Below are 55,278 nucleotides of genomic sequence, written 5' to 3'. Positions count from 1 at the left end.
TCTGGCTGCTGACGGGTCTTGTGACTGCACTTTTTGGACTCTTCGTCCTGATCAACCCCGGTCTCGGCTTCCTGGGCGTGGTGGGTTTGCTGGCAGCATTCTCCGCTGTTGCGGGGCTGTTGTTGATCGTTTGCGGCATCAAGATGCGCAGGGGCGCCTCGTCTGCCTTCATGTACGCCCACTAATAGCCCCCCGCAGCGAACTTGTCACGGCGGGCAATCCTTCATGAGGGGATGCGCTCGGCGCTAAGTTCGGTAAGTTAGTGGCTGTGAAGATAGCTACCTGGAATGTGAACTCCCTCCGTGCCCGTGCCGACCGCGTGGAAGCGTGGCTTGAGCGCAGTGACTGTGATGTCCTGGCCATCCAGGAGACCAAGTGCAAGGACGATAACTTCCCGTGGGAGCTATTTGAGCGCATGGGCTACGAGGTTGCGCACTTCGGCGTGAACCAGTGGAACGGCGTCGCCATTGCGTCCCGCGTTGGGCTGGAGGAAGTAGAACGCACTTTCCTGGACCAGCCGATGTTCGGCAAGGCCGGCAAGGATCCCGCGCAGGAAGCCCGCGCTATTGCCGCCACCTGCGGCGGAATCCGCATTTGGAGCCTGTATGTTCCCAATGGCCGCTCTCTGGACGACGAACACATGCCGTATAAACTCAAGTGGCTTGACGTCCTTCAAGGCAACGCCGCGGAGTGGCTCAAGACCGAGCCCACCGCCCAGGTGGCGCTCATGGGCGACTGGAACATTGCACCGTTCGATGACGACGTCTGGGACATCGAACTGTTCCGCAACAACAGCTTCACGCACGTCAGCGAGCCGGAGCGCGCCGCTTTCCACGCCTTCGAAGCTGCCGGTTACACCGACGTCGTTCGCCCCTACACACCCGGCCCTGGCGTCTACACGTACTGGGACTACACGCAGCTGCGCTTCCCCAAGAAGGAAGGCATGCGCATCGACTTCTGCCTGGCTTCCCCGGCGCTTGCTGCCCGGGTCACCGGTGCCTCCATCGACCGCGAGGAACGTAAGGGCAAGGGCGCTTCCGACCATGCTCCCGTGATCGTGGAGCTTGCAGACTAATCACCGCTAATGGACGAAAGGGGCCGGCTGGAGATGACTGGAAACCTGTATAGGGGCCAGGCAGGACTGCCGTTCTCTTCGTCCCTGCGCATCTACGAGCCCCTTGAGGCGTTCCCGCCGGAGCAGCAGCGCCAGCTCGTGGCGGACAGCAGCAAGATCCGGTCCCGGGCCGCCGTCGAAAACGCTGAGCTCCAAGCCTCGCTGGGGCGCATCACCCGGACGGGCGGGGACCCCTTCCCCACCGGCCGGACTGATCTGGTGCGAATGACGCGCGTCCCTGGCGGGCGGCACACTGCGGCGGACAGTTCCACAGATGCCGCCACCGGCGCGTGGGCCCAGGATAAGGACGCCCACGACGCCGGACGGCTGCTTTACTGCCCCAGCCAACTGGTGATTCGCGCCGGGTTGGCAGCGAATGCCCTCATGGATGGTGTGCACAGCCCGCTGGCCGATCTGCTGATTCCGGTTTCGCAGCGGGACAAGCACCAAGCGCGGATCGATCGCATCAACGCCGGGGAGGAAGCCAAGCGGGTCCACACCCGGGCCTCCACCTGGGGTATCCCTTTTAGTTGGTTCTCGCTTTTCGCTGAGTCTGACCGCAAGGATGTGGTGGAGTCGGACGGGCACATCCTCACTGTCCGGGTGTGGACGCCGTTGACGGAGGCCCTGGACAGGGCACGCTTCGCCGTAGCCCATCTGGCTCTGGCAGCCCCGGACCTGGACATGCTGGACGATCTCACGCAGCTCACCGAGTGGCTGGAGTTGTTCCATGTCCAGTCCATGGTGGAGTTGGATTACGGAGCTGTGGCGGACAAGGTGTACCCGGACGAATCCCCCATGGATGTTCGCCTCGGGATCGAGTGCCTTGCTGAGGGAGATATGACGGGCGCAGCGGCAGCTTATCGCCGGCTAGCCTCGCGCTGGATCCCCATCCGGCAGTTGGCGCGGGCCTCGTAGGCTGTCATCACCGGCACGGCGGTGCTGTTGTCTCCCGCACAATCAATTGGTGCGGCGCTACCTCTGAATGAACGGCACCGGCGATGCCATCGAGTTCGTCCAAAAGCATCTTGGTGCCCAGTTCGGCTTGGTCGTCCGGCCGTTGACCCACCGTTGTCAGGCCCAGGGCTTCGGAGAAGTCGTGGTCGTCGATTCCGATGACTGAGAGGTCCGCGGGCACTCGAACGCCGTGTCGCGTGGCTTCGAAGATGACCCCCATGGCCATTTCATCGGAGGAACAGAAAATGGCCGTAGGCTTGCGTCCGGGCTGGCTCCAGAGGCGGTTGAATGCCTGCTGCCCGCTGGCAACCGTGAAGTCACCCCATTCGTCCCACTCGGGACGGACTTCCAAGCCGGCGTCGGTCATGACGTCCTGGAAGGCGCGGATCCGGACGCGGGGAACGTCGAAGTTCAGGTCTGTCTCGTCATCGCCATGGAGCAGGGCAATGTCCTTGTGTCCGAGGTCCAGCAGGTGCCGCACGGCGGTGGTTGCGGCGTCGTAATCGTTGATACCGATGTAGGCACAATCCTCAACGTGTCCGCCAACAACCACCAACGGGATGTCGATCTTGTGGAGGTGTTCCAGTTCGTCCTCGCTGAGCGCCATACACAGCACCAGCAGGGCGTCGATCTGTTTGTAAACCATGGTGGAGCTGAAGAGCCGCTCGCGATTGCTGCCATGGCCGCCAAGGTTGAACAGGGAGAGGTTGTACTTGCGTGAGTGCAGTTCCTTGTCCGCGCCTTCGATTGCCTTGGAGAAGAACCAACGGCTGACGAAGGGCGCCAGGACTCCGATGGTGCGCGTACGCCCAGTGGCCAGACCCGACGCCGACGACGACGCCACATAACCCAGCGACGCCGCCACTTCCAGGATCTTTTCACGGGTTGCCGGCGAAACCCGTGGCAGTCCCCTGACGGCCCTGGAAACGGTAGCCGTGGACACTCCCGCTGCTGCTGCGACGTCCTCGATGCTGACGCCTGTATGACCACCGCGCTGGGACCTACCCGTTGTTCGTGTCACAGGCCCCCCTCTCCGGCTGCCTTCACTTCGCCGTTCTCTGTCTCATGGCGAAGAATCAGTCTATTTTGTGCAGGCCTTGGTTACGCAGCGGAGTCGTTCCGCTGCGTAACCAACGCTGCAATTGTCTAGCCCTTGAGACCGCCGGACAGCAGGCCCCGGACGAAGTACCGCTGCAGGCCGAAGAACACCAGAAGCGGGATGATGATCGACACGAAGGCCGCGGCCGGGTTCAAGTAGTCCCTGGCACCGCGCGTGCCGGAAATCTCTGCCAGGCGCTGGGTGATAGGTGCTACGTCGGCCGTTCCGCCGGAGAACACCAGCGCAACCAGGAGGTCGTTCCAGACCCACAGGAACTGGAAGATCGCCAGCGAAGCCAGTGCCGGAACGGAAAGCGGCAGGATGATCCGCCAGAAAATGGTGCTGTGTCCCGCACCGTCCACCCTTGCTGCCTCGATAACTTCACCCGGGATCTCGGAGATGAAGTTGTGGAGGAGGAAAATACCCAGGGGAAGGCCGAACATGGTGTGGGCGATCCACAGCTGCGCATACGAACCCGCAGGCAAATGCAGGGTTTGCGTGAAGAGTTGCAGGAGCGGAATCAGTGCCATCTGGAGCGGGATGATCTGCAGGGCAAAAACGAAAATGAAGAGTGCGTCGCGGCCCTTGAACTTCCCCCATGCGAAAACATAGGCGGCCATGGACGCCAGTACCAGCACAAAGATGGTGACTGGAATGACGATCGCCACGGAGTTGATGAAGTACTGGGAAAGGTTGGCAGACTGCGAGCCCGCCGGGGTAAGGACATCCACATAGTTCTTGAAGGTGAAGTCCCAGTCAAGGAAGGCGTTCCACCAGCCGTTTGAGCGGGGGCCTACTTGCTTGGCTGCAGGCCTGAATGAGGTAACAAAGAGGCCAAAAGTCGGGACAGACCATACGACGGCGATGATGATCGCTGCCGCTGTGGCCCACTTGGAAGTGAGCTTGGTCTTGACCCTGCGCATCATCGGCTGGGCGTCCTCCGTGGGGTCCGATCCAGGACGCTGCCGGGTGGCGGCCTTGGACGCCTCTTTCGGGGCTGGCGTGGCTGTCAATGGATCTCCCTTTGCTTGCGAAGGACTCGAGCGTTGTACACGACGATGGGCAGCACCATGAGGAACAGGATCAGGGCCAATGCGGCACCTCGTCCCGGCTCACCGGCACGAAAGGCCTGCGTGTACATTTCGTTGGCCACAACCGACGTGTCGTAGTTACCGGCCGTCATGGTTCGAACAATGTCGAATACCTTCAACGTGGCGATCGTAATAGTAGTCAGGACCACCACCAGCGCCCCACGGATACCCGGGACCGTCACGTTGCGGAACTGCTGCCAGGCGTTGGCCCCATCCAAACGGGCCGCCTCGATGAGTTCCACGGGGACACCCTTGATGGCCGCGGAGAGAATCACCATGGCGAAGCCGGTTTGGATCCAGACCATCACGATGATCAGGAACACTGTGTTTTCCGGGGCGTCCAGAAGGAACTGCTTGGGGTTCATTCCCAACGCGTCACGGATGAAGTTGATCACACCAGTCTGTTCGATGCCGGGGCCGCGGTAGTCATACACGAGCTTCCAGATGATACCGGCGCCTACAAAGGAGATGGCCATCGGCATGAATACCAGGGACTTCAGAACCCGCTCTCCGCGGGCCTTATCGATAAAGACGGCGTAGGCCAAGCCGAAAGAGGTTGACAACAGGGGGACCAGGACGGTCCAGATAATGGTGTTACGCAGCGTGGTCAAAGCCTCAGGCTGGGTAAACATCCAAACAAAGTTGTCGAATCCGTTGCCTTGGCCACTGGCGTCCGTGAAGGCCAACATTGACGTGCGCACCGCTGGGTACACGAGGCCCACCAGCATCAGGATTCCGGCGGGAGCCAGGAATCCTGCCACCGTAACTTTGTCCTTGACTGATTTCGGTGCTCTGTCCACCACCAGCATGAGGATGCCGATAATAGCGGCAAAGATCGCCAGGGCGATCACTACTTGAAGGAGTTTTCCTCCGATAAATTCCATACCCAACCTCCGGGGCGTGAGTGAATCACTAGGTTCCGGGAAAAACGCTGCCTCCCCGACTGGGCAAACCAGGCAGGGGAGGCAGCGCTTTCGGAGTTAGCCCTTCGGCCAGCTGGACTCGATGCTGTCAGTTACCTGCTGGGCGGAGCTGCCATTGATCCAGGCAACGATGCCCTTCCAGAACGAGTTGGAACCCACGGCGCTCGGCATCAGGTCCGAACCGTCAAAACGGAAGACGGTCTTGGGATCCTGAAGGAGCTTGATGGACTGCTTGTCCAGGGCCGACTGTGCGTTGTTCGGGTCAAGGCCCTTGTTTGCACTGATGGCGCCGCCGAGCTTCACGCGGTTGTTGGCGAAGTCCGCACTAGCCATGAATGCCAGGTATGCCTGGACCTCAGGGGTGTCCTTGTAAGCGGCGACCGACTCGCCACCACCGGTGATGGCAGTGCCCTTGGATTCATCCACCGGAGGCGTCATGAATGCCCAGACGTCGCCGTCTTCGGCCACGTTAGTACCGGCAGGCCAGTTGGCTGCCTGGAACGATGCCTGGTGGTGCATGGCGCACTGTCCGTCCAGAACCGGCTGGCCAGCCTGGGCAAACGCGGTGCTCAAGATCGAGCGTGGGTCACCGAAGCCGCCGTTGACGTAATCCGGGTTGAGGAGGATGTCGCCAACCTTGTTGAAGGAGTTGACGATCTTGGGGTCATTGAACGGAATCTGGTGCGTGATCCACTTGTCATAGACTTCCGGGCCTTCGGCACGCAGGACAACGTCCTCGATCCAGTCGGTACCCGGCCAACCCGTGGCTTCGCCCGATTCAAATCCGGCACACCATGGCTTCATGGTCTTGTCGTCTGCGATCTTCTTGGTCAGGTCCATCATTTCGTCCCACGTCTTGGGGACCTGCCAACCCTTGTCCTTGAAGGTCTTGGGCGAGTACCAGACGTATCCCTTGACGTTCGCAAGCATCGGGGCGGCGTAGAACGTGCCGTCCACCGTGCCGTACTTCTTCCAGTCTGCGGACCAATTCTTGTCCACAAGATCGGACACAGTCTTGGGAGCGGGCTTCAGGTAACCGGCCTTGGCCTGCGTGGCCAGAAGACCGGGCTGGGGGAAGATCGCTACGTCAGGGGCCGTACCGGACTGGGCCCGGACACCGATCTGGGTCTCGAACTCCTTGCTGCCCTCGTACTTGACCGTAATGCCCGTGCACTTTTCGAACTGTGCCCAGGATTCCTCGAGGTTTGTCGCTTCGACGTCGACGATCGTGGAGTAGACGGAGACTGTCTTGCCGTCGTGCTTGCCGTAGCTTTCGTATGCGGAACAGTCGTCCGACGCGGTGCTTCCGCCGCCGCCGCCGCTGTTTCCGCTACATGCGGACATGGTAAGTGCCAGAACGCCGGCCGCTGCGACCGGGAGCAGGTACTTGGTTTTTTTCATGCTGAAGACTCCTCGCTGAGTACAAGAAAATCGTGGCGCGATTGATGTGGTGGCCCTCACACTAGCGAGGTTGTCCATAGAAATGCAAGCGCTTACACCGACCGTAACCACAACGATACAAAGTAACCTTTGCATCGCGCCGGAACTGCACCGCAGCGATCGCCGGGCGCCGTCGTCGACGTCTTGAATCCGCCGCCTGCAGCGGCCGCCACCGCACGGGCACGAGGAAGTCGCGGGTCCAACACGCACGTCATGAGATTTGTTTGCCCAGTATTGCCTATGCAACAGTGGGAAGTGTGGATGAACTTGAAGCACTCCAGACTATCGGCCGCCTGATCAAAGAAGAACGGCTGGCCCAGGGGCTGAGCCAGGTGCAGTTGGCCAAGCAGGCTGGAACGGCAATCAAGACTGTACGGACGCTGGAATCCGGTACGCGCCGCACCCAGGAAATCAATCAGCGCAAGCTCGAGCACGCCCTGGGGTGGCGCGCTGGATCCATGTCTGAAGTCCTCAAGGGAAAATCCAGCTTCGCTCCGGACCAAATCACTCCGGACGACATGCGCAGCAGCGACGAGCCACGGCAGTCCCCGGGGCCTCGCGTCATGGTACCGGCAGCGCCTATAGCCCGGGCCTCGCATCTTTCAGACGAGGAACTCCTCGCAGAACTGACGTACCGGATGATGCACCGCAACAGGGGCTAGCTGGTTGCTGACAGTTGCTGCCGGCGCACCATCTCGTTGATCCAGGCAGGCGCGAACGGAGAGGTGCAGTTGGGCGGAGTTGGGTAATCCTTCAGCACCTCCAGTCGCTCACCAATACTCAAGGCGCGGGCGCGATACTCCGGGTGTTCGATGCCGATCTGGGCCAGACAGGTGTTCATCGCCCACTGCAGGCGGTCCGGGGCGTCCTTCATCCCCTCCTCGATGGCATCCAGCAGCCCGGTAAGGTCCAGGCCGGCCGGATCCTTGACGACGCGCTCCGAGGTCAGCGCCCAACCGGCACTCGCCACCAAGGGATCCTTGTCCGCAAACCAGGCCACCCGCAGCTCTTCGGCGTGCGGATTCTTCTTGACCACGTAATTCACGAGCCAGTCATGGACTTTGGGGGTTCGGGCCTCGCGCAGCATGGTGTCCAGATCATCGGATCCGTACGACTTAGGCCGGCAGATCAGCAGTGCCAGCAGCTTCGCCGCGGTGTCATCGGTCTCCCAAAGCTCGCGGGAAAGTTCCGGCTGTATCTTCAACCGCTTCGCAATCGCGCGCAACTTAGTGAGGTTCACACCGTGATCGTCACCGTGTTTTTCGTTCACCTCGCGCGACCTCGGGTCTTCCAGCGCGGCCAGCTCGGCCATGACGCCAGCCAGCGTCGTCCCAGTTGCAGCCGTACCAGTCGCAGTTTTCCCGACCACTGGAGCCTCCCGTCCATCGCGTGTGAAACTCAGCCTACTAGGCGTGGATGCGAGGGTTCGCCGATTGCCCGCAGGCGGGATGACAGCTCATAGGGTGCGGTCCAGCACGTTCCTGAACTGCCATCCCCGCACCATGCGGTTAGGGCTACTTCCCGCCCTTGAACAGGCCTGCGATCTTGGAGCCGAGACCCTTCACGTTTTCGGTAACATCTCCGGCGATTTCCCTGGATTTCCCGGCAACGTCACCAGCAAGTTCCTTAGCATTCTCACTCACGTCACCGGCGAAAAATTCCTTGACGTTTTCTGCTGCATCGCCTGCGAATTCCTTGACGTTTTCTGCAGCCGCTCCAGCAAACTCCTTGACATTTTCAGCGGCCTCGCCGGCAAATTCCTTCGCATTTTCAAGTGCCTCGCCAGCTACATCCTTGGCCTTGCCCGCAGCGCCTTCCACTGCTTCCGATCCCGTGGTTTCTTCACTCATGGTGCTCTCCTTCGTGACGGTTGAACGCTGATCACTCCCGGTATTTACCCTGCAAAGCAATCAATCGCATCAGGGAGTTTTCCCCCTCTACTTTCAAACTATTGGCATTCACGCGGGTTACGCAACGCAAAACACCCCGAGTGAAATATTCGGCAAAATTAGCCAGGACAGTCAGCGAACCCGTTCAGCTTTTGTAAATTTCGCACGGGCCCCTGATGCCATATGGACCAATACGGGCGTCTTCTTGCCGATCACCAGGTCCAGGGCTTCGACCAGCCGTGAAATTTCGGCAGCAAGGAGGTGCGGTGCCACGCCCTGCCGAGGCTGGATGCGCACCCTTAATCCGGGCTGGCCTTTGACCTCATACGTGGCCACAGACGCGCCGGCGAGGTCCGGCCGATCTGCCAAAGCTGCCCGGAGCGCCTGTTCCGCGACGCCGCCACCGATCTGGACCTCACCGTCCACATGGCTCTCGTCGTCGCTGGCCACCAGAAGGTTGGCCCGGCCTTTACCCTGTTGCGACACCCAGGCGACCATCGCAATAATGATGGCCACCAAAACCACACCGGCCACAATCCACAGCCAACTTTCCTCACGGCCGGGGAACCGGGTTCGCTGGAATGCATCCTCGGCACGGGCCCACATGTCCGCGGCCCAGCCGTGCCACCACGTTGCTACGGCCGGAACAGTCGCCAGCAGGAGAAGAAGCAGCCCAACGGCCAGGAGTTTCACGCCAATGATGAAGAGAAGCACCCGGTTGAGGGCACGCGGTGTTTCGTTCATGCGCCGACCACCCCCGACGTAGAGAGGTTCACCCGAACAGTGGGCATGGGAAAGGGGGACATTTCATCGAGTTCGGACTGCACTGCTTGTAGGACGGCTTCCTCGCTGACCCTGCTGCCGGAGGTGGGCCGGACGTTGACCACCACTGACTGCCTGGACACAATCACCATGACCTGTTCCGGTGTCACGTTGGCGGCAGTCCGCGCACGACGAGCAAGTGCCGAGGCCAGCACTTCGTCATCAACGACGACGGCGGTGCGTGGGTCCCGCAGCAAATGCCGGGCCCGTCTGCCTGGTAAAACAGCGTGAAGGAGGAAAAAGAGTCCGACCATGGCAATGACAGCACCGCTGGCGCCAAGCAGAAGAGGCGGCATGCCCGCCGGAAGTGCGATGATTCGCTCCGCTGCCGTGCTTGGGTCAATAAGCCATGGCGGTTGGCCGATGGCGCGGAGCGCAGATTCCAGAAGCGCGAGGACGCAGAGAATGATCACCAGCACGGCGGCGATGGTGGCTGCTCCAGCCCGGGACGAGTGCGTTTCCCTGCGCAGGACACGGCTCATTGCCGGGTCCTCGCCGGCGATGGGGCTGGCTCCGGAGCCAGCGTCAGAAGGTTCAATGATTGTTTGCTGGTCCTGTGTCACCGGACGCGGCCTCCCTCTGAAACGTGGGCTCCACTAATCCTGATATCCACTCTGCTTATGCGGAAACCACTGAGCCGGGTCACACGCTCCAACACCGTTGCCTTTGCGGCCACAGCACGGTCCCAGATGGAGCCGCCGAAGCCCTGGACACGCTCCGGATTGCGCAGTACTTCACTCAACGCGGGGATGCTGATAGGTGCCACGATAGACAAAGCCAGCAGGCCGTCGTCGTCCGACCAATCTGCGCGGATGTCGCTGGGTTCCACGCCGAGAGCCTCGGCGGCCGCGGCTTGTGCCAGCGATGTCAAAGCCTGGGTACTGATCCGGTTATGTCCGGCCAGGCTGGTGGTAGGTTCCACAGCCCCAGCCACGCTCATGACGAAGAGCGCCGGCCCGTAATGGCGTCCAGGACGCTGCGAAGATCAAGCTTGCCTTCGGCTGCACGGCCCAGGAGGGCGCCTATGCCCATGAAGAGCAGTGAGATAAGGAAGCCCCACAGCCCGAATTGGAAGGACATGAACGCCACGAAGGCGCCAATCGCGATTCCCACAACGGTCATGCTCATTGCAGTGCCTCCCTTTCGACCACGACGGTTTTGGGCTTGGGTGGCGGGGCCACATAGACATCGTTGATCTCGATGTTGACCTCGATGACCTGCAGCCCGACGAGTTCCTCAACTGCCCGGTAAACAGCAGCGCGGACCTGGTTGGCGACGCTGTGCAAGGGATGCCCGTAGACAGCGACAAGGTTGATGTCCACCGCCACCTGGGTCTCGCCCACTTCGGCGCGAACACCCGCGGCATGGTCCGAACTGCCAACAGCGTCACGGATTGCGCCAAGCGCGCGGGATGGACCTGAGCCCAGGGAGTAGACACCTGGAACCGCGCGTGCAGCGATGCCGGCTACTTTTGCCACTGCCGCCTCGGAGATAATGGTGCGTCCGGTACCGAGGACCTCGCCCTCAGGCGCAGGGTCGATCTGCAAGTTCTGATCTGACATCGAAGCACTCCCCTTCTCTTGAGTACCACCCTAGCGTCTAGCTCCGACGCTTTGTGAGAGAAGCGAGTGTGCGCGGCGGCTACTTGCAGTTCTTATCCATCCAGTCCTGGATCGGCTTCATAAGTTCCTCGAATTCAGGCTCCCCGTACTTGCGGAAATCCGTTCCGGCGGACTCCGTATACGCCCTCAGCTTCTCAAAGCTCGGCTTCAGTTCGTCAGGCACCTTGCCCTGCATTTGCGACAGTTCTTCCTTGGCCTTCTTGATATCTTCCGGGTCGCCGCCCACCAAGGCCGCCAACGGAAGGATGGTCACGCTCAGCATGGCCGCACTGACGGAGATGCACGCTTCAGACAAGGAAGCGAACTCGCCATAGACGCCGCCTGTGCCTGTGGTCGCGTCCGGGCTTGCACTGATCTCCGCGGACGGCTCGGCACTGGATTGTGGGGCGCTGGCTGCTGGGGCGTTCGACGACGCAATGGGCGTGGGCTGTGCAACCGGCAGCGGGAAAGAGCAGGCACTAAGCGCCAGCGTTCCGATCAGAAGACACCCGATCAGCAGCGGGCTTGTACCTCGCCGGCCGGCACCTTTCCTGCGATTCCTTCCAGGAAGCCTGGACGTGCTCGAGCCTGTGGTTTCGATCATGGTGTCCCCCATTGGATTGCGTGCGATGACGAACCGGCGAGGGCAAGAATACGCCCGGCGGGAGGCAGTGAACAGAGGTTGAGTTATCCACAGGAGGTTCTCTTCGAGGGGGTCCTTGAAGCCCGCGCCACCTAGACTGGCCGACACATCACCAAACAGCCGCTGGGGAGCCTGTCATGCGACGCCTTTCGTTTGCCTCTTTTACTGTTCTCATCGTCCGCGTGGCAGCTGCTGCGCTCGGGATTTCGCTGGTGCTCACCGGTTGCCAGGGCGGCAGCCCACCGGGCAAACCACCCACAGAAACAGGCCCGACGACGGCGTCCCCCACCTCTGGCGCAAGCGGATCAGGTGCTCCCGTGGCTCCTTCCGGGAGCGCCACTCCTTCCGGTGTGTATAAGCCTGCGGATGCGAAGGGCAAAGCGCAGAACGTGCCGGTGCCCGTTATGCCTGAGCTGGCTAAGGAGAACACGAAGGAGGGGCTGGAGGCGTTTATCCGGTATTGGTACGCGCAACAGAATTACGCGATAGAGACGGGCGACCAATCGATCTGGTCAATTCTCAGTACAGAGGAATGCCTTACGTGCAAACGGATCGAGAAAGGCCTCCACGACAGCTACACCAATGGTCGCTGGACGTCTGGAGGGAAAATTTCCGTCCCAGTCATCGAACCACTTTGGACGGCGGGAGCGAAGGTACAGCAGGCCAAAGTGCAGGTCATCCAAGATCAAGCAAACTACTTCAACGCTGATGGAAGTACTGGCCGGCCCGCCGAAGCTGGAACGAATTCTGCCTTCGGGATGTTCGCGGTTTTCCGTTCGTCAGGGTGGATGGTGTCCAGTCTTGGCGTCATTAAGTAGGCGCTTTTTCTTCTCCGTGACCGTAGCCACTGCGTTCGTGATCATGCTGGCTGGACTATGGCCACATGCATTCGCCTGGGCGGACGATGATGTTTGGGCGGGCTACAACAATCAGATCGGCGCCGTGGACATGTCCGACAACTTTCGTCTTGATCCTGTGAGCGGAAGATTGAGTCCCATCTTGGATGGTGGATCTTTATCCCCCACACCTGACGACCCGAACCAGTACATGGCAGATACCCACTGCCGGGCAGACGGCCCCGACACCGTCGATCCCGGTTGCCTGGCCTTAAGCTGCCCTGCCACAACACCGGGCGGTGATGAAGGAACACCGGTGATCTGGAAACAAGCCCCCAAGTCCATCACCAACCCCGGCTGGACAAACTGGATCCCCGTCAGCGGACCCACCTGCCTGTACGACGCCCAACCCGAAAACGTTCTCGCGAACATCGCAGCCCGGATCCTGAACGACTTCCGCCAGCTCCCCGTCAACCCGGGAACCCTTGAGGCCCAACCCTTCCCCCACACCCTCAAAGGCGGGCCCACAAACTTCTACACCACCGCCGCCGAACAAGCCTTCAACATCACCATCCTCGGCCAAACCGTCCACCTGAGAGCAACCCCGGCCAGCTTCACCTACACCTTCGGCGACGGCACCAGCCTGGGCCCCACCCCGGCAGCCGGCTATTCGATCCCCGAAGCCGACTGGCTCCTCAACGACACCCGCACCAGCCACAGCTACACGGCAACAGGGAACTACCCCGCCACCATCACCACCAGCTTCACCGGCACCTACTCCGTAAACAACGGCCCAGCACTGCCCATCAACGGAACCCTGGACCTGACCACCCCACCAAAAACCATCCAGGTCTGGAAAACAGAAAAAGCACTCGTCGCCGACACCTGCCAGGAAAACCCCACATCCTGGGGCTGCCCCAACGCCGAAAAATGAAGGAGCCTGCGGCTTCCCGAACCTCATTGAGAGAAAAAGGGACCCAAATCGCCCGAAAACAGCAGCCTTGGCCCGCAAAGAAGGTCAGGAAACCACAGCACCCAAAAGGAACACACCCAAGGGGATCAGGAGAACCACGTGTCCGGCGGAGAAGCCGTGTGCAGCAATGGCAACGCGATGGCGCGGGACGGGGCAAGAGGTTGGCCCATTTCGCCCAGGACTTGCCGGGCCAGGGCCACATCGTTGACGCAGATCCCATCGACTCCGAGTTGGACGGCTGCGCTGATTTCATCACTTGTCGCCAGAGTCCAAGGGAACACCTTGAGGCCGACGCCATGAGCCTCGGCGACCAATCCGGCGTCGAGAATTTCAAAGGCGGGCGCAATGGCGGAAGCGCCGGTTGCCAAAGCAGCCATCACAAATTCTTTAACGGCAGAAGGATAGAGGCCTACCGACCGGACGGGGCTCTCCCTGCTCAGCGCCACCAGCGGAACTCCAGGCAACATTCCTGACAGTGCCCGAATGATTTGAGGATCGAAGCTGCGGACGCGCAAGGCCTGTTCACCCTGGTGAGCCTTGAGCAGCCTGGACAATTCAGTCACTATTCCGTGGCCATACTGGTCCCAGGCCGCACCGTCAGTTTTGACCTCAATGTCCAGAACGACGTCGGCGGCATTGGCGAATCGCAACAACGCAAGGGTCTCGGACAGCGACGGCGCACGCGTTTCAGGATCGACGTCGGTAATCGTCGCCGGGTGCTTCTCAACTACAGCCTGAAGCATGCTTTCCAACCTGATGTCGGCGGTTCCGATGACGGCGTCGTGCCTCAATACCAGTTGCATGTCAGACGTGAGCCAGACATCGACTTCTATGGCATCAACGCCAAGGCGAAGTGCCTCGACGAAGCTCGCCAACGTATTCCCGTGCCGTGTGGCAAGAACGCCCCGGTGGCCCTGAATTTCGATCATTGATCTTCCTATTCCGATTCGTCCACGACGGAAACTTCAATAACAGTGGTGAGCTGGGACAGTTGGGCCACGATGTCCGACGCTGCCATGGTGCCTTCAATCTCCAGCTCTATCTCAATGAGGTCAGCTGTGGCGGCGGTTTCGGTAGCAGTCATCAACCGGTCCATCACGCCCTTGGACTCGGCCGAACCCCGCGTCGTAGCGAAACCTTGAACACGGAAACCTTGCTCGGTGCACGTTCGAAGCACGTCCCTCAGGGCTCCGACACCGTCCATATAGGTAACTTTCAACATCCACTGGCTTGGCAAACCAAAGCGGAGCTTCGCAGTCACCACGGGATAGACATAGACGATGACGAAGTGGGCTGCGGTGACGAATACCGCGGGAAGCAGGAGGCCTGCCCCGGCGGACGTTCCGACTGCTGCTGTAACCCAGATGGAGGCTGCTGTCGTCAATCCGCGGACTTGGTTCCGCCGCACGAACACCAGCCCCGCCCCTATGAAGCCAATGCCGGAAACCACTTGAGCCGCCAGGCGGGAGGGATCCAGCCTCACCAGGTCCACTGTCAGGACGTCGCTAAAGCCATATTTGCTCACCACCATGAACAGTGCGGCTCCAAGTCCTACCATGGCATGAGTTCTCATGCCCGCCGACTTGTTCTTGCTCTGGCGTTCAAAACCTATGGCTGTGGATAGGACGAGTGCTGCGGCCAAGGCCAGACACATCTGCCACCACTGTGTATCCGCGCTGAAGATCACTTACTGCTCCGATTCGGTTATCAACCCCCTTCTTCTGTCCTCTTTGTGGAAGATCCAGTCCGATACGGATGTTCCATGCAAAAGCAGCCCAAGGTAGGCACGACGCGAGCCGGTCCTCCCGCTAATTCTTCAAGCCATGGAACGTACCAGTCAACGCTTCTGCACATTCGTGCAAGTTGGTCGAGGAACTTTGTAAGGACGTATTAGCATGGTATTTTCAGCCAGTATTTGTGGCTGAAAATACCCAGTAACACGCCAGGGAAGCCTATTTCCACCGTCGCAGAATCGGGTCTTGTGATCAGCCATCTTTGTGTGTAGGTTGACCATGACCTGAAGTTAGGTTGTCAGGTCAAATATGAACAAATGCTTTTTTGCAAGTGCTAAGTCGCCCGGACAGCGATGACGAGGGGGTCAACGTGAGGGTTTTCCATGGGCAGATTAGGTACAAGTGATGCGCAAACCAGCAGGGCACCGGTCCACAGACCGCCAATAAGCACCCCGAAGAACCGACGGTGGAACCGGAGAACACGCAGGGACGCATGGGTTTTTGCCGCTTTTGCGGCACCCAATGTCCTGCTCATCCTCCTCTTTACATACCGTCCGCTGGTCACCAACTTCTACTATTCCACCCTCGACTGGACGCTCGGGGCGGCCACAGCAACGAGTGTGGGACTGGGTAACTATGTGGAGTTCTTTACCTCCCCCGACGCTTCAAGCGTGCTGGGCGTAACAGCCATATTTACGATCACCACCGTTGGCGGTGCGATGATGCTGGGCCTGCTGGTGGCGTTGGCTCTTAACCAGAGGCTGAAGGGCACAACATTCGCCCGGGCAGTGGTTTTCGCGCCCTATGTCCTTTCCGGAGTCGGCGTCGGCTTGGTGTGGTTGTTCATTTTCGATCCGACGTACGGCGTCCTTTCATGGATGCTCCGCACAGTTGGCCAGGCGAGCCCCCAGTGGGTCAACGATCCTAAGCTCGCGCTGCTCATGGTCATCATCGTGTACGTGTGGAAGAACCTCGGCTATTGCGCAGTGGTGTATCTGGCAGGTCTGCAATCCATTCCCACCCAGCTCCTGGAGGCTGCCGCGTTGGATGGTGCCAGTAGCCTGAGGCGCTTCACGTCGGTGGTGCTTCCCCTTCTTTCCCCCACCACCTTCTTCCTCCTGATCACCTCACTGCTGAGCTCCCTGCAGGCGTTCGACATCATCCGCATCATGACTCCATCCGGCAACGGAACCAGCACGCTGATCTTTGACTCCTACCTTCAGGCATTCGGCTCCTACAACCGGGCCGGATACTCCGCGGCCATCTCGGTTGTGCTGTTCGCCGGCTTGCTCGTCATGACGGCCGTGCAGTTGCGCTTCGTGGAGCGAAAGGTTCACTACTCATGAGCACCAACACCGTTAAAGCCACACCACGTCGTGACCGCCCGTTCTCCTGGCAAAACCTTGGCAAGACGATTGCCGGGGGTTACGTCCCCCTTCTGCTGGCAACCATGGTTGTCTTCGTGCCCCTCCTATGGATGATGTTGTCTTCCCTCAAAGCGCCCGGCGAGATCGTGACAACAAACCTGACCTGGCTGCCGAAGAGCCCCAGCTTTCAGAACTACGCAGACGCAGCATCCACCGTGCCCTTCGCGCGATTCTTCCTCAACAGCGTGATCGTCACGGTCATCGGATCCACCATTAAGTGCGTACTTGCAGTCTTCACGGCCTACGCACTCGTGTTTGTCCGTTTCCCCTTCAAGAGGGTGATCTTCCTCCTGATTCTGGTTGCGCTGATGGTCCCGCCGCAGGTTTCCGTGCTTCCCAACTACGTTTTGATCGCAGGCATGGGAGGGCTCAACACGTATTGGGGAATTATCCTTCCAGGCCTGGGGACGGCGTTTGGCACTTTCCTCCTCCGGCAGCATTTCCTCACACTGCCGCCGGCAATCCTGGAATCGGCGGAAATCGACGGAGCGGGCCACTGGCGCAAGCTCTGGAAGATCGTTGTCCCGGTGTCCGTGCCGAGCATCGCGACCGTGGCTTTGGTGACAATCGTTTCTGAATGGAACGAGTACATCTGGCCACTGATCGTCACCGACCATCCAGACATGATGACCCTTCCTGTGGGTCTAACGCAGCTGGTTAACAGCGATGGCAGCACCCAGAACTGGGGCATGCTCATGGCCGGCGCGGTCATCGTCCTTCTACCGATCTTGCTCATCTTTGCCGCACTGCAGCGATACATCGTCTCCGGGCTCACTCAGGGCTCGGTTACAGGCTAAAACTCCACCCTTCGAGGTTGCTTGGGCACCTCGATCACTAGAAAGGCACTTCCCCTATGTCAAAAACACTTTCCCGGAAGCATTTCCTCGGCTTGGCTGGTGCTTCAGTCACCGCCGTCGCGCTTGCAGCCTGTGGCGGTCCCTCGACTGATGCCGGAAGCACATCCGCAAAGGCGCTCTCCCCGGAGGATTGGTCCAAGATCAAACCTGCCCCAAGCATCAGTTTCATGTCCAGCCATCCCGGTAAGTCCCGGGATACGGAGCAGAAGCTGATAGAGGCCTTCCAAGCGGCCAATCCGGATATCAAAGTCAACCTCATCACCGGAGGCTCAAACTACGAGGAAGTGGCGCAAAAGTTCCAAACCTCCCAGGCCGGGAGCGAAGTACCGGACGTGGTCGTGGCGTCGGACGTGTGGTGGTTCCGCTACGCGGTTTCAGGTGCCATCCTTCCGATTAATGCGCTTCTCAAAGCCGTCAATGTCAGCTCCTCCGACTACAAGTCCGGTTTGATCGCCGATTACGAATATTCTGATCAGCTGTGGGCAGTCCCCTACGCCCGTTCAACCCCGTTGTTCTACTTCAATAAGGACCACTTCAAGGCGGCCGGAGTTCCCGAGCGGGCGCCAAAAACCTGGGAAGAGTTCGCCGAGTGGGCACCCAGGATCAAGTCGGCGAATGCTTCAGCTTCCGGATACCAAAACGCCTACCAGTACCCGGCGATCGCAGGTTATGCCGGCTGGACCCTGCAAAACGTCCTGTGGGGCCAAGGCGGCGGCTGGTCCAAGGAGTGGGAGATTACGGCAAATTCAAGCCAATCTGTTGCCGCGATGCAGTGGGTGCAGGACTCCATTGTGAAGAATGGCTGGGCCGGGGTCTCCTCCAAGAACGCCATTACCGACCTTCAAGCCGGTGCAATCAGCGCCACGATCAGCTCGTCCGCCGACCTCGCCGCCACCCTAAAGGCTGCGAAAGAAGCAAACATGAGGATCGACGTCGGATTCTTGCCGGGCGGTTCGGCCGCGGCGTCGCAGGTTTGTCCCACGGGCGGTTCCGGCTTGGTGATCGCCAGCAAAACGTCGCCCGAACAGCAGCTTGCAGCAGCCAAGTTCGTCACGTTCATGACGAACGCGCAGAGCACGTCCACTCTGTCTGCCGCAACCGGCTACCTACCTGTGGCCGAGGCGGCAGATATCTCGGCGATTGTTGCCCAGACACCGGAATTCCAAACTGTCGTAGACCAGCTCAAAGAGACCCGCACCCAGGACTTTGCCCGAACGTTCCTTCCCGGCGGAGACCAGGAGCTGGCCAAGGCAGCCACCAGGATCATGAATGAAAAGGCCGATGTGCAAGCAACGCTGACCGAGCTGAAGGGAACGTTGGAAGGCATTTACAACAAGGATGTGAAACCGAAGCTGAAGTCGTAAGCCCCGGCGGCGTAAGCGTAGGCATCGTTGGGGGTGCCTACGCTTACGCACCCGACCTGGCTGCGGACACCCAAATTCCTTGGATCAATTTGGGTGTCGTGAAGATCACAAAGCAACAACCCCCGGAAGCGGCGATGCGTTAAAGAAGAAAAGCACCAGTTCCGAAGAACTGATGCTTCCCAGTGGTGGCTCCGACCGGCGTCGATCCGGTGACCTTTCGATTTTCAGTCGAACGCTCTACCAACTGAGCTACAGAGCCTAGGTGACAAGTCACCTTGAGAACCGAAATTACTTCCGGCGCTCAGAGCGACCCTGACGGGACTTGAACCCGCGACCTCCGCCGTGACAGGGCGGCGCGCTAACCAACTGCGCTACAGGGCCTTGCGTTTGCAGTATCTCTACCGCGTTTTTTTCAAGGCTTCTAGCTTACCAGACTTTTTTCATCCGATTTACCACTTGCCTTGCGTACCCCCAACGGGATTCGAACCCGTGCCGCCGCCGTGAAAGGGCGGTGTCCTAGGCCGCTAGACGATGGGGGCCTGAACTCAATTCGGATTATGCGAGGAAAAACAACACTTTATGCGTTCTTTTCGGTTCTCACCCGTCCGAACTGGACTCTAAAACTTTAGAGCATAGATGGCGATATTCCCAAATCGAGGTCTGCACGACTATGCAATAGCGACTACGGGACATGCTCAAGGAGGTCACCGACCTGGCAATCAAGCGCCTCGCAGATGGCTGTCAGCGTGGAGAATCGGATGGCCTTCGCCCGGTCATTTTTGAGGACGGACAGGTTGACGAGGCTCACCCCAACTCGACGGCTGAGCTCCGTCAGCGTCATGCCGCGGAGCTCCAGCAACTCATCCAGCCTGCAGTGGATGGCGATCGTCTCTTCGGCTGGCATCAGACAAGGCCTTCGGTGTCGCTCTGTAGGCGTCGCCCGAATTGGAACACGCCCCCCAGCAACACGAGCACCCCGCCAGCCACCAAAGGTGCCGGGTCGAACCCGGAAATGTAGACCAACGTTTCCCCGACCCTCGCCGGCATGGCTCCAAGCTGTTCGGCCAGCCGGCTCTTAGCGGTGGAATCCAGAATCTGGGCGGCACTTCCCGAGATTGCCAGGAGCATGCCGACGGACCCAACGATTACGGCAGTGCGCGGGCCGAACAGCACCCTGCTCGTAAGCCGATAGGCCAGCAGGACCAGGAGCGAAACGACGCAGAGGACGGCCACCAGATTCATGGCTGCCGACCAGCCCAGGAGTGAAGCCTCATATTCAGGAAGGACGGGGACGGTTGCCTGCACTTCCGAGACGCGGGCTACGGCGCCGAGATCCAGCGCTTCCGACTCCCGGGTGGAAGGGTCAAGGGGCAGCCGCAGGACCACCTCTCCGTCGCCATTATTGATGATCGTCGAGACTGTTGAAAGCGAAGCGGCAATGGCCACCGCCACCGAGACGACAATGAGTACGGCCGAATCCACTCTTGACAGCACACTCACGCCCGCCAGCGAATCCACGATCCTTCTTTTTGAACCCACAGTTTCCCCCCAAGGGTTATCGAAGTTCGTTAATATCGAACATCGATAAACTAACCCCGCAACCCACGCGGCGTCAAACATTGGCAGTTTCTTGCCGTGACGCGTCCGAAAACCGCCAGCCCGGCCGACCTCCCCGGCACTAGATTGGCTCTATGACAACCACCACCCCGGCCGAACCCGGCCAGCCGTCCCCGGGCATGCAACCGCGCAACACCCCCGCGCCTGCAGCTCCCATCAGCAAACTTGGCATCGCCGCCGTCGTCGTCACCGTAGTCCTTTGGGCTTCAGCGTTCGTCGGCATCCGCGCTGTGGGCCCAAGCTTCTCCCCCGGTTCCTTGACGCTCGGACGGTTGGCGGTTGCCGCCGTCGTTCTTGGAATCGTGGTGCTGCCCACCCTGAAAATCTGGCCACGGGGCAAGGAATGGTTGCCCATCATGGCGTACGGGGTGATGTGGTTCGGCGGTTACAACGTGGCGCTGAACGCTGCGGAGCACATGCTCGACGCCGGTACCAGCGCAATGCTGATCAACGTCTCGCCGATCCTCATTGCAGTCCTCGCCGGAGTAGTCCTCAAGGAAGGCTTCCCACGGTGGCTTCTGATCGGGAGCGCCGTTGCGTTCGGTGGCGTGGCGATGATCGCCCTCGGTTCGGGACAGCGTTCGACGGCGGATGTCGCCGGGGTGTTGTTGTGCTTGCTTGCCGCCGTACTCGCCTCCGTCAGCGCGATCCTGCAGAAGCCGGTGCTCCGGAAATTCACAGCCGGCCAGGCGACCTGGTTCGGCATCATGGTTGGCACCGTGTGCTGCCTGCCGTGGACGGGCCAACTGATCAGCGAGGTCCAGTCGGCGCCGCTGCCGGCCACACTCGGCTTGGTCTACCTGGGCATCTTCCCGACGGCCATCGCCTTCACCACATGGGCGTACGCGCTGTCCTTGATCTCGGCCGGAAAACTCGCCGCCACGACGTACCTGGTCCCCGGCACCACCATCCTCATCTCTTGGGCTGTGCTTCAGGAAGTCCCAACCATCTGGGGACTGATCGGTGGCGTGGTGTGCTTGATCGGCGTGGGCCTGACCCGACGAACGGCAATGGCTGCCCGGCGAACGGCAAAGTGACTAGCGGGCCATACCCGCAAGGAGCTCCCGGTGCGTGGGCGGATTGGCGCCCGGACGGCCAACGGTAATGGATGCTGCCATGGATGCCGTGGTTCCGATCCGCTCCAGGACCGTAGGCGCCAGACCGTCGCTGCCACGCAGGAGCAGGCCCATAATGAGCGCCGACATATATGAATCCCCGGCGCCGATGGTGTCGGCCACGTTCGATGGAATGGCGGGAACTGTGAGTTGCATGTGCCGGGTGGCCATGAGCGAACCGCTGGAGCCCCGGGTCACTACCGCAAGTACAGTGCCAAGGTCCAGGAGGTGACTCGCGGTGTCCTCCAAATCCTTGCCCGGGTACAGCCAGCGGGCGTCGTGCGCGCTCATTTTCACGACGTCCGTCAATGGCACCAACTCTTCGAACAAGGAAAGTGCCTCGTGGTGGCTGCCAAGGAGGTCAGCACGGATGTTGGGATCGTAGGTAATCATGCAGCCGCCCTGCGCCTGCTCCAGCAGGCTCCTGACAACGCTGGCCCCAGGTTCAAGGAACGTGGCGATCGAACCCGTGTGCAGGATTCTTGGTGCATACGGCAGCGCGAGCGGAGCAAGTGCCGAATCGATCTCGAACGTGTACTCAGCCGAACCGTCGGCATCGATCCGGGCGGTCGCCGTCGCCGTCTTGCCCAAGGACTTTGATCCGGGCAGCAGTACCACGCCCGCGCCCTGAAGGTGCGAGGCAATGGCGTCGCCCCGCTGGTCCCGTCCGATGGCGGTCAGCAGGCCGGCCTTTACATCCAGGCGGCCGAGCCCATAAGCAACGTTGGCCGGCGAGCCTCCGGGATATTCGATCTGCCCATCGGGCGACTCCACGATGTCGATGAGCGCCTCACCTACCACGACGACGTCGAGGGGCTCAGGTGCGGAGGTAGGCGTGGCGGTCATGCGGTTCCTGTTCGTTCGTTGGTGAGATGCGGGGCTGGCCTACGGATTGCCGTTCGACGAGCTCGCATTCGAACAGTTCAGCATGACCTGGGGACGGTGCACCAGCGCGTACCAGCTCCAGGGCGTCAATGTTCCTTGTTGGGACTAGAGTCGGATCATGTCCGCGAATCTCCCTCCCGGCCTGCCCATCGTTCCCGACGGCGATCTCCCCTCCTCGCCGCTTCCGGAGCGGAAAGCAGTGCATAGCCCGATCGAGCATGCCCCCACCGAGGGCGCTGGATTAGCCGGAGTTGACGCGGATTTCCCTGCCGGGCCGTTCGAAATGTCGCCGGAGGAGTTCGAAGAAGCTGTGAGCGACGCCTTGCAGCTGATCCCACCCAAAGCTGCAAGCGCCATGGACAACGTGGCAATCTTCATCGAGGACGACTACACACCACGCCCGGATGAAGATCCGGACACCGTACTACTTGGTTTGTACGAGGGCGTGCCGTTGACCGAACGCGACTCCTGGTGGGAAGCGGGCTCCCTGCCGGATCGGATCACTATTTTTCGCCAGCCCATCCTGGACATCTGCTCCACCCGCGAGGAAGTCATCGACGAAGTGGCCGTGACGGTGATCCACGAGATCGCCCACCACTTCGGAATTGACGACGACCGCCTGCATGAGCTCGGCTGGGGCTAGCCTTGTAAGCATGGGGCACGATCACAACCACTCCCACGGAGTAACCGCAACCGGCAAGCATCGCAAACGGCTTATTGCAGTCCTGGCCATCACCTTGGGTGTGGTGGGCATCCAGGTGGTTGGCGCGCTCATCTCTGGCTCGCTTGCGCTGCTGGCCGATGCAGGCCACATGCTGTCCGACGCCGCAGGCGTGTTCATCGCATTGATGGCGGCGTGGATCGCTACCCGCCCGGCGAGCGATCAACGGACTTACGGATATCAACGGGCCGAGGTGCTGGCGGCCTTGGCCAACGCCCTTGTACTCATCGTCATCGCAGTCGTCATCATGATCGAGGCCATCCGCCGCTTTGGGGAGTCGCCGGAAATCCACACGGACGTCATGCTGTGGGCGGCGATCCTGGGCGCCCTGGCCAACCTCATTTCCCTGATGATCCTGCAGGGGGCCCAAAAGGAAAGCCTCAACGTCCGGGGGGCCTATCTTGAGGTCCTTGGCGATCTTCTCGGCTCGATTGCCGTTATTGCGGCTGCCATCGTCATCATGACCACGGGCTTCACTGCCGCTGACCCCATTGCTTCTGTCCTGATCGCCCTCATGATCATCCCCCGCGCCTGGCACCTGCTCCGCGATGTTGTTGACGTACTTCTGGAAGCTACCCCCAAGGGCGTGGACGTGAATATGATCCGCGAGCACATCCTTGCCGTGGACGGGGTAGTGGAGGCCCACGACATCCACATCTGGACCATCACATCCGGGGTGCCCGTGTTCTCCGCCCATGTTGTTGTGGAAGACGAGGTCCTTAACGCCAGCGGGGCAGACAGCATCCTGGACCAGCTTGGATCCTGCTTGGGGCGCCATTTCGACACCGAGCACTGTACCTTCCAGCTGGAACCTGTCAGCCACTCCGAGCACGAGTCACACCAGCACGCCTAGCCGGGCGCGTCACTTGGCGTCGCAGTTACCGTTCCTGCTGCTCCATCCACCGTGATGATCTGGCCTGAGCTGATCCGCAGGGTCGCGTCGGGCACGCCCACCACCGCAGGTATGCCGTACTCGCGGGCCACCACGGCGCCGTGGGAGTTGGGACCGCCCATTTCCATAACTAGGCCGCCGGCGGTGAGGAACAAGGGTGTCCAGCCGGGGTCGGTGGAGGGCGCCACGAGGATTTCCCCAGGTTCCAGATGAGCGCCAACGGGGTCCAGGATGACCCGCGCCGGGGCTGTGATGACGCCCGCCGACGCCGGACTGCCGGAGAGCGCTCCGGGAGAAGCCGGGGTTCTGCCAGCTGCGGCAGTGGCTTCAGGTTCTGTCCCGTCTGAGAGCAGTACCCGTGGAATATGCCGACGCCTCAGTTCCTGTGCGTATTCTGCGCGGCGATCTGCCACGAGTTGATGGAGCTTGTTGCCAGCCAGGGCAGTCTCTACTTCGTTGAGGTCCAGGAAGAAGATATCCTCCGCGCTTTCAATCCGCCCTGCCTCCGCCAGTTCTGCTCCGACCAGCGAGAGTTGTTCCCTTGCCGAAGCCAAGCCGAGGACGAGGTTGTATTTGGGCAGCTCCCTCATCCCGGCAAACCTGCGCGTACGGTCCAACGCCGCACGGACCAGCTTGGCATGGAGCGGACTCTTGGCCCTTGCCCGCGCAACCAATCTGGCAACCTGTTCATCTGCCTCCCGGGCAGCTTTCCCGAACTGCTGGTCGGGTGCGTCCGCCGTGTGCTCGAGCCGCAGATAGTTGACCACGACGCCGAGTATGTGGGTTGGGTCGTCCGACCATCGGGGCATGCCGAGGTCGATCTCAGCCACAGCCCTGTGCCCGTAGGTGCGGAGGAAAGCTTCAAGCCCGGATTGCGCAACTGCTGGTAGTGCTCTGTCCTTGTACTGCTGAACGAGTTCGTCGAGTGTGGGGTAACTCAGGAAGGCCAAGGCCTCCGGATCTTCCCTGATCTCCTTGGCAAGCTGCCACAGCGCAAGGTCCATCTCGGTGGTGACATTGTTGGGTAGCCCGCGGATGACTGTTTGGAGCTGGTCCCAGGAGGCTTGCCCGCCCAACACCTTCCGGACGAGTCCAAGCATCGCAAAGCCCAGAACGGGAAGGGGCAGCACTTGGGGAACCGTTGCGAATACTTCCTCCCCCAGGATTCGCTGCACGTGGGCAATTCGCTGGTGGGCGGTGACGCCCTCCGGCACCCGGAGGGCCTGATGGAGCTCTGCCTCAAGCTGCTCTTGGCGCTTCATTGCGGCGTCGGGACGGAAAAGAGCCCGGACTACCGACTCAGGGACACGGTATTTAGCAGCAACAGGCGCAACGTGCCTGATGAGTCTTATCGGAGTTTTGATGGTGACGGCGAACCGCGGGTCATCGAAGAGGCCGCGAATCACCGCCGCGGAACGGGCCTCCATGATGTCAAAGATGCGCGGCACAATGGCCCGGCCCACCTTGCTGCGCAGCACGGATGTGAAGTCGAAGAAGATCCTCTGCCCGGCCTCATAGTAGGGCGATGGTCCCGAGCGTGGATCGGGGACATCGAAAGCCGCCCTGCGGGCAACGCTGGAAGCTATCAGGCGGATACCCGCCAGGCCCATGGGCGTCAGAGGCCTGGTGAGTCCTTGGGCGAGGCTGAAGTTCAGGAACGCGTGCTCACCGGGAGTCGCCGGCACCCGCGAGGTCAGCGGATAGAGGGTAGTAATGGGCCTTGCCTGCGTGAGCCAGAGTTTCCCGGACGAATCGATCGCCCATTCTGTATCCTGCGGGGCTCCATAGTGGGCCTCGACGCGCCTTCCCAACTCGGCCAGCGCGTGGATCTGGTCATCGCTGAGGCACGGCTGCACGGCGTGATTCTTGGTTGCCGCGGCCTGACCGGCCCGCTCAATTCGTTCGGTGCCACCGCCGGCAAGCGATCTGATCTCTACCTGCCGGTCACCCAGCGACCGCTTCAGGATGGAGTTGGTCTGCATATCAACTACGTACTGATCGGGATTAACGGCGCCTGACACTACGGCTTCTCCCAGACCAGGGCTGGCATCGATCACAGCTTCACGGCGCCGACCCGTCACCGGGTTGGCCGTGAACATCACACCGGCCGTCGCGGAATCCACCATCTCCTGGACAACGACGGCCAGCGTCACCGTGGCATGGTCAATACCGTTGGTTGTCCGGTAGCTCACTGCCCGGTCCGTCCAGAGCGATGCCCAACAGCGGCTTACGGCGTCCAGAACTGCGTCTGCTCCCACTACGTTCAGGAAAGTGTCCTGCTGCCCGGCGAAACTCGCGAAGGGCAAGTCCTCGGCCGTGGCTGAGGACCTCACTGCGACGGGGGCTGCGTCTCCCAACCTCCGATACGCCGTCCGTACCGACTCAGCGACGTCGGTGGGAACTCCGGCGTCGAGCACCAAGGATCTTGCCCGGGCGGCTAGCCTATTCAGTTCGTCAAGGTCAGAAGCTCCGGCGTCCTGTAGAAGTGCAAAGATCTCCTCCATTCCAATCGCTGAAAGGGCGTACCGGTAGGCGGACGTTGTAAGGCAAAAGCCCGGCGGCACTGGAAGGCGGGCGGCATTCAGCTCGCCGAGATTGGCGGCCTTGCCGCCTACCTCGGGGAGCATGTCCGCCCGGATGTCCGCAATATCCCGAATGAAGACTTGCCCGTTTACATCCGGGCCCGCGCTGTCTTCCTGCCTATGCTTCCCGGGCTGCTGGTTATCCATGGACGGTTCGCGCCATGGCCCTAAGCCGCGCCGAGCATGGGTCCGAATTTGGGCCGGTCTGCCAGCCGCGGATCCTCGCGGTCCGGAACAACGAGGACCGGCCCCTTGGCGTGATGAAGCACGCCATCAGATGTGGAACCAAGGAGCATGCCCGCGAAACCACCCCGGCCCCGCGTACCCAGGACAACCAGCTCCACGCCCCGGCTAGCCTCGACCAACACGTCCACTGGTGAGCCGTCCCTAAGGTCCGTTTCCACGGGCAGCTGCGGGAAGTGGCTGCGGAGCCAGGCGACGCCTGCATCCAATTGGACCTTAATATCCGCGAACAGGGCATCGCGATCCAACGGTGCCGGCACCCAGGCCAAGGAGCCGCTGTACTGCGGGACTGCGCAGATGACGCGGAGTTTGGCCCCCATCCGCTGGGCTTGTTCGGCTGCCTCGAGAACGGCGACGCGGGCCTGCTCCGAACCGTCCACACCCACGGCGACGACGTTTTCCACCGTTCGCGGCCCGGCCTTGGCGTGCTCAGCCTTGATGTGCTTGTCCTCGGTGTTCTCGCCCAAACGATCGGCGCAATACAGCGGGACCGTTACGGTGGGGCATTTTGCGTGGGCCGGCAAGGCGCTGCTGACCGAGCCCAGGAGACGCCCGACAAAGCCACCACGGCCACGGCTGCCGAACACCAGGAGTGCAGCGTTCGCAGAGAGGTCAAGGAGGACTCCCGCGGCATCCCCATTCTCCACTGACGCATCGACGTCAATGTTGTAGCTTGAGACCTTATCCATGGCTTGCTTGACGATTGCTTCCGCGCCCTCGCGGATCACGGAATCGTCCACGGTGGCGTATCCGCCGTCGAGGCCGGACGCTGCGAAGATGGGCACCGAATAAGCCGTGACTATATGCAGGGGAAGTTGGCGCCGTTCCGCCTCACGCGCAGCCCATACAAGGGCGCATTGACCATGCTCGGAACCGTCCACTCCGACGACGATTCCACCAGGCGCCACAGCCTGGTCCCCGCCGTCCCGTGGTTCTTCAATGTGTCTGCCGTGCTGGTCCATGGGGCCCGCCTCTCCACCTACTGCTTGATGTTCCGGCCATTCTGCCAGAGGTTCTCCCTACCGGTGATCCCTTGCTGGCGCGCAACCAATAGCCGGGGCCGAAGAAACCCTCGGGGTTCTCCTTCCAATGCCCACTATTCTCGGTTGGCAATGCCGAATCAAGGCGACTTTGGGCTATGTGGATAACGGTCCGGGCTCGGTTTCCGGCACGCTCACCACGCGCCGGGTTGCGCTGCGGATGAACATCCAAAACACGCTGTCGCCGAGGCTATCCATGGCAGAAAAAGTTCGGTAGTGTTCGAGTCACCGAATGGCCGGCAAAGGTGTCCCAGGACACAACCCGGCCATTTATTTGCGGCCGCTTGGGGAACTCGGACGCGATCCAGCGCGCTGCCGAAGGCACACACGTCAAGGAGGAACCCAAGCAGTGTCACTCACTCCTGATTCCGTCACGGAACGGACTACCACCGTGGTGATCGGCACCGGCCTCTCCGGCCTGGCTGTTGCCAGCGAGCTCAGCCGCTACGGCGTCGGTTCCATCGTGCTGGATGGCTTTGGTTCTTTATCGACCACCGGACCAGCGGTCCACACGGGAATGCTCCAGCGCTGCGACGCAGCAGACCCCGCGGCAATGCAGGAGCGCAACGAGATCCTGCGCCATTTGCGCAACTACGCCGCCAGCCATCACTTGGATGTCCGCACCACCACACGCGCTGTCCGGCTGGACTTCCTGGGTGGCGACTCGTCGTTGCAGCTTGGATACGGACCCGTCGCAAGCCTGACCACGGGCAGCCTGAGGGCTGGGATGAGCGTCTATGGCCCCCTCGAATCCACCCCACGTCAATGGGCCGTGCATACAGCCAGCGGGGTTCTCCTGGCAGACCACATCGTGGTGACGCGCTGCGCCCAGAGCCAGCTGCGCCGAATGCTTGCCGATCTGGGAATCGCCATAGGCCAGAACTTCGTGGCAGCCATGCGTGCAGTCGGGATGCACTTGGTGGGCGTTGGGGAACTTATTACACCCACGCCCAAGGAAGTACTACGGCAAGCCAAGGCAGTGGGGCAAGCGATCTCATCCAAGGTGGCCCTCCCCGCCGGGCCGGGCATCGCCCTCGCCTAGAACCTGGCCTGGAGCCTTTACCTGGAACCCTGCGCGTAGAAACCTGGCGGAGAACCCTGGCCTTGAAACGATCGAGCCAACCAAAGCATGTTCCTAAAAAGAACAAAAATTAACCCAAAAGGCCGGCGCCTCCGAAGACATTTGTCCTCGAAAGCACCGGCCTTTGAGTTGGAGCGTGAAGCTTAGGCGCCAGCGCGTACGTACGTGATGGGGCCGGTTGCGGTGAGCCAGCTGATCGGGTGGATGCCCGTCTGGTTGCCGTTGATGCCACCGCTGATGGCCTGGCCGTTGCCGATGTAGATGGCTACGTGGCCGGACTGGACGATCATGTCACCGGGCTGGGGGTCGCTGACAACCTTGCCGTAGTTCAGGAACTGCATGGGTGCGAGGTCGCCAACCGGGATGCCGGCAGAGCCGAGGGCCCGTTCCACCATCGCGGTGCAATCCTGCATGATGCCGATCTGGGCGTAAGCCGAGGCGACCATGGCAGCGTTGATGCCACCAACAGCCGGAGCTGCAGCAGGCGCGGATGCCACTGGGGCGGTAGCCGTAGTAGTTGCAGCGGCCTGGACGGTAGCCGCTGCGGGCGCCTTCTTGGCCGCCGGAGCCGGAGCAACAGGAGCCGGCTTTTCAATGACGGGAGCCGCTACGGAAGCAACCGCGGGGCGCTCGAAGTTGATGGTGGCCGTCGATGCGGCCGTAACAACCTTGGTGGGACCCTCGGTAACGGTCTCGGCGACAGTAGCGGGGCTGGAGTCGCGCTGAACAGGGGTCTCTGCTGCGTGGGCAGCGATGGAGCCCGTGAGGACCAGGCCTGAAGCTGCTGCGATGACAGCGGCTTGGCGACCTGCGCCGGATGCGTTGCTGGCAACAGCCTTGGAGATGGAGATGAACGGATTAGGACGTACGCTGTCCGCCTTACGACGGCCGCGAAGAATGCGTGAAGACATGAAAGAGCCTCTCCCGATGCCTGCGAGGTTAGCTGTCGGATTCGGATGGGAGTCACCCGGCCACTATCCCCCGCTGTGCAGCGGAAGCTTCGTGACTTCACCCCAAGGCGCGCTCTGAAAGCGGGCCAAAATGGGTTCCCCGTCTCTGCCGTAGGTTTGTCTGCGAACGGATTCCGGACTGCGGCAGAGCTAGGCAATCAGACCGGAATGCCTGTTACGTGGAACAGGCACAGGTACAACCGTACGGGAAGATCACCCCAAAGTCACATTTACGTAACGAGCAGTTCGTTTTTGGCGTGTCGCAGTAACCGTTTCGAGATCTTCGCAAGTATGTAGAAAACCCCGCTATTCCGGGGAATTTTCGCCATCCGGGTCGTTGGGGGCCGCTAGCTTCTTCCGGGCTGTAACAGCGAGGAAGATCACCAGACCGATCGCCACCACAGCGAGGCCAACGATGCTCCAGGGGAAGGGCTGGGAAGCTGCCGGAGCCGGCTCAGTATTTTCCGTACCGGGGGCCGCTGTGCCCGCCGTCGGAACAGCCGCCGGAGCCGGGGAGGAGGCACCTGCCGAGCCGCTCGCCGTCGTCGTGCTTGTCCCGGAAACTGTGAACTTGAAGGTTCCCTCGATCGGGTGGGAGTCTGAACTGACCACACGCCACACCACGGTGTATTCGCCGGCTGGAGCGCCCTGACGCAGCTTCTGGACAGCCCTGTTGTCGATGATTTCCACTGCGCCATCTGCCCAGTTTTCGCCCCCGGCGGTGACGGTCACGCCGGAACCGATGGCCAGTGGCTGGTTGTTGAACGTGATGGATACCGACGCCGGCACTTCAGCCACCCTGGCACCGTTGGCCGGGGTTGTTGATTCGGCGACGTCGTGCGCGGAGGCCGGAGCAGCTCCAAGCAGCAACGCGGAAGCGAAAGCAAGAGCGGCTACGACGGCGGCCAGAAGCGGGCGGATGGTACGCATGGGGCGGTTTCTCCTAGTGTTGGCTTCCTTACAGACTAGGCGAATCGTTCCAGCACCCCACATTGGCGGGCATAGGATTTGAGAGCAAACTCCCCCGATCACCGGAGACCTTCATGCTTAAACAAGGTTCTGCAATCGACCGCTACTTCAAGATCTCCGAGCGCGGGTCCACATACTCGCGCGAAATCCGCGGCGGCTTCGCGACCTTCTTCGCCATGAGCTACATCGTGGTGCTGAACCCGCTGATCCTCTCCGGGGCAGACTCGAGCGGAGCATCGCTCGGCTTCACGGCCGTAGCGGCAACCACTGCTTTCGTTGCGGGCATCCTCACGATCCTCATGGGCGCTTGGGCCAAGCACCCCTTCGCCGTGGCAACGGGCCTGGGAGTGAACGCATTCGTCGCCGTAACGGTTGCCTCCCACCCTGAACTGACCTGGCCGGACATGATGGGGCTGGTGGTGCTTTCGGGTGTCACCATGCTCATCCTGGTACTCACCGGATTCCGCACGGCCGTTTTCAGGGCCGTCCCGGAAGCGCTCAAGACGGCAATCGTGGTGGGCATTGGCCTGTTCATCGCCTTGATCGGGCTGGTCAACGCTGGTTTTGTCCGACGCATTCCGGATGCCGCCGGCACCACGGTCCCGCTGGGCCTTGGCGTGGATGGCAAGCTGATGGGCTGGCCGACGTTGGTGTTCGCTGTCGGCCTGGTCCTGACCATTGCGTTGGTGGTGCGAAAGGTCCGCGGGGCAATCCTGATCGGCATCGTGGTGTCCACCGCCCTGGCCGCCATACTCGAATTCACGCTTCACATTGGTCCCAGCTTCGACGGTAAGAACGTCAATCCCCGCGGCTGGTCACTGGTGGCGCCGACGCTTTCCGAATGGGGCGCCCCTGACCTCTCCCTGATCGGCAAAGCCAACCCCTTCGGAGCTTTTGAACACCTCGGTTTCGTGGCTGCTGCGCTGTTGGCGTTCGTGATCCTCCTCAGCATCTTCTTCGACGCCATGGGCACTATGGTGGGCCTGGCCAACGAGGCAGGGACCGTGGACGAACACGGAAACATTCCCAATGTGGACCGCGTCCTGCAGGTCGATGCCCTGGGCGCAATCGTCGGTGGCGGTGCCTCCGTTTCGTCCAACCAGATCTTCGTTGAATCGGGCGCGGGCATTGGCGAGGGCGCCCGGACCGGTCTCGCCTCCATTGTCACGGGCCTGCTCTTCCTGGTGGCAATGTTCTTCACGCCGCTCATCAACCTGGTCCCGTTCGAAGCCGTGGCTCCTGCGCTTGTGGTGGTGGGCTTCATGATGGTGTCCCAGGTTGGCAAGATCGACTGGCAGGACTGGGGCGTTGGCATTCCCGCCTTCCTGACTATCGCCCTGATGCCATTCACGTACTCCATTGCCAACGGCCTGGGCGCAGGCTTCATCTCCTACGTCCTGATCCGCACTTTCCAGGGCCGTGCCCGTGAAGTCCACCCCCTGATGTGGGCAGTGGCGGCTGCGTTCCTGCTGTTCTTTGGCATCGGAACTGTGGAGGAGTTGTTGGGCGTCAAGTAGCGATGTCCGGCATCCCGGACACTGCAGCGCGCTGCAGCTGTTTTTTGGCCCGCTGGTGGGGTGTGCTTAAAGCATGGCTCCAAACACCAGCACCAACCCTTCCGTAGACGTCCTTCCCACACCATGGACCGGCCGCTTTGACGGCGACGGCGACGAACATCGCCGCTGGTGGCAGGCCATCCAACCCCTTACTTCCCCGGCCATTCCCGGCGCCTCGCGTCCCGCCGTCGTGCTGGGTTTCTGCAGCGACGCCGGAGTGCGGCGCAACAAGGGCCGTGCGGGTGCCTCCGCGGCTCCGGCCGCCATCCGCTCGGCGCTGGCTCCCCTGGCTTTCCACCTGGACCGTGACGTGTTCGACGCCGGCGACGTAGTTGTGGAGGACGACTCACTGGAAGAAGGCCAGCAGCGCGCCGGACGCGCCGTCTCGGAACTGCTCGACGCCGGAAACCTCACCGTGATGCTGGGCGGCGGCCACGAGACGGCATTTGCCAGCTACCTGGGCGTTGCCGGATCCAATGCCGTGCGCAGTGGAAAGCGCTTGGGTGTCTTGAACCTGGATGCCCACTTTGACCTGCGCGACGAGCCGACCCCGAGCTCCGGGACTCCATTCCTGCAGATGGCGCAGGAAGAAACCGCCGCTGGACGCGAACTGAGGTACGCCGTCGTCGGAATCTCGGAGCCCAACAACACGCGCACGCTCTTTGACACCGCTGACCGCCTGGGCGTGAAGTACTTGCTGGACGAGGACTGTTCCGCGGAGCGCGTCGAGACGTTCGTAGCCGATTTCGTGGCTGGAATCGATGTGCTGTACTTGACGATCGACCTGGACGTCCTGCCTGCTTCGGTGGCGCCCGGCGTCAGTGCCCCCGCCGCGTTTGGGGTGCCGCTGTCCGTGATCAGTGCCGTTTGCCGTCAGGTAGCGGCAAGCGGGACGCTGTTGCACCTGGACGTTGCCGAATTGAACCCGGAGTTCGATATTGATGGACGAACCGCGAAAGTGGCAGCAAGGCTGGTAAACACGCTGTTGGCATAGAGGCCTGTTCCCGGTCCCTGTCCTGCGTTTAGCCTGAGGGGAAGGGAAGGACGGCGATGGGCGCAACTCCTGTGCAGGACAAGTGGGCCTGGGTGGCAGGACCCGTTGCGGTCGCTTTGGGCCTTGCCGCACACGTCGTTTCCGGTGGGGGCGCCCCGGCGATGCCCGTTCTTCTGGGCTTCGTTGCCCTCTCTGCCTTGGCCGCGCAGCTGGTTGCCCGATGGATCCATGGGCCCGTCCTGTTGCTGCTGCTGTCCGGAGTGGCACAGCAATTGCTGTTCTTCGGTTTCGAAGCTTTGGGGGGTTCATTTTCCGGGGTCGGGTTCCTTGACCATCTGCACGGGCAGCCCCAGCAACCCGTGGCGGTTCCTGTGGACGGTCAGCCGGCTTCAGGGGAACTGCATGCTGCTGACCTGATGCTCTACACCCACGCAGCTGCCGCCATTCTCACCCTCGTGGTGGCCGCGGGCGTTTCGTGGCTGGCGAGGCGAGGGCGTCACCAAGGGCAACGTTCCGCAGCTTTTCGGTAGCCGGGCCTCCGCGAGATGGCAGTTAATGCCAATGTCTTGCCCAAACACTGTCATCAACTGTCATCTCGCGGGATTTAAGCGATCATGAAATGAGGCGCATGGACTTTGCCGACCGCAGCAGCACGGCCGCTCCTTTGCGCAGCGGAGGCGCAGCGACATGGCACCAATTACGGAGCCGGCGGACGGATTCCTGACCGACTACTACGAGCACGTCACGGACGACGACGTCCGCAGCTACACACCTGAAACTTTGTTGGAACGGGCCCGCTATCACCGCTCGTTGGCAGAACGCCGTGAGACTGGACAAGCAGTCATCGGGGTCCTGAACGAAACAGATACCAGCCTGGTGGCAATCGTCACGGACGACATGCCCTATCTCCTTCCCTCCGTCACGGCCGAGATCTCTCGTGACACCGCTTCCATCCGGCTTCTGGTCCACCCGACTTTCAGCGTCACGCGGGACCCCGCCACCCACCGCCTGATCGATATCGGCAGGGGGCCCCACCGCGCGGGGCTGCCCACCGGCGTCGAACGTTCCGAAGATCATGCGCGGGCGACGCCGGCACCTTCGACGGACGGGAACGACGGCGGACGGCTCACGGAGGCGTGGATAGCGATCGAGATCCCGCGGATTCCGGACAACGCGAGCGCGGAGCTGCTGGTGGGCAGGTTGAACAAGGTCCTGGGTGATGTCCGGGCAGCGGCCGAGGACGCCGATGCCATCCACGAGGAACTGCTGCACGAAATCGGTGCACTGGAGGGGTCTGCGGCAAAAGACCGGACGGCGGGTGAAGCGCAGGAGCTGCTGCGGTGGCTGGACGACGGGAACTTTGTGTTCCTGGGATTCCGCGGGCGCCGCGGGCTCGGACTCCTCCGTGATGCGGCCGGTCCTGCGGCGCCGGGCGAGGTTTCCGGCCAGGTGCTTACGCTCACCAAATCCACGCTTCGCTCGACGGTTCTTCGCCGTGCCTACCTCGACGAGATCAGCATTGCCACAGCGGACGGGAACGGCGCCAACACCAGCGCGTGCACTTTTGTTGGCCTCTTCTCCCCCAGTTCAACAGCCCGCCCGGCCCAGCAGATCCCGGTCATCCGGGACACAGTGCAGGAAGTGCTGCGGGCCTTCGGCTACCCGGCGTCGTCACATCACGCCAAGGAGCTCCTTGCGGTGTTGGAGGCGTATCCGCGGGACGAACTGTTCCATGTTGATGCCGGGCAGCTGGCCATCCGTGCGCGCGAGATCCTCCGGCTCCAGGAACGCCATAGCACCCGGCTCTTTCTTCGTCCTGACTCCTTCGGCCGGTTCATGACAGCACTGGTTTTCCTCCCCAGGTACAGGTACAGCACGGCCGTCAGGCTCAACATCGAGCGCGAGTTGCGCGAGGCCTTTGGCTCGGATGCCATAGAGTTCGAGCTTCGGTTGGGCGAATCCGCCATGGCTCGCGTGTTCTTCCGGATCCTTTTGCCACAGGACCCCTCACGGCACGAAGGTGCTCCGGCGGTGGTGGATGCGGCAGCCCTCGAGCAGAGGATCATCGCCGCTACGAGGTCCTGGGCGCAAGGCCTGGACGAGGCCCTCCAAACGAGGTATCCGCGGCAAGAGGCGGCCAGGTTGTCCAGGCAGTGGGCAGCCGCGTTTCCGGCCAGCTACAAGGCCGATTATGAGGTGGAGGACGCAGTTGAGGATATTGCCAGGTTCGAAAGTTTTCCGGCAGAGCCGGGTTCTGTGGACGAAGCAGATCCCCTCCTCACCGTTTACCAACGTCCCGGTACGGCAGTCCTCAGTGAGGATGCCCGGATCCGGCTCTACTTAACGCGCCCGCAGAGCCTGACCGAGATCCTTCCTTTCTTCCATAACCTGGGCTTGAAGGTCCTGGACCAGCGGCCTTTCGACGTTCATCGTGCCGACGGGCGGCAGTTCTTCCTTTACGACCTCGGCCTGAAGTATCCGCGCGGGCTTGACCCTGTAGGCACGGGCGATCTGCTGGCCGCTGCGTTCTGTGCCGCGATGCGCGGTGACGCCGAGTCAGATGCTTTGGACGCGTTGGTCATCAAGGAGGGGATCGACTGGCGGCGGGTTGCCATCCTGCGCGCGTATGCCAAGTATCTCCGCCAACTCGGGAGCACCAACTCCTATGGCTTCATCGCTGACACACTCCGCGGGAACGCCCTGGCCACGCATGCCTTGCTTGAATTGTTCGAGGCAAAATTCAATCCTGACCGCTTCGCTCCGGACTTGTTTGAACCGGAACTCCTCAATTCCGGTCATGGCGAGCCAAAGCCGGCCAGGGGCGATCTGTTCGAAGAGGGAAGCAGCGAACTCAGCCACAGGACCCAGGCCGTTCATAGAGCGCGGACGAACCTGATGGAGGCGATCGACGCCGTCCCTGTCCTGGACGCCGACAGGTTGCTGCGTTCCCTGGCGAGCCTGGTGGATGGCACGCTCCGCACGAACTTCTATCTCAACAAGCCCTTCATCAGCTTCAAGCTCAACCCCGCCAGCATCCCGGCTGCCCCTGCACCCCGCCCGAAATTCGAGATCTGGGTCTATTCGCCGCGCGTTGAAGGCGTCCATCTGCGTTTCGGTCCGATAGCCCGCGGTGGCCTTCGATGGTCGGACAGGAGGGAAGACTTCAGGACGGAAATCCTGGGGCTCGTCAAAGCCCAGACGGTCAAGAATGCCGTGATTGTTCCCACCGGAGCCAAAGGCGGGTTCTTCCCCAAACGGCTCCCGGACCCGGCAGAGGACCGTGCTGCCTGGTTCGCGGAAGGTCAGGAAAGCTACCGGACATTCATCCGCGGGTTGCTGGATATCACCGACAACCTGGTGCCGGATCCCGACGGCGGAAGCAGCGGCCGCGTACTCGCGCCACCGCGGGTGGTGCGGCACGATGGCGACGACTACTACCTCGTTGTGGCCGCTGACAAGGGAACAGCAACCTTCTCCGACATTGCCAACGCCGTTGCCGGGGAGTACGGCTTCTGGTTGGGTGACGCCTTCGCTTCCGGAGGGTCAGTGGGTTATGACCACAAGCAGATGGGGATCACGGCCCGGGGCGCCTGGGAATCCGTGCGGCACCATTTCAGTGAACTCCTGGTGGATTGCCGTGCCGAGGATTTCACGGTGGTTGGCATCGGAGACATGAGCGGGGACGTCTTTGGCAACGGCATGCTCCTCTCCCACCACATCAAGCTCGTAGCCGCCTTTGATCACCGGCACATTTTCCTTGACCCTACGCCGGACCCCGAGGTCTCCTACGCCGAGCGGGAACGGCTCTTCAAACTGCCACGTTCCTCCTGGGCCGATTATGACCGCACCAAGCTGAGCGAGGGCGGCGGAATCTTTGCCCGGACGGAAAAATCCATCCTGATCACAGAACAAGTCCGGCTCGCTCTGGGGTTGGCTGAAGGCAGCGATGCGAATGGCCAGCTGGCGATGAGCCCACCTGAGCTTCTCCGGGCAGTCCTCACTGCCCCTGTGGACCTCCTGTACAACGGCGGAATCGGTACCTATATCAAGGCATCCACCGAGTCCAATGCCGACGTGGGAGATAAATCAAACGACGCCATCCGGGTCAATGCCGGGGATCTGCGCGCGCACATCATTGCCGAGGGCGGCAATCTTGGAGTAACCCAGCGCGGCCGGATCGAAGCAGCTTTGGCAGGCGTCCTGATCAATACCGATGCAATCGATAATTCAGCCGGCGTGGATTGTTCGGACCATGAAGTGAATATCAAGATCTTCCTTGACCGCATGATCTCCGCAGGCAGGATGTCTGTGGCAGAAAGAACCGGATTCCTGCACTCGCTCCAAGACGAGGTTGGACGGCTCGTCCTGAAAACCAACGATGACCAGAACGTCCTGCTCCTCAATGACAAGCAATTGGCGCTGGAATGGAGCCCCAGCTTTGAACGGACCATGGATTGGCTCGAGTCAGTCACAGATCTGGACAGGGAACTCGAATACCTTCCCAGCAACGCCGAACTTCAGGCACGGGTCCTCACGGGCAAGGGACTAACCACTCCGGAACTCGCCGTTTTGGCCGCCTACGCCAAGATCGAACTCGCCCGCGAACTCACAGAGGGCGGTTTGTCCGATGATCCTTGGTTTTCTCAAACCCTTCGCGGCTATTTCCCCAAGCAAGTCTCAGAACGGTTCGGCGAACACCTCTCCACGCATCCCCTGCGCCGGGAAATCGTGGCCACGGTAGTGGCCAACGACATGATCAACATGGGCGGCATAGCCTTCGCCTTCCGCGCGATGGAGGAAACCACGGTTTCTGCCTCCGCGGTGGCCCGGGCGTTCGTAGTGATGCGGCAAATCTGGGACTTTGACGCCGTCACAGGCGCCATCGCCCAATTGCCGCCGAGCACTCCCCGCGAGCATGGAGCAGCCGTTGCCCTGGACATGCGGCGGTTGCTGGACCGGTCCGTCCGCTGGTACGTGACCCACGATTTCCGTGACAAGCCCATTGATGACGCCCTGGCACGGCTCGAACGGCCCATGTCCGTAATGCGGGCCAACTTCACGCGCTTCCTGCACGGCATCAACCTCGCCTACTCGCAGGAGCGCCTGGCCTACACCGATTCAGTGGGCATTCCCCACGCTTTGGGTGTCCGGGCTTCGGAACTGCTGGTCAGTTACGGCTTGCTGGATATTTCCGCGATCGCCGAGGAACTCCAGGAACCCGTTGACGCCGTGGCTGAGGTGTACTTCGCCGTCTTCGAAAGGATCTCGGCCATCCCCCTCCTGCAGCACATCACCATGCTTCCCCGGGACACTCACTGGGAGTCGCTTGCACGGGCTGCCCTTCGTGACGACATGTACCTGGTCCTGGCCGACATGACCAAAGCGGTAGTGCGGCACACGCCCCGGATCTCTGGTGTGGCGACTCCCACGACGTCAGACCCAGTGGAGCGAATCATGGACTGGGAACGTGGAAACATCGAACAACTGGCACGCGTCCAGGAGACCATCAAGGAGGCCATCAAGCCCGGTCCCGTGGACATTGCAGCGCTCTCCGTCGCGGTAAAGCTGCTTCGCGCCATGGTCCGGAGATGAGGCGTCGGTCACCAATACTGCCGGTCATCTTATAAATTTAGACTCAAACGTCCTATGATTGACGGGTCGCCCTCGCATGCGGCAAGTAATAGGAGGCACCCAAATGACCGCTGCAATGACTGCAGAACGCGAAATTCGCCTGTCCTTTTCCAAGGCAGACGAGATCCACGACGGCCTTGAACGCGCCGTGGATGCTTTGATCAAGAACGCAGCAGCAGATGCCAACTGCGGCATTCTGGTGACCCGGCACGAGCCCGGCACCTACACAGTGGCCCTGGACGAATCCGTTCCCTTCGGCCAGACCCACGAAGTGCTCGCTGCGTAATAGTAGAAATTGCAGTTGTAGTAGAAAAGCAAAAAGCCGGGGCCCAAGCCCCGGCTTTTTGCTTCATTACGCCCGGCGGAGAGTCACGCCGTCGGACTTCATGAACAGTTCCTTGCCTTCCTCGGTGACGCCCGGCCCTGAGTGCTCAAGCCACACCACATTTCCGCTGCCGGAGACTTCCTCGATCAGCCCTGCCGCGATCACGTGCGCGTACTTGACTACCTCCACGCGCTCGCCAACCTTGAGTTGCCTCCAGTCCGAAACCGTAACCGAGTGTGCGTTTCGTCTGGAGAGGACTGCTCCACGTGCCTTCATTGAACTTCTACCCCTTTGTGGATGTTCGCTGTTGTGTATTGAGTTATGAACGGTTGACCGTCAAGCCCACGGCGTCGTTGACGTGGACGTGACGTACACCATAAGTTCTACTACATTTGTCACGCCCCGGAGATTGCGTTGCGAACAATTTCCGGGACGTGACAAATTTGCCCATCAAATGAGCGTTTTATTCGACGTCAGGCCAAAACCCCGACGGCGGATTCGGCGGCCGCACGGACCGCACCGGAGCCAACCAGGCGGTCAGCCGCTTCGAGTTCGGGCGACAGGAACCTATCGGTTCCCGGTCCCTGGACCACTTCGCGAAGCACCTCAAGCACAGCTGTGCCGGCCGGGCCCGGGGTCAGTTCGCCGTCGGACATCTGCGTGCGCATGTCGATGGCGCGGGCGCTGGTGACCAGCTCCACGGCCAGGACGCGGCGGAGATTCTCCACGGCCTTGCGAAGCTTCCGGGCAGCATGCCAGCCCATGGACACGTGGTCTTCCTGCATGGCGGAGCTCGGGATGGAGTCCACGGATGCCGGCACGGCCAGGCGCTTGTTGTCCGAAACGAGCCCGGCCTGCGTGTACTGGGCGATCATGAGGCCGGAATCGACGCCGGGGTCGCCGGCGAGGAACGCCGGGAGTCCGTGCGAGCGGGCCGGGTCCAGCATGCGGTCCGTGCGGCGCTCTGCGATGGAGCTGAGGTCCGCGACGGCGATCGCCAGGAAGTCCAGGACATAGGCCACGGGCGCACCATGGAAGTTGCCGTTGGACGTGACGCGGCCGTCCGGCAGGACAACCGGGTTGTCGATCGCAGCGGCAAGTTCACGGGACGCCACCAGTGCGGCGTGGTCCACGGTGTCGCGGACAGCACCGGCAACCTGAGGGGCACAACGCAGCGAGTAGGCGTCCTGGACCTTGGTGTCGTTGATCCGGTGGGATGCGACGATGGGCGAGTTGGACAGCACGCGCAGCATGTTGTCCGCGCTGGCAGCCTGGCCGGGGTGCGGACGCAGGGCAGCGTGGAGCTCCGGCAGGAACACCTGGTCGGTGCCCAGCAGCGCCTCAACGCTGAGCGCGGCGGTGACGTCCGCCGTCGCGAGCAACAAACGGATGTCGGCGATGGCCATCAGGAGCATGCCGAGCATGCCTTCGGTGCCATTGACGAGGGCCAGGCCCTCCTTTTCCGCCAGCGTGACCGGTTCGATGCCGTGCTGTGCGAGCAGCTCAGCGACCGTCTGCTTACCGGGCACACCATAGAGTTCGCCGTCGGGACCGGTTGCTTCGCCTTCGCCCATCAGGACCAGTGCGCAGTGGGACAGCGGCGCGAGGTCGCCGGAGCAACCGAGCGAACCGAACTCGCGGACCAGCGGGGTAATGCCTGCATTGAGGACGTCCACCATGGTCTGCAGGACCACGGGACGGACACCCGTGCGGCCGGATGCCAGGGTCTTGGCGCGGAGGAACATGATGCCGCGGACCACTTCGCGTTCCACTGCCGGGCCCATGCCCGCTGCGTGGCTGCGGATCAGCGACTTCTGCAGCTGCGTGCGGAGGTCGTTGGGGATGTGGCGATTGGCCAGCGCACCGAAGCCCGTGGAGATCCCATAAGCGGGGACATCGCTGGTGGCGAGGCTGTCGATGTGTGCCCGGACCTTGGCAACGTTATCCAGGGCCTCCTGGGAAATGGTCACCTTGGCGTCGTGGCGTGCGACGGCGACGACGTCTTCCGGGGTCACGCCACTGGAACCGAGGGTAACGGTGAGCTGTTCGTTCGATGTGATGGTCATGTTCTTACTTCTCGTTCATGGGGATGCGGACGCCGCGTTCGTTGGCGACTTCGACGGCGCGGTCGTAGCCGGCGTCGACGTGGCGGATGACGCCCATGCCGGGGTCGTTGGTCAGGAGACGTTCGAGCTTCTCCGCGGCCAGGTCGGTGCCGTCCGCAACGGAAACCTGCCCGGCGTGCAGGGACCGGCCGATACCCACCCCGCCACCGTGGTGGATCGAAACCCAGGTAGCACCCGAGGACGTATTGATCAGGGCGTTCAGCAACGGCCAGTCAGCGATCGCGTCGGAGCCGTCGGCCATGGACTCGGTCTCCCGGTACGGGGACGCCACCGAACCGGAGTCCAGGTGGTCACGGCCGATCACGATCGGGGCCTTGACCTTGCCCTCCTTCACGAGCTGGTTGAAGAGCAGGCCGGCCTTGGCCCGTTCGCCGTACCCGAGCCAGCAAATACGCGCCGGCAAGCCCTCGAACTCCACCCGCTCCTGGGCCGCGTCGATCCACTTGTGCAGGTGCTTGTTCTCCGGGAACAACTCCTTGATCGCCTCGTCCGTGACCCTAATGTCTTCCGGGTCCCCGGACAGCGCGACCCAGCGGAACGGGCCCAGGCCCTCGCAGAACAGCGGACGGATGTACGCCGGGACGAACCCGGGGAACTCAAACGCCCGCTCGTAGCCGCCCTTGCGTGCCTCATCACGGATCGAGTTGCCGTAATCAAACACCTCGGCCCCGGCGTCCTGGAACTCCACCATCGCCTGCACCTGCCGGGCCATCGAAGCCTGGGCCTTCTTCGTGAACCCTTCCGGATCAGCCTCAGCCTCGGTGTGCCACTCCGCCACAGTGATGCCCTCCGGCAGGTACGACAACGGATCATGCGCGGATGTCTGGTCGGTGACCACATCGAAGGTCACGTCCCCGGCCTTGTGGCGGCGAAGCAGTTCCGGGAACACCTCAGCGGCGTTGCCCACATACCCCACCGACCAGCCACGACGCTCGGCCTTCGCGGCCTGGACCTTCGCGATCGCCGCGTCCAGATCCGTTTCAACCTCGTCCAGGTACCGCTTGCCCGCCCGGCGACGCAAACGGGTCTCGTCCACATCCACGATCAAGCACGCACCATCATTCAACGTCACCGCCAGCGGCTGCGCACCACCCATGCCACCACACCCACCGGTCAGGGTCAGCGTCCCCGCCAGGGGACCCTCGGACGAGCCTTCCGGGGCGGGGGCCGGGTGGCGTCCCTCCGCGGCGAGCTTGTTCCCCACCGCGGCGAACGTCTCATACGTGCCCTGCAGGATGCCCTGCGTGCCGATGTAAATCCAGGACCCGGCAGTCATCTGCCCGTACATCATCAGGCCCTCGGCCTCGAGCCGGCGGAACTCCGGCCACGTTGCCCAGTCCCCCACCAGGTTCGAGTTCGCGAGCAGGACACGGGGAGCCCACTCATGAGTGCGGAACACACCCACCGGCTTGCCCGACTGCACCAGGAGGGTTTCGTCCTTCTCCATCGTTTCCAGGGTGCGGGTAATCGCATCAAACGCAGCCCAGGAACGCACCGCACGGCCCGTACCCCCGTACACCACCAAGTCATCCGGACGCTCAGCAACCTCCGGATCAAGGTTGTTCATCAACATGCGCAACGGTGCCTCGGTCTGCCACGACTTGGCAGTAAGCTCAGTACCCCGCGCGGCCTTAACCGGACGGGCACCAGTAGTGAAATCGGCGGGTGCCATGATGACTCCTTCGTCTTTGGGAAGTGTGTAGTGGAAAGTTCTTCTGCTTCTACTAAAGCTCCTTTACGAGGCCCCAGGAATGGCTTTTCAACTGGTGCTGTCCGGGATTACAGACGCATGCCGCCCTTCGCCCTTCCTCCGCCCAAGCGTCCTGGTGAAGTACGGCCAGCCCTCGCATTCGCGCGAGAAGGAGCGCATGCTGGACCCATGGCAACGTTCCGAGTGACTACCTTGGTTGCGGCTCCGCCCGAGCGGGTTTTCGCGACCTGGACGGATCCGGACCGGTTCCAGGAATGGATCGGCGGAGTCACCCGCGTGACCGATCGCACCGGCTCGATCGACCAGGTCGGCAGCCGCTACACGGTGTGGTTCGGGCGGATGGCCAGCCCCACGGAGATCCTCGCCGTCGAACGGCCCTGGCACATCCGGACACGGTTCGGCAACGCGATCCTCAAGGGCGAGTCGGATGTGAGGTTTGCTCCCGAGGCAGGCGGCACGCGCATCCACCAGGAGTTCGTAACCCGGGGATTCATCGCGGCGATCTTCGGGCGGATTTTCGCCATGGGATCCTACCGGGGCAGCTTCCGCGGTGAGCTGGAGACCTTCCGCAGACTCGTCGAGCGCGAGGCCACGGAACCGGGCACGCTGAAGCCCGGCGAACCGAAGCCCGGCGAACCGAAGCCGCGTGGCGACTAGGGCGGATCAACTATGCGAAGGGCCTAGCCAGCCGGTCGTCCGTGAATGCGTACCGACAGTTCGTCGGCAGCCTTGCGGATGCGCGCAGCCAGTACCGGCCATTGCTCAGCCGGCACTTTGTCCTCCAGGAACGTAACGGCGACTGCCGCCGTCGGCCATCCCACATGGTCAGTCACAGCGGCGGCGATAGAGCCGAATCCAGGCGTGATCTCGCCGTTTTCCGTGGCGTAGCCACGCTGCCGCACCTGGTCCAGATGGGAGGACAAGGCGGAGTACTTCATGATCGGGAATTCGACCTCGTGGCGCGATGTGAACGCGGCGGCGTTCGGGTACAGGGCGCGAACCTGTGACTTTGGCAGTGCGGCCAGGATCGCGCGGCCCGAGGCAGTGAGGTGGCTGGGCAGGCGGACTCCGACGTCGGTCACCAGGCTTGGGCGGTTCTTGGCACGTTCCTCCACGATGTAAAGGACGTCGCGGCCGTGAAGCACGGCGAGGTGCGCGCTTTCGCCGATCGCGTCCACGAGCGAGGCCAGCATGGGCCGGCCGAGACGCGACAAGGGCTCCTGCCGCGAATAGGCCGAGCTGAGCTCGAAGGCGCTGATGCCGAGTCCATAGCGCTGCTCTTCGTGCAGATGCAGGACGAAGCCGTTGGCCTCCATGACGCCGAGCAGGTGGTAGACGCTGGAGCGGGGCAGGCCGAGCGCCGTCGCAATGTTCGACGCCGCCATCGGCCCCCGGCGTGAGGCCAGAAGTTTCAGGATGCGCAGCGTATTTTCGGCAGCAGGGACCTTGGACGTGGCCTTGCCTGGTGCCAGTGGCGTGGTTGTCATGGTTCCTCACTGCTCAAGACTGCTGAAGGGGACACCGTCCAGCCTCTCCCGGCCCGATGCGTCCGGTATCCCGTACTCAAGCGTGCCCTCTTAATCGGCGCTGCGCTAGCCCGCACTTCCACTACGGCGTCTGAAATACCAGACTTAACAATGGTCCTCAGTTTGGGGGCGGTTCAGGCAGTGCCAACCTCTCTACGCCGCACGGCAACGAACGCGAACACCACAAGCGCCGCGCCAATCCCGAGCATCCAAAAGCCGCCGCTCCAATCGGTTCCGCTGGTGGTAACCACTGGCGAGTGCGTGAACGGAGACAGGTCCCTGAGCGACTTGTCGAAGCCAAGCATTCCGCCGTAGACCCCCAGCACCACGCCCAACGCCAGCAACGCCCAGCCCACCGGAACAGTAGCCCGGGGAAAGGTAACAAAAACCGCCGCGGGCAACGCCAGGTAGAGCAGGGCAGCCGGGATTTGAGCCCCGGCGGTTTCCCATACGTTGCCCACTTCAACAACTGATTCACCGGAGACCAGCAAGGAATACCAGGCACCGAACGCCGCGAACACCATAACGAGCACCACCGAGGCCGCACCGAGGCCGAGGAAGCTGCCAAACCAACGAATCCGCCCCAGCGGTTCCGAAAGCACCAGCTCGGCTGTGCCCGTCACTTCTTCCTGCCGCAATCGCAGAACGGCCTGGAGTCCGCAGGCCGCCGCCAGGATGCCACCAATTTCAAACAGGACAGCGATGACCAGCTGCGTCATGGATGTGCCTTGCGCCTCGATCATGGCCCTAAGGATCGCTGTGACGGAGGAGTTCGTGATGCTGACCTGCTGGATGGCAGCACCGAGGGCGCCGGTGAGCAGCCCTGCGATGAACCCGCCAATGCACCAGCTGACGATAGCGCCCTGCTGGAGTCGTAGCGCCAGGGCGAAGGGTCCGCGGAGTGAGCGGCGGGCGTCCGTCCGGCCACGTCGTCCAGCCAGCACGCTTGCGCCAACATCGCGCCTGGACATGACGACGGCGGTAAGCGAGGCGCATACGACGCCAAGGCCCAGCGGAAGCAGCAGGGGCCACAATCGGTTTCCGGTGTAGGCAAAAGTCTGTTGTCCCCAACCGATGGGCGAAACCCAGCTCGGCCAAGCTGCCGTGACAGTGAGGCCGTCCTGGCTGACCTCGCCGGTCGCGTCCCCGAAACCACGCAAAAGATAGGCGGCAACCACTAGCCCTGCCGCCGCTCCGTTTGCCCCACGCGAGGTGCTCATGAACTCGGACGCGAGCAATCCGACCGTGAGAAAAGCCAATCCAATGGCTCCGGCCGCAAGACCGGCAACCAGCGAGCCCGCGGCATCGAGCCCGCCGGCCACAAAGCCGAACGTGACCGCTGCGGCCACCAGTACGTTTGCAGCGAGCCCATGAGTCATGGTCGCCGCAAGCGGCATCCAACGTCCCGCAGCCGTGGAGGCGACGAGCTCGGCCCGGCCCGCTTCCTCTTCGGCGCGCGTATGCCGCACCGCCAGGAAGGTATTCATCAAACCGGCAAGGACACCCAGGAAGGCGAAGATCTGGAAAAACGTAAACGCGTCCAGGGCAGGGCCGCGGACCAAGCCGCGGAGTATCAAGATAGCCGGGGTGGCCGTGGCAATATGCAGGATCTCGGCGCGGGAAGCATCGTCACCATATGCCAAGGCCACCGCTGTTGTGGCGAAGTAGGCGAGTGCACCGATGGAAGCAACCCAGCTCAGGAGCTGCCAACGATCGCGGCGGAGTCGTTGCCAATACAGATCCACGAAGCGGTTCATCTTAGAGGCCCGTCTTGGCGGGCGGCCGACGCCGCCGATGGTGAGTGCCGCCGTCGGCCTTCACTTCTTCTGTTTGGGATGGAAGGGCAACGCCATAGTGCCGGAGGAACAACTCTTCAAGCGACGGTGGAGCGACCAGGAGGCCCTGCACACCCAGACGGCCAAGAATCGGCAGGACCTCGTGGACACGATCCGAATCGGCGCTGAACTTGACCCGCCCTGCGGCCACCGTGAGGTCGTGGACCTGGGAAAGGCTTTGGAAGGCCCCGAGATCCACCTGGTCCTGCGCGAAAGAGATCCCGGTACGCGTCAGGTGACGCAGGGAGTCAAGCGTCCCGCCGTCCACTATTCGGCCTGCACGGATGATGCTCACACTGTCGGCCAGCTGTTCCACCTCGGAGAGGATGTGGCTGGAGAGGAGGACAGTAGCTCCTTTCTCACCGACGAGCCGGCGAATCTCGCGGGTAAAGACGGCCTCCATCAGGGGATCCAGACCGCTTGTCGGCTCGTCCAGAAGGTAGACCTCGGCGTCGGCAACCAGGGCTGCGATGAGCGCAACTTTCTGGCGGTTTCCCTTGGAGTAGGCACGGCCCTTCTTGGTGGGGTCAAAGTCGAAGAGCTGGCACAAACGCTCCTTTCGGCGTCGATACTCCGCCCGATCCGTCCCGCCGTCACGAAGCCGGGAAAGGAAATCGATGGTCTCTCCCCCAGAGAGATTCGGCCAGATGCTGACGTCGCCCGGGACGCTGGCAACACGCCGATGCAGTTCGACGGCGTCTGCCCATGGGTGCATTCCGAGGACGCTTGCACTGCCCGACGAGGCCCGCGCCAGGCCCAGGAGAATACGCAGCGTGGTGGACTTCCCTGCACCGTTGGGGCCGAGGAAGCCGTGGACTTGCCCCGCAGGGACTTCGAGGTCGAGGCCGTCCAGTGCCTTGACCCGGCCGAAGTTCTTATGGAGATCGACGGTCTGGATGACAGGGTCCATGGAGCCGACGTTACGCAGGATCAGCGTCCCTGTGAAGGAAGGGAGCTGGCCCGGCCCGGAGCGAGGCTGTGACTCCTGTCGCACTGTCTGCGATCAAAGACACCAAACCCCCGTGAGGCCAATCACAAGGCCGCCAAAAGTGATGTGCTGGTTAGCGATCCCCTCCCAAAGACGAGAAGGTTTTACCATGCAACAAACCACGCTGGCTTCGAAGGACACAGTCCTCCAAGCCGCCGGTACGGCACTGAGCCGTGGCCTCAACGTCCGCCACATCCGCTTCATGGCACTCGGATCCGCAATCGGCACAGGACTGTTCTACGGTTCCGCGTCCGCCATACAGAAAGCCGGCCCGGCCGTCCTTCTGGCCTACATCATCGGCGGCGCAGCCGTCTTCATGGTGATGCGTGCGCTCGGCGAAATGGCCGTCCGGCACCCCGTGTCCGGCTCGTTCGGCCAATACGCGAGCAAGTACCTTGGACCGTTCGCCGGCTTCGTGACCGGCTGGACCTATGTGTTCGAGATGGCCATTGTCGCAATCGCCGATGTCACTGCCTTCAGCATCTACATGGGCTTCTGGTTCCCGCAGGTGGACCGCTGGATCTGGGTCCTCGCGATCATTCTCTTCCTGGGTGCCATGAACCTGTTGAGCGTGAAGGTCTTCGGTGAACTGGAGTTCTGGTTCTCGCTGATAAAGGTGGTGGCCATCATCGCCATGATCGTCGGAGGCGCGGCAATCGTCGTCTTCGGCTTCCAGACGGGCGACGGCGGCGGTGTGGCACCGGGGTTGGGGAACCTGGTTCATCACGGCGGTTTGTTCCCGAACGGTTTCGAAGGGCTCCTGGCCGCGTTCGCCGTCGTGATGTTCGCCTTCGGTGGGATCGAAACAATCGGCATTACCGCTGGCGAAGCAGCCGACCCCAAGAAGGTCATTCCCCAGGCAGTCAACACTGTGCCGGTCCGCGTCCTGTTGTTCTACGTATTGACCCTGGGCGTGCTGATGAGCATCTTCCCGTGGAACGAAATCGGCAGCAGCGGTAGCCCGTTCGTGCAGATCTTCGACGGCCTGGGCATCCCTGCTGCACCGCACATCCTCAATGCCGTGGTCATCACTGCCGCGTTGTCCGCGATCAACAGCGACATCTTCGGAGCCGGGCGCATCCTGTTCGGCCTTGCCCAGCAAGGTCATGCTCCGAAGAGCTTCGGCAAGATCTCCCGGCACGGCGTCCCCTGGATGACCGTGGTGATGATGGGCGGCATCCTCCTTGTGGGCGTCGTGTTGAACGCTGTGATCCCGGAAGACGTGTTCGTGCTGATCGCCTCGATAGCCACGTTTGCCACGGTGTGGGTTTGGGTGATGATCCTTGCTTCGCACGTTGCCATGAAGCGGGAAATCAAGCGCAAGGGGCTTCCGGCGTCGGAATTTGGTTCCCCGCTGTGGCCGGCCGCGTCCATCCTGACCATGGCGTTCATGGCCATGGTGATCGTGATCCTCGGGGTCTTCGAGGACACCCGGGTTGCACTCTATGTTGGGGGCACATGGCTTGTGCTGCTGTTCGTCGCTTACAAGCTATGGGTCCGCGGTGGCGGCCTGCGTCGTGCGGAGCTCGTGGACGAGACCGTCTAGGAACCCCACTCCCAAGTGACAGTTAATGCCAATGTTCGCGCGGAACATTGGCATTAACTGTCACCTCGCGGACCAGCTACCTCGCCGACCACCCGCCGTCCATCGTGTAGCTCGCGCCAGTGACCATGCCGGCGTCGTCCGAGGCCATCCAGGCTGCCAACGACGCCACTTCTTCAACCTCCACCAGCCGCTTTACGGCCGACTCCGTCAGCATCACTTTCGCCAGGACCTCTGATTCAGGGATGCCGTGGAGCCGGGCTTGATCGGCGATCTGGCGTTCCACCAAGGGCGTGCGGACGTATCCGGGGTTGATGCAGTTGGACGTCACTCCGTGCTCGCCGCCCTCCAGGGCAGTGACCTTGCTCAGCCCTTCGAGGCCATGCTTAGCGGAGACGTAGGCGCTCTTGTAGGCCGAAGCCCGGAGCCCGTGAACCGAGGAGATGTTGATGATCCGGCCGAACCCGTTGGCGTACATGTGCGGGAGCGAGGCACGGATGAGGAGGAACGGGGCCTCCAGCATCAGTGCGAGTATCCGCCTGAATTCAGCAGGTTCGAACTCCTCGATCGGTGCTACTTTCTGGATTCCGGCGTTGTTGACCAGGATGTCGCAGTCGAGGCTGAGGGCAGCCAGGGCGTCGACGTCCAGCAGGTCCACCGTCCACGCCGTACCGCCCAGTTCGTCGGCGAGGGCCGCAGCTCCGGAGGCATCGACGTCGGCCACTACTACTTTCGCCCCGCGGGCGGCGAGCGCCCGGGCGCAGGCCGCCCCGATTCCGCTGGCACCGCCGGTGACCAGTGCTTTGCGTCCGTTCAAGGAGTTGTCCATGGAATCAGCCTTTCGCTGCGGTGCCGGCAGCTGAAGTAGCCAGTCCGTGCCGGACGGCGTCTGCTTCGTCCACGTCCTGGAGCGCGATGCCCTTGGTTTCCTTCAGCGAAACGACTGCGACGACGGTGATAGCGCAGGCGACGACGAGGTAGATCGCGGTGGGGAGCCAGGAGCCGGTGTCCTTGAGCCATTGGGTAGCCAGGAGCGGGGCGAGCGAGCCAGCGAAGATCGATGTAACCTGCGAGCCGAGGGACACACCGGAGTAGCGCATGCGGGTGGGGAAGAGCTCGGACATGATGGCGGGCTGCCCTGCGTACATAAAGGCGTGCAGGCACAGGCCGATGGTCACGGCCAACACGATGACCACGGCGTTTTTGGTGTCGAACATGGGGAACGCGAAGAACGGCCAGGTTGCGCCGGCGATCGCTCCAGCCAGGTACACGGGCTTGCGACCCCAGGCGTCAACAAGACGCCCAACCTGCGGGATGACCAGGAAGTGGATCACGTGCGCAATGAGCAATGCCAGCAGGAGCGATGAGGTGTCGTATTTGTGGACACTCTTGAGGTAGACGATCGCGAAGCTGACCACGAGGTAGTACATGATGTTCTCGGCGAAGCGGAGGCCCATGGCCTGCAGGATGCCCTTGGGATATTTGCGGATGACCTCGCCGACGCCGTAGCTGATGGCCTTCGATTCCTCCACCTGCGCCTTGGCCTCGAGGAAGATGGGTGCTTCGGTGACGTGGGTGCGGATGTAGTAGCCGACGAAGACGATCACTGCGGACAGCCAGAATGCGACCCGCCAGCCCCAACCGAGGAATGCCTCGCTGCTGAGGGTGGTGGACATGATGAACAGGACCAGCGTAGCCAGGAGGTTGCCCACAGGAACTGCTGCCTGCGGCCAGGATGACCAGAAGCCGCGCGACTTGTTGGGGCTGTGTTCAGCTACCAGGAGCACGGCACCTCCCCACTCGCCACCGAGCGCGAAGCCCTGGATGAAGCGGAGCGCCACCAGCATGGCCGGTGCCCAGTAGCCCAGCTCGGCGAAGCCGGGGAGGCAGCCCATGAGGAACGTCGAGACGCCCACGATCACAATGGTCAGCTGGAGCGTGGGCTTGCGGCCGAGCTTGTCACCGATCTGGCCGAAGACGATTCCGCCCAGCGGGCGGGCTACGAAACCAACCGCGTAGGTCAGGAACGCCTGGATGATGCCGTCCAGTTCGTTGCCGGTGCTCGGGAAGAAGTACTTGCCGAAAACCAGTGTCGCGGCGGTGGCGTAGAGAAAGAACTCGTACCACTCCACCACTGTGCCCACCATGGACGCAGCGACGATCTTCTTAAGGCCGGAGCCCTTGCCGGATTCGTTCCCGGCCTTTGATGTGGAGCGCTGCTCTACGCTCATATCCATCTCCTCAGTGTCCTCGTTGACCCTTTTGACAGTGCCCTGATGCATGCTGTGATCCACAACACGAAATGCTCCACTGAGTATTACTGCAGATTCATCCGGCCTCAATGATCAAACCGGCACTAAGTGTGTGCAGAATTGCAGATATGAATCCCAATCCGGATGATCTCCTGATACTTCTCGCCGTCTCACGGTCAGGAAAATTCACGACGGCGGCACAAGCCCTGGGCTTGAACCACACCACCGTTTCGCGCAGGATAGCTGCCCTCGAGAAGGCACTGGGCGGCCGCGTCCTCGCCCGCGCCGCTGGTGGCTGGGAAGTGACGGAGTTGGGGGCGGAGGCGGTACTGGTCGCCGAACGCATTGAAACTGCGGTGGGTGCGCTGGGACCCAGCGACGGCGCACCCGACCCCATTACCGGCGTCGTACGCATGACAGCAACCGATGGTTTCAGCGCCTACATAGCCGCCCCGGCCGTAGCCCGCCTTCGGCGCGACCATCCAGGGCTCAGCGTTGAGATTGTCACCGTCACCCGCAGGGCGCTTCAGCAACGCTCCGGCCTGGACATCGAGGTGGTCGTGGGGACGCCACAGGTCCACCGGGCAGAAGCAATAAGGCTCGGCGAGTATCGCCTGGGAATGTACGCCTCCCGCGCGTACTTGGCAGCCAACGGCACGCCGCGCACCATCGAGGAACTTACGCAGCATCAGTTGGTCTACTTCGTGGACTCCATGCTCCAAGTGGACGATCTGGACGCACCAAGAAGACTCGTGCCGTCCATGCGCGATGGGCTGAGCTCCACCAACGTGTTCGTGCATGTGGAGGCGACGAGAGCCGGCGCGGGCGTGGGCTTCCTGCCTTGCTTCATGGCCGATCGTCACGCAGATTTGGTGCGGCTCCTGCCAGCCGACTTCGCGGAGCTGCTCCCATACTGGATGGTCCTCCGCCCGGACTCCATGCGCCGCCCCGCAGTGGCCGCCGTCGTCCAGGCCCTGCGCGAGGAGACGGAGCGCCGCCGGGAGGAGCTACTCGGGTGAAGCTGCCGGCGGATCGTGGCGAACCGGCGTCCCGGCGGCGAAGGCCCGCACTTGGGCGTCGTTCCAGATGTGTGCAGGGACGGCCCCGCCCAAGAGCTTGCGGGCAAGGGTTGGGTCGTCGCCGAATGGCACGTGGCTGCCGGCCATGATCATGTTCCCGTAGCGGCGGCCCTTGAGCATGGCGGGGTCGGCGATGATCATGGTGTGCTCAAAAGTGTCGGCGATGGTGGCAGCATCAGCGCGTGCATTCTTCAGATCCGGGGCGTCGCCCGAATTGACCACGTACAAGCCATCGGGGGCCAGGACGGCGTCGGCGTGGGCGTTGAATTCGCGGGTGGTGAGGGCGCGTGGCGTAAAAGCTCCGGCGAAGACGTCCCTGATGATGAGGTCCCGAGTATCAGGGGTCAGGGACTCGGTCACTGCACGCGCTTCACCGACGCGGATCCGGAGCAAGGGCGCCTTGGGGAGTTCGAACCAGCCACGGACGTAGTCGGCGAGCTTTGCATCGAGCTCCACCACCACTTGCCGCGCATCCGGGTATGCCGCGTTGAAGTATCGGGCCATGGAGCAGGCTCCCCCGCCCAGGTGCAGGGCCCGCAGCTTTGGCTTTGCCTCCCGCGGCCACCTCGATTCCACAAGGGCAGCAATCCAGCGCATGTATTCGAAGTCAAGGAACAGTGGATCGGCGAGGTCAATGTGAGAGCTCAGCACGCCGTTGATCTTCAGGAGCCAGCCGTTATTGTTGTCAGGATCGGGAAGCAGTTCGCAGTCGCCGGTGTCAATGTAATAGACGCCTGCTACCGGACCGTCAGGACGGGTGCCGCCAGGCAGCTCAATGACTCCCGCCGTCGACCTTCCCGCCCGGCCGGACTTGCTTGCTTTGCTGGATTTACCGGATTTCGCCACTAAAACCGCCCTGCCTGAGTCATGGATCCAGCCTAGTGGAGTCGCGCATCATCGCATTCCATCGAAGCATTTAATAAGGATGCTTACCACTTAGCGTCATTGGGCCATAAGATCTCTTCATGGAAGCTTTGGGATCGGTTTGGGTGGAGGTGTTTACGGTCGCGTTCGCCTGGCTGACCGTGGTCTGCCTACTGATTGCCCGGGTGCCCAAACCGCCCAGCCTCCTGGAGGAACCGCCCGAGGACGAACACCCAGGCGCCACGCAACCGGCACCCGGCGCACGCCAAGGACGGCTACGGCATCTCCTGCCCAGGCCAAGGGCAGCCAGGCGCCCCAGGCCGCGCCATCATGAACACGCCTGAAGGCAAGAAGTCCCCACCTTAAAGCCCGACGGCGGGACGCACCATCCGATGTTCCGGCAGTAAGTACCACGAGGGATCGCACAGCTGCCGCTTGCCATCGGGCACGAAGCCGTTGCGACGGTAGAAGGCCTGGGCCCGCGGATTATCATCGAGGACCCACAGATAGGCCGGACCATCACCCAAGAGCTCGTCCACCAGCGCCTGGCCTACGCCACGGCCATGGACCCGCTGCAGCGTGTACAGCATGAACAGCTCCACGTCACAGGGGCTATCCTCATCCCTGCCCGGTCCTGAAGCCGCGATTCCTACCAATTCACCATCGGGATCATGGGCCAGCATTCGCGGATGGCCTGCCGCGATCAAGGCCCTGTACCGCTCGATCCTCTCCGGCAGGGTAGCTTCCTGCTTCGCGAAGAATTCCGGCGGCAGCAAATGCCCATAACTCTCCCGCCAGGACTGGACATGCATGATGGTCATGGCTTCGGCGTCCTCAACAGTTGCCGGGCGCAGCGTGAAATCCATCGGCTACCGCACCCTGGCGATGGCGAAACCGTCCCAGCCCTTGCTGCCCACAGTCTGGATGGCCGTGGAATCAAGACGTGGGTCCTGGCCAAGCATTTCCAAGGCCTTGACGATTCCCGGCGCGTTCACCTCGTCCCGCGCAGGCTCCAGGATGGAGCCGTCCCAGATGACGTTGTCGATCACGATTACCGTGCCGGGATGGCCAAGACGGATGGCCCAGTCAAGATAATTGGGGTCGTTCTCCTTGTCCGCGTCGATGAACACAAAATCGAACGATTCCTCGCCCACCAATGTGGGCAGCGTGTCCAACGCGGCACCTACCCTGATGTCCACCTTGTGCCCCACCCCGGCCGCGTCCACGTTCGCCCGCGCAACGTCAGCATGCTTTTGGAGGTACTCGCACGTCACCAGCCGGCCGTCGTCGGGAAGTCCCTGGGCCATCCAGATACTGCTGAAACCGGCCAACGTACCAATCTCCAGGACGTGCCTGGCTCCGGACAACTGCACGAGCATCTTGAGCAGCTTGCCGGCGTTCGGCGCCACTTCTATCTGTGGCATGCCCGCCTCGACTGCAGATGCCAGGGCGCGCTTGTGGTCAGGATCAGGACGCACGACGACGTCAGTCAGGTAATGCTCGACATCAATCCAACCGGGTTCAGCCACGTGTTCAATCATGGCCCCCAGTCTTGCACTGGTCACTGACAGGGGAAAGAGCTAATCCGTGGTGGAAATAGCCTCTTCCAGACGCTCTACCTTGCCGGTCAGTTCACCGCTGTAACCGGGCCGGATATCCGCTTTGATCACCAAGGAGACGCGGCTGCCAAAGCGGCCCACGGCCTCCGTCGCCCGCTTAACGACGTCAAAGACCTCGTCCCATTCGCCTTCGATGGTGGTGAACATGGAGTCCGTCTGGTTCGGCAAACCGGACTCGCGGACGATCTTGACCGCGGCGGCCACGGCATCGTGCACGGAGGCGTCGGGGGTGGGTCCGCCGTTGGTGGCGGAAGCGGGCTGGCCTGAAGGGGCGACTGAGAATGCAAGCAACATGAAATCCAGTGTTTCACGTACTGGTTTGTCACATAACGGCCTACTCCCGCGTAACAAAGGCTCAACCCCTG

55 protein-coding genes, 3 tRNA genes and 1 riboswitch (1 of these 59 only partly in view) are annotated in these 55,278 nt (G+C 62.0%); of the genes, 22 read left to right on the top strand and 36 right to left on the bottom strand.

What is annotated here, in order from left to right; translation table 11 throughout:
- The 3 genes from J2Y41_RS14460 to J2Y41_RS14450 form a co-directional block, all read left to right on the top strand.
- Positions 1–185, top strand: partial view of an HdeD family acid-resistance protein gene (locus J2Y41_RS14460; RefSeq protein ID WP_224095008.1) — the 3' portion only. 382 nt of this gene lie to the left of the window's left edge; only the last 185 of its 567 coding nucleotides appear in the window; the start codon falls outside the window, past its left edge; the stop codon is at positions 183–185.
- A gap of 83 nt (positions 186–268) precedes the next feature.
- Positions 269–1,075: an exodeoxyribonuclease III gene (locus tag J2Y41_RS14455; RefSeq protein WP_309929480.1), complete on the top strand. Its 807-nt coding sequence runs from the start codon at positions 269–271 to the stop codon at positions 1,073–1,075.
- A 33-nt stretch (positions 1,076–1,108) separates the two neighbouring features.
- On the top strand, positions 1,109–2,032 hold the full coding sequence (locus J2Y41_RS14450) for a hypothetical protein (protein WP_309929479.1): 924 nt from the start codon (positions 1,109–1,111) through the stop codon (positions 2,030–2,032).
- 7 nt (positions 2,033–2,039) lie between these two features.
- Here the strand turns inward: J2Y41_RS14450 and J2Y41_RS14445 are convergent, their stop codons facing one another.
- From J2Y41_RS14445 to J2Y41_RS14430, 4 genes are all read right to left on the bottom strand, one after another.
- On the bottom strand, positions 2,040–3,092 hold the full coding sequence (locus J2Y41_RS14445) for a LacI family DNA-binding transcriptional regulator (RefSeq protein WP_309929476.1): 1,053 nt from the start codon (positions 3,090–3,092) through the stop codon (positions 2,040–2,042).
- Positions 3,093–3,217: 125 nt separating this feature from the next.
- Positions 3,218–4,183: a carbohydrate ABC transporter permease gene (locus J2Y41_RS14440; protein WP_224095005.1), complete on the bottom strand. Its 966-nt coding sequence runs from the start codon at positions 4,181–4,183 to the stop codon at positions 3,218–3,220.
- Entirely contained in the window at positions 4,180–5,145 is a 966-nt protein-coding gene (locus tag J2Y41_RS14435; protein ID WP_224095004.1) for a carbohydrate ABC transporter permease, read from the bottom strand. The genes J2Y41_RS14440 and J2Y41_RS14435 overlap by 4 nt, the downstream gene beginning before the upstream one ends.
- A gap of 96 nt (positions 5,146–5,241) precedes the next feature.
- Positions 5,242–6,585, bottom strand: coding sequence for an extracellular solute-binding protein (locus tag J2Y41_RS14430; RefSeq protein ID WP_309929471.1), 1,344 nt, complete (start codon positions 6,583–6,585; stop codon positions 5,242–5,244).
- 296 nt (positions 6,586–6,881) lie between these two features.
- Between J2Y41_RS14430 and J2Y41_RS14425 the strand changes: the two genes are divergently transcribed.
- On the top strand, positions 6,882–7,286 hold the full coding sequence (locus J2Y41_RS14425) for a helix-turn-helix transcriptional regulator (protein WP_224095002.1): 405 nt from the start codon (positions 6,882–6,884) through the stop codon (positions 7,284–7,286).
- On the opposite strand, the gene J2Y41_RS14420 is transcribed toward J2Y41_RS14425, so the two are convergent.
- The 8 genes from J2Y41_RS14420 to J2Y41_RS14385 all read right to left on the bottom strand — a co-directional run bounded on the left by J2Y41_RS14420 (position 7,283) and on the right by J2Y41_RS14385 (position 11,540).
- Positions 7,283–7,936, bottom strand: coding sequence for a DNA alkylation repair protein (locus tag J2Y41_RS14420; RefSeq protein ID WP_309929466.1), 654 nt, complete (start codon positions 7,934–7,936; stop codon positions 7,283–7,285). The genes J2Y41_RS14425 and J2Y41_RS14420 overlap by 4 nt on opposite strands.
- 202 nt (positions 7,937–8,138) lie before the next feature.
- Complete coding sequence (locus J2Y41_RS14415; protein ID WP_224166168.1) at positions 8,139–8,474, bottom strand: hypothetical protein; 336 nt, start codon at positions 8,472–8,474, stop codon at positions 8,139–8,141.
- A gap of 171 nt (positions 8,475–8,645) precedes the next feature.
- Positions 8,646–9,257: a hypothetical protein gene (locus J2Y41_RS14410; RefSeq protein WP_224094999.1), complete on the bottom strand. Its 612-nt coding sequence runs from the start codon at positions 9,255–9,257 to the stop codon at positions 8,646–8,648.
- Positions 9,254–9,898: a DUF6286 domain-containing protein gene (locus J2Y41_RS14405; RefSeq protein WP_224166167.1), complete on the bottom strand. Its 645-nt coding sequence runs from the start codon at positions 9,896–9,898 to the stop codon at positions 9,254–9,256. The genes J2Y41_RS14410 and J2Y41_RS14405 overlap by 4 nt, the downstream gene beginning before the upstream one ends.
- Entirely contained in the window at positions 9,895–10,275 is a 381-nt protein-coding gene (locus tag J2Y41_RS14400; RefSeq protein WP_224094995.1) for a hypothetical protein, read from the bottom strand. The genes J2Y41_RS14405 and J2Y41_RS14400 overlap by 4 nt, the downstream gene beginning before the upstream one ends.
- Positions 10,272–10,463: a hypothetical protein gene (locus J2Y41_RS14395; RefSeq protein WP_216922303.1), complete on the bottom strand. Its 192-nt coding sequence runs from the start codon at positions 10,461–10,463 to the stop codon at positions 10,272–10,274. The genes J2Y41_RS14400 and J2Y41_RS14395 overlap by 4 nt, the downstream gene beginning before the upstream one ends.
- Positions 10,460–10,897 (bottom strand): Asp23/Gls24 family envelope stress response protein, encoded by a 438-nt coding sequence (locus tag J2Y41_RS14390; RefSeq protein ID WP_223947702.1) that lies wholly within the window; start codon positions 10,895–10,897, stop codon positions 10,460–10,462. Before J2Y41_RS14390 ends, J2Y41_RS14395 begins: the two co-directional genes overlap by 4 nt.
- A 79-nt stretch (positions 10,898–10,976) precedes the next feature.
- Positions 10,977–11,540 (bottom strand): hypothetical protein, encoded by a 564-nt coding sequence (locus tag J2Y41_RS14385; protein ID WP_309929461.1) that lies wholly within the window; start codon positions 11,538–11,540, stop codon positions 10,977–10,979.
- Between the two features lie 176 nt (positions 11,541–11,716).
- Here J2Y41_RS14385 and J2Y41_RS14380 point away from each other — a divergent pair, with 176 nt between their 5' ends.
- Both J2Y41_RS14380 and J2Y41_RS14375 read left to right on the top strand, forming a co-directional pair.
- The gene (locus tag J2Y41_RS14380; protein WP_309929459.1) at positions 11,717–12,397 is read left to right on the top strand and encodes a DUF6318 family protein; all 681 of its coding nucleotides are present in this window, start codon (positions 11,717–11,719) and stop codon (positions 12,395–12,397) included.
- A 16-nt stretch (positions 12,398–12,413) separates the two neighbouring features.
- Entirely contained in the window at positions 12,414–13,349 is a 936-nt protein-coding gene (locus J2Y41_RS14375; RefSeq protein ID WP_309929457.1) for a hypothetical protein, read from the top strand.
- A gap of 125 nt (positions 13,350–13,474) precedes the next feature.
- Here J2Y41_RS14375 and J2Y41_RS14370 read toward each other — a convergent pair whose 3' ends face one another.
- Together J2Y41_RS14370 and J2Y41_RS14365 are read right to left on the bottom strand one after the other, a co-directional pair.
- Entirely contained in the window at positions 13,475–14,317 is an 843-nt protein-coding gene (locus J2Y41_RS14370; protein ID WP_309929455.1) for a glycerophosphodiester phosphodiesterase, read from the bottom strand.
- An 8-nt stretch (positions 14,318–14,325) separates the two neighbouring features.
- On the bottom strand, positions 14,326–15,042 hold the full coding sequence (locus J2Y41_RS14365; protein ID WP_309929633.1) for an MgtC/SapB family protein: 717 nt from the start codon (positions 15,040–15,042) through the stop codon (positions 14,326–14,328).
- Positions 15,043–15,504: 462 nt separating this feature from the next.
- Here J2Y41_RS14365 and J2Y41_RS14360 point away from each other — a divergent pair, with 462 nt between their 5' ends.
- Genes J2Y41_RS14360 through J2Y41_RS14350 form a run of 3 tightly spaced genes read left to right on the top strand, consistent with a single transcriptional unit; the run spans position 15,505 to position 18,769 of the window.
- A complete protein-coding gene (locus J2Y41_RS14360; RefSeq protein WP_309929452.1) occupies positions 15,505–16,467 on the top strand; it encodes a sugar ABC transporter permease in 963 nt (320 codons plus the stop codon).
- Entirely contained in the window at positions 16,464–17,345 is an 882-nt protein-coding gene (locus J2Y41_RS14355) for a carbohydrate ABC transporter permease (protein WP_309929450.1), read from the top strand. Before J2Y41_RS14360 ends, J2Y41_RS14355 begins: the two co-directional genes overlap by 4 nt.
- 56 nt (positions 17,346–17,401) lie before the next feature.
- Positions 17,402–18,769 (top strand): ABC transporter substrate-binding protein, encoded by a 1,368-nt coding sequence (locus J2Y41_RS14350; protein WP_309929447.1) that lies wholly within the window; start codon positions 17,402–17,404, stop codon positions 18,767–18,769.
- A gap of 183 nt (positions 18,770–18,952) precedes the next feature.
- On the opposite strand, the gene J2Y41_RS14345 is transcribed toward J2Y41_RS14350, so the two are convergent.
- The 5 genes from J2Y41_RS14345 to J2Y41_RS14325 all read right to left on the bottom strand — a co-directional run bounded on the left by J2Y41_RS14345 (position 18,953) and on the right by J2Y41_RS14325 (position 20,287).
- A tRNA-Phe gene (locus J2Y41_RS14345) sits at positions 18,953–19,028 on the bottom strand.
- Between the two features lie 48 nt (positions 19,029–19,076).
- Positions 19,077–19,150, bottom strand: a tRNA-Asp gene (locus J2Y41_RS14340).
- An 85-nt stretch (positions 19,151–19,235) separates the two neighbouring features.
- Positions 19,236–19,308: transfer RNA gene (locus J2Y41_RS14335), tRNA-Glu, on the bottom strand.
- Positions 19,309–19,451: 143 nt separating this feature from the next.
- On the bottom strand, positions 19,452–19,673 hold the full coding sequence (locus J2Y41_RS14330) for a helix-turn-helix transcriptional regulator (RefSeq protein WP_224094941.1): 222 nt from the start codon (positions 19,671–19,673) through the stop codon (positions 19,452–19,454).
- Positions 19,673–20,287, bottom strand: a complete 615-nt coding sequence (locus J2Y41_RS14325) for a hypothetical protein (RefSeq protein WP_309929445.1) — start codon at positions 20,285–20,287, stop codon at positions 19,673–19,675. The genes J2Y41_RS14330 and J2Y41_RS14325 overlap by 1 nt, the downstream gene beginning before the upstream one ends.
- A gap of 173 nt (positions 20,288–20,460) precedes the next feature.
- Here J2Y41_RS14325 and J2Y41_RS14320 point away from each other — a divergent pair, with 173 nt between their 5' ends.
- Positions 20,461–21,423 (top strand): DMT family transporter, encoded by a 963-nt coding sequence (locus tag J2Y41_RS14320; RefSeq protein WP_309929443.1) that lies wholly within the window; start codon positions 20,461–20,463, stop codon positions 21,421–21,423.
- Here J2Y41_RS14320 and J2Y41_RS14315 read toward each other — a convergent pair whose 3' ends face one another.
- On the bottom strand, positions 21,424–22,347 hold the full coding sequence (locus J2Y41_RS14315) for a carbohydrate kinase (RefSeq protein WP_309929442.1): 924 nt from the start codon (positions 22,345–22,347) through the stop codon (positions 21,424–21,426).
- A 157-nt stretch (positions 22,348–22,504) separates the two neighbouring features.
- Here J2Y41_RS14315 and J2Y41_RS14310 point away from each other — a divergent pair, with 157 nt between their 5' ends.
- On the top strand, positions 22,505–23,029 hold the full coding sequence (locus J2Y41_RS14310; protein WP_309929441.1) for a metallopeptidase family protein: 525 nt from the start codon (positions 22,505–22,507) through the stop codon (positions 23,027–23,029).
- A gap of 10 nt (positions 23,030–23,039) precedes the next feature.
- Positions 23,040–23,960 carry a cation diffusion facilitator family transporter gene (locus J2Y41_RS14305; RefSeq protein ID WP_224094936.1) on the top strand — a complete coding sequence of 307 codons (921 nt, stop codon included), beginning with the start codon at positions 23,040–23,042 and terminating at the stop codon, positions 23,958–23,960.
- Here J2Y41_RS14305 and J2Y41_RS14300 read toward each other — a convergent pair.
- Together J2Y41_RS14300 and J2Y41_RS14295 are read right to left on the bottom strand one after the other, a co-directional pair.
- Complete coding sequence (locus tag J2Y41_RS14300; protein WP_224094935.1) at positions 23,957–26,728, bottom strand: PEP/pyruvate-binding domain-containing protein; 2,772 nt, start codon at positions 26,726–26,728, stop codon at positions 23,957–23,959. The genes J2Y41_RS14305 and J2Y41_RS14300 overlap by 4 nt on opposite strands.
- Before the next feature lie 20 nt (positions 26,729–26,748).
- Positions 26,749–27,786 carry a universal stress protein gene (locus J2Y41_RS14295; RefSeq protein WP_224094934.1) on the bottom strand — a complete coding sequence of 346 codons (1,038 nt, stop codon included), beginning with the start codon at positions 27,784–27,786 and terminating at the stop codon, positions 26,749–26,751.
- A gap of 427 nt (positions 27,787–28,213) precedes the next feature.
- Here J2Y41_RS14295 and J2Y41_RS14290 point away from each other — a divergent pair, with 427 nt between their 5' ends.
- Positions 28,214–28,906 (top strand): FAD-binding protein, encoded by a 693-nt coding sequence (locus J2Y41_RS14290; RefSeq protein ID WP_224094933.1) that lies wholly within the window; start codon positions 28,214–28,216, stop codon positions 28,904–28,906.
- A 182-nt stretch (positions 28,907–29,088) separates the two neighbouring features.
- On the opposite strand, the gene J2Y41_RS14285 is transcribed toward J2Y41_RS14290, so the two are convergent.
- Both J2Y41_RS14285 and J2Y41_RS14280 read right to left on the bottom strand, forming a co-directional pair.
- Positions 29,089–29,856 (bottom strand): NlpC/P60 family protein, encoded by a 768-nt coding sequence (locus J2Y41_RS14285; protein ID WP_224094931.1) that lies wholly within the window; start codon positions 29,854–29,856, stop codon positions 29,089–29,091.
- Positions 29,857–29,859: 3 nt separating this feature from the next.
- Positions 29,860–30,052, bottom strand: a riboswitch (cyclic di-AMP (ydaO/yuaA leader).
- Between the two features lie 149 nt (positions 30,053–30,201).
- Entirely contained in the window at positions 30,202–30,825 is a 624-nt protein-coding gene (locus tag J2Y41_RS14280; protein WP_309929433.1) for a copper resistance protein CopC, read from the bottom strand.
- Between the two features lie 113 nt (positions 30,826–30,938).
- Between J2Y41_RS14280 and J2Y41_RS14275 the strand changes: the two genes are divergently transcribed.
- From J2Y41_RS14275 to J2Y41_RS14255, 5 genes are all read left to right on the top strand, one after another.
- Entirely contained in the window at positions 30,939–32,381 is a 1,443-nt protein-coding gene (locus J2Y41_RS14275; RefSeq protein ID WP_224094928.1) for an NCS2 family permease, read from the top strand.
- Positions 32,382–32,454: 73 nt separating this feature from the next.
- Positions 32,455–33,414 carry a formimidoylglutamase gene (gene hutG / locus J2Y41_RS14270; RefSeq protein WP_224094927.1) on the top strand — a complete coding sequence of 320 codons (960 nt, stop codon included), beginning with the start codon at positions 32,455–32,457 and terminating at the stop codon, positions 33,412–33,414.
- Between the two features lie 56 nt (positions 33,415–33,470).
- Entirely contained in the window at positions 33,471–33,944 is a 474-nt protein-coding gene (locus tag J2Y41_RS14265; protein ID WP_309929429.1) for a hypothetical protein, read from the top strand.
- Between the two features lie 157 nt (positions 33,945–34,101).
- Positions 34,102–39,006, top strand: coding sequence for an NAD-glutamate dehydrogenase (locus tag J2Y41_RS14260; RefSeq protein WP_309929427.1), 4,905 nt, complete (start codon positions 34,102–34,104; stop codon positions 39,004–39,006).
- A 103-nt stretch (positions 39,007–39,109) separates the two neighbouring features.
- Positions 39,110–39,331 carry a hypothetical protein gene (locus J2Y41_RS14255; protein WP_216922352.1) on the top strand — a complete coding sequence of 74 codons (222 nt, stop codon included), beginning with the start codon at positions 39,110–39,112 and terminating at the stop codon, positions 39,329–39,331.
- A gap of 66 nt (positions 39,332–39,397) precedes the next feature.
- Here J2Y41_RS14255 and J2Y41_RS14250 read toward each other — a convergent pair whose 3' ends face one another.
- The 3 genes from J2Y41_RS14250 to J2Y41_RS14240 form a co-directional block, all read right to left on the bottom strand.
- Positions 39,398–39,646: a hypothetical protein gene (locus tag J2Y41_RS14250; RefSeq protein ID WP_216922354.1), complete on the bottom strand. Its 249-nt coding sequence runs from the start codon at positions 39,644–39,646 to the stop codon at positions 39,398–39,400.
- Positions 39,647–39,843: 197 nt separating this feature from the next.
- Entirely contained in the window at positions 39,844–41,436 is a 1,593-nt protein-coding gene (hutH, locus tag J2Y41_RS14245) for a histidine ammonia-lyase (RefSeq protein ID WP_224094925.1), read from the bottom strand.
- A 4-nt stretch (positions 41,437–41,440) separates the two neighbouring features.
- Positions 41,441–43,168, bottom strand: a complete 1,728-nt coding sequence (locus J2Y41_RS14240; RefSeq protein WP_309929420.1) for a urocanate hydratase — start codon at positions 43,166–43,168, stop codon at positions 41,441–41,443.
- Between the two features lie 207 nt (positions 43,169–43,375).
- Between J2Y41_RS14240 and J2Y41_RS14235 the strand changes: the two genes are divergently transcribed.
- Positions 43,376–43,864, top strand: a complete 489-nt coding sequence (locus tag J2Y41_RS14235) for an SRPBCC domain-containing protein (protein WP_224094923.1) — start codon at positions 43,376–43,378, stop codon at positions 43,862–43,864.
- A 23-nt stretch (positions 43,865–43,887) separates the two neighbouring features.
- On the opposite strand, the gene J2Y41_RS14230 is transcribed toward J2Y41_RS14235, so the two are convergent.
- The 3 genes from J2Y41_RS14230 to J2Y41_RS14220 all read right to left on the bottom strand — a co-directional run bounded on the left by J2Y41_RS14230 (position 43,888) and on the right by J2Y41_RS14220 (position 47,478).
- Entirely contained in the window at positions 43,888–44,694 is an 807-nt protein-coding gene (locus tag J2Y41_RS14230; RefSeq protein ID WP_224166146.1) for an IclR family transcriptional regulator, read from the bottom strand.
- A gap of 173 nt (positions 44,695–44,867) precedes the next feature.
- The gene (locus tag J2Y41_RS14225) at positions 44,868–46,490 is read right to left on the bottom strand and encodes a hypothetical protein (RefSeq protein WP_309929417.1); all 1,623 of its coding nucleotides are present in this window, start codon (positions 46,488–46,490) and stop codon (positions 44,868–44,870) included.
- Position 46,491: 1 nt separating this feature from the next.
- On the bottom strand, positions 46,492–47,478 hold the full coding sequence (locus tag J2Y41_RS14220) for an ABC transporter ATP-binding protein (protein ID WP_224094919.1): 987 nt from the start codon (positions 47,476–47,478) through the stop codon (positions 46,492–46,494).
- A 187-nt stretch (positions 47,479–47,665) separates the two neighbouring features.
- Here J2Y41_RS14220 and J2Y41_RS14215 point away from each other — a divergent pair, with 187 nt between their 5' ends.
- The gene (locus tag J2Y41_RS14215; RefSeq protein WP_309929411.1) at positions 47,666–49,102 is read left to right on the top strand and encodes an amino acid permease; all 1,437 of its coding nucleotides are present in this window, start codon (positions 47,666–47,668) and stop codon (positions 49,100–49,102) included.
- A 76-nt stretch (positions 49,103–49,178) separates the two neighbouring features.
- Here J2Y41_RS14215 and J2Y41_RS14210 read toward each other — a convergent pair whose 3' ends face one another.
- The gene (locus J2Y41_RS14210) at positions 49,179–49,928 is read right to left on the bottom strand and encodes a 3-hydroxybutyrate dehydrogenase (protein ID WP_309929410.1); all 750 of its coding nucleotides are present in this window, start codon (positions 49,926–49,928) and stop codon (positions 49,179–49,181) included.
- 4 nt (positions 49,929–49,932) lie between these two features.
- Complete coding sequence (locus tag J2Y41_RS14205) at positions 49,933–51,330, bottom strand: MFS transporter (protein ID WP_224094913.1); 1,398 nt, start codon at positions 51,328–51,330, stop codon at positions 49,933–49,935.
- Between the two features lie 149 nt (positions 51,331–51,479).
- Here J2Y41_RS14205 and J2Y41_RS14200 point away from each other — a divergent pair, with 149 nt between their 5' ends.
- Positions 51,480–52,370, top strand: a complete 891-nt coding sequence (locus J2Y41_RS14200; RefSeq protein ID WP_309929408.1) for a LysR family transcriptional regulator — start codon at positions 51,480–51,482, stop codon at positions 52,368–52,370.
- Here the strand turns inward: J2Y41_RS14200 and J2Y41_RS14195 are convergent.
- Positions 52,359–53,276 (bottom strand): fused MFS/spermidine synthase, encoded by a 918-nt coding sequence (locus J2Y41_RS14195; protein ID WP_309929406.1) that lies wholly within the window; start codon positions 53,274–53,276, stop codon positions 52,359–52,361. The genes J2Y41_RS14200 and J2Y41_RS14195 overlap by 12 nt on opposite strands.
- A 119-nt stretch (positions 53,277–53,395) precedes the next feature.
- Between J2Y41_RS14195 and J2Y41_RS14190 the strand changes: the two genes are divergently transcribed.
- Complete coding sequence (locus J2Y41_RS14190) at positions 53,396–53,638, top strand: hypothetical protein (RefSeq protein WP_309929403.1); 243 nt, start codon at positions 53,396–53,398, stop codon at positions 53,636–53,638.
- Between the two features lie 18 nt (positions 53,639–53,656).
- Here the strand turns inward: J2Y41_RS14190 and J2Y41_RS14185 are convergent, their stop codons facing one another.
- The 3 genes from J2Y41_RS14185 to J2Y41_RS14175 are packed head-to-tail and all read right to left on the bottom strand — an operon-like array spanning position 53,657 to position 55,207.
- A complete protein-coding gene (locus J2Y41_RS14185) occupies positions 53,657–54,160 on the bottom strand; it encodes an N-acetyltransferase (RefSeq protein WP_309929401.1) in 504 nt (167 codons plus the stop codon).
- Positions 54,161–54,163: 3 nt separating this feature from the next.
- Positions 54,164–54,835, bottom strand: a complete 672-nt coding sequence (locus J2Y41_RS14180) for an O-methyltransferase (RefSeq protein WP_309929398.1) — start codon at positions 54,833–54,835, stop codon at positions 54,164–54,166.
- A gap of 39 nt (positions 54,836–54,874) precedes the next feature.
- On the bottom strand, positions 54,875–55,207 hold the full coding sequence (locus J2Y41_RS14175) for a thiamine-binding protein (RefSeq protein ID WP_224094903.1): 333 nt from the start codon (positions 55,205–55,207) through the stop codon (positions 54,875–54,877).
- Between the last annotated feature and the right edge of the window lie 71 nt (positions 55,208–55,278).

Origin of the sequence: Arthrobacter sp. 1088 (assembly GCF_031455315.1) — a bacterium.
In the GTDB taxonomy this organism is placed as follows: Bacteria; Actinomycetota; Actinomycetes; order Actinomycetales; family Micrococcaceae; genus Arthrobacter.
Note: the sequence above shows the minus strand (reverse complement) of the source record. Positions and strands in the feature narration are given on the sequence as shown.

What these genes read in the sequence shown, in the direction of transcription:
- J2Y41_RS14450 (WP_309929479.1), top strand. Translation starts at nt 1,109, where the DNA reads ATGACTGGAAACCTGTATAGGGGCCAGGCAGGACTGCCGTTCTCTTCG.
- J2Y41_RS14435 (WP_224095004.1), bottom strand. Translation starts at nt 5,145, where the DNA reads ATGGAATTTATCGGAGGAAAACTCCTTCAAGTAGTGATCGCCCTGGCG.
- J2Y41_RS14430 (WP_309929471.1), bottom strand. Translation starts at nt 6,585, where the DNA reads ATGAAAAAAACCAAGTACCTGCTCCCGGTCGCAGCGGCCGGCGTTCTG.
- J2Y41_RS14420 (WP_309929466.1), bottom strand. Translation starts at nt 7,936, where the DNA reads ATGGCCGAGCTGGCCGCGCTGGAAGACCCGAGGTCGCGCGAGGTGAAC.
- J2Y41_RS14415 (WP_224166168.1), bottom strand. Translation starts at nt 8,474, where the DNA reads ATGAGTGAAGAAACCACGGGATCGGAAGCAGTGGAAGGCGCTGCGGGC.
- J2Y41_RS14410 (WP_224094999.1), bottom strand. Translation starts at nt 9,257, where the DNA reads ATGAACGAAACACCGCGTGCCCTCAACCGGGTGCTTCTCTTCATCATT.
- J2Y41_RS14400 (WP_224094995.1), bottom strand. Translation starts at nt 10,275, where the DNA reads ATGAGCGTGGCTGGGGCTGTGGAACCTACCACCAGCCTGGCCGGACAT.
- J2Y41_RS14395 (WP_216922303.1), bottom strand. Translation starts at nt 10,463, where the DNA reads ATGAGCATGACCGTTGTGGGAATCGCGATTGGCGCCTTCGTGGCGTTC.
- J2Y41_RS14390 (WP_223947702.1), bottom strand. Translation starts at nt 10,897, where the DNA reads ATGTCAGATCAGAACTTGCAGATCGACCCTGCGCCTGAGGGCGAGGTC.
- J2Y41_RS14385 (WP_309929461.1), bottom strand. Translation starts at nt 11,540, where the DNA reads ATGATCGAAACCACAGGCTCGAGCACGTCCAGGCTTCCTGGAAGGAAT.
- J2Y41_RS14380 (WP_309929459.1), top strand. Translation starts at nt 11,717, where the DNA reads ATGCGACGCCTTTCGTTTGCCTCTTTTACTGTTCTCATCGTCCGCGTG.
- J2Y41_RS14370 (WP_309929455.1), bottom strand. Translation starts at nt 14,317, where the DNA reads ATGATCGAAATTCAGGGCCACCGGGGCGTTCTTGCCACACGGCACGGG.
- J2Y41_RS14365 (WP_309929633.1), bottom strand. Translation starts at nt 15,042, where the DNA reads ATGTGTCTGGCCTTGGCCGCAGCACTCGTCCTATCCACAGCCATAGGT.
- J2Y41_RS14360 (WP_309929452.1), top strand. Translation starts at nt 15,505, where the DNA reads ATGGGCAGATTAGGTACAAGTGATGCGCAAACCAGCAGGGCACCGGTC.
- J2Y41_RS14355 (WP_309929450.1), top strand. Translation starts at nt 16,464, where the DNA reads ATGAGCACCAACACCGTTAAAGCCACACCACGTCGTGACCGCCCGTTC.
- J2Y41_RS14350 (WP_309929447.1), top strand. Translation starts at nt 17,402, where the DNA reads ATGTCAAAAACACTTTCCCGGAAGCATTTCCTCGGCTTGGCTGGTGCT.
- J2Y41_RS14330 (WP_224094941.1), bottom strand. Translation starts at nt 19,673, where the DNA reads ATGCCAGCCGAAGAGACGATCGCCATCCACTGCAGGCTGGATGAGTTG.
- J2Y41_RS14320 (WP_309929443.1), top strand. Translation starts at nt 20,461, where the DNA reads ATGACAACCACCACCCCGGCCGAACCCGGCCAGCCGTCCCCGGGCATG.
- J2Y41_RS14315 (WP_309929442.1), bottom strand. Translation starts at nt 22,347, where the DNA reads ATGACCGCCACGCCTACCTCCGCACCTGAGCCCCTCGACGTCGTCGTG.
- J2Y41_RS14310 (WP_309929441.1), top strand. Translation starts at nt 22,505, where the DNA reads ATGTCCGCGAATCTCCCTCCCGGCCTGCCCATCGTTCCCGACGGCGAT.
- J2Y41_RS14305 (WP_224094936.1), top strand. Translation starts at nt 23,040, where the DNA reads ATGGGGCACGATCACAACCACTCCCACGGAGTAACCGCAACCGGCAAG.
- J2Y41_RS14300 (WP_224094935.1), bottom strand. Translation starts at nt 26,728, where the DNA reads ATGGATAACCAGCAGCCCGGGAAGCATAGGCAGGAAGACAGCGCGGGC.
- J2Y41_RS14295 (WP_224094934.1), bottom strand. Translation starts at nt 27,786, where the DNA reads ATGGACCAGCACGGCAGACACATTGAAGAACCACGGGACGGCGGGGAC.
- J2Y41_RS14285 (WP_224094931.1), bottom strand. Translation starts at nt 29,856, where the DNA reads ATGTCTTCACGCATTCTTCGCGGCCGTCGTAAGGCGGACAGCGTACGT.
- J2Y41_RS14280 (WP_309929433.1), bottom strand. Translation starts at nt 30,825, where the DNA reads ATGCGTACCATCCGCCCGCTTCTGGCCGCCGTCGTAGCCGCTCTTGCT.
- J2Y41_RS14275 (WP_224094928.1), top strand. Translation starts at nt 30,939, where the DNA reads ATGCTTAAACAAGGTTCTGCAATCGACCGCTACTTCAAGATCTCCGAG.
- hutG (WP_224094927.1), top strand. Translation starts at nt 32,455, where the DNA reads ATGGCTCCAAACACCAGCACCAACCCTTCCGTAGACGTCCTTCCCACA.
- J2Y41_RS14265 (WP_309929429.1), top strand. Translation starts at nt 33,471, where the DNA reads ATGGGCGCAACTCCTGTGCAGGACAAGTGGGCCTGGGTGGCAGGACCC.
- J2Y41_RS14260 (WP_309929427.1), top strand. Translation starts at nt 34,102, where the DNA reads ATGGCACCAATTACGGAGCCGGCGGACGGATTCCTGACCGACTACTAC.
- J2Y41_RS14255 (WP_216922352.1), top strand. Translation starts at nt 39,110, where the DNA reads ATGACCGCTGCAATGACTGCAGAACGCGAAATTCGCCTGTCCTTTTCC.
- J2Y41_RS14250 (WP_216922354.1), bottom strand. Translation starts at nt 39,646, where the DNA reads ATGAAGGCACGTGGAGCAGTCCTCTCCAGACGAAACGCACACTCGGTT.
- hutH (WP_224094925.1), bottom strand. Translation starts at nt 41,436, where the DNA reads ATGACCATCACATCGAACGAACAGCTCACCGTTACCCTCGGTTCCAGT.
- J2Y41_RS14240 (WP_309929420.1), bottom strand. Translation starts at nt 43,168, where the DNA reads ATGGCACCCGCCGATTTCACTACTGGTGCCCGTCCGGTTAAGGCCGCG.
- J2Y41_RS14235 (WP_224094923.1), top strand. Translation starts at nt 43,376, where the DNA reads ATGGCAACGTTCCGAGTGACTACCTTGGTTGCGGCTCCGCCCGAGCGG.
- J2Y41_RS14230 (WP_224166146.1), bottom strand. Translation starts at nt 44,694, where the DNA reads ATGACAACCACGCCACTGGCACCAGGCAAGGCCACGTCCAAGGTCCCT.
- J2Y41_RS14225 (WP_309929417.1), bottom strand. Translation starts at nt 46,490, where the DNA reads ATGAACCGCTTCGTGGATCTGTATTGGCAACGACTCCGCCGCGATCGT.
- J2Y41_RS14220 (WP_224094919.1), bottom strand. Translation starts at nt 47,478, where the DNA reads ATGGACCCTGTCATCCAGACCGTCGATCTCCATAAGAACTTCGGCCGG.
- J2Y41_RS14215 (WP_309929411.1), top strand. Translation starts at nt 47,666, where the DNA reads ATGCAACAAACCACGCTGGCTTCGAAGGACACAGTCCTCCAAGCCGCC.
- J2Y41_RS14210 (WP_309929410.1), bottom strand. Translation starts at nt 49,928, where the DNA reads ATGGACAACTCCTTGAACGGACGCAAAGCACTGGTCACCGGCGGTGCC.
- J2Y41_RS14205 (WP_224094913.1), bottom strand. Translation starts at nt 51,330, where the DNA reads ATGAGCGTAGAGCAGCGCTCCACATCAAAGGCCGGGAACGAATCCGGC.
- J2Y41_RS14200 (WP_309929408.1), top strand. Translation starts at nt 51,480, where the DNA reads ATGAATCCCAATCCGGATGATCTCCTGATACTTCTCGCCGTCTCACGG.
- J2Y41_RS14190 (WP_309929403.1), top strand. Translation starts at nt 53,396, where the DNA reads ATGGAAGCTTTGGGATCGGTTTGGGTGGAGGTGTTTACGGTCGCGTTC.
- J2Y41_RS14185 (WP_309929401.1), bottom strand. Translation starts at nt 54,160, where the DNA reads ATGGATTTCACGCTGCGCCCGGCAACTGTTGAGGACGCCGAAGCCATG.
- J2Y41_RS14180 (WP_309929398.1), bottom strand. Translation starts at nt 54,835, where the DNA reads ATGATTGAACACGTGGCTGAACCCGGTTGGATTGATGTCGAGCATTAC.
- J2Y41_RS14175 (WP_224094903.1), bottom strand. Translation starts at nt 55,207, where the DNA reads ATGTTGCTTGCATTCTCAGTCGCCCCTTCAGGCCAGCCCGCTTCCGCC.